This is a genomic window from Blautia sp. SC05B48 (assembly GCF_005848555.1).
Lineage (GTDB): Bacteria > Bacillota > Clostridia > Lachnospirales > Lachnospiraceae > Blautia_A.
This window is the reverse complement of sequence record NZ_CP040518.1, coordinates 461,372-519,042: the sequence shown is the minus strand read 5'-3', so window position 1 is coordinate 519,042 and position 57,671 is coordinate 461,372. Positions and strand designations below refer to the sequence as shown.

At 45.3% G+C, this 57,671-nt stretch carries 50 protein-coding genes (1 of these 50 cut by a window edge); 39 read left to right on the top strand and 11 right to left on the bottom strand.

The annotated features are described in order from the left end of the window. On the top strand, positions 1–26 hold the 3' portion of the coding sequence (locus tag EYS05_RS02305) for a C1 family peptidase (RefSeq protein WP_158293295.1). The gene continues 2,914 nt to the left of window position 1, outside the view; the window shows 26 of its 2,940 coding nt (coding positions 2,915–2,940); its start codon lies off the left edge, out of view; its stop codon occupies positions 24–26. A gap of 117 nt (positions 27–143) precedes the next feature. Here the strand turns inward: EYS05_RS02305 and EYS05_RS02300 are convergent, their stop codons facing one another. After that, entirely contained in the window at positions 144–590 is a 447-nt protein-coding gene (locus tag EYS05_RS02300) for an RbsD/FucU family protein (RefSeq protein WP_118512862.1), read from the bottom strand. A 341-nt stretch (positions 591–931) separates the two neighbouring features. Between EYS05_RS02300 and EYS05_RS02295 the strand changes: the two genes are divergently transcribed. The 15 genes from EYS05_RS02295 (at position 932) to EYS05_RS02225 (ending at position 20,124) form a co-directional block, all read left to right on the top strand. After that, entirely contained in the window at positions 932–1,783 is an 852-nt protein-coding gene (locus EYS05_RS02295) for a class II fructose-bisphosphate aldolase (RefSeq protein ID WP_118625017.1), read from the top strand. Positions 1,784–1,817: 34 nt separating this feature from the next. Continuing rightward, on the top strand, positions 1,818–2,843 hold the full coding sequence (locus tag EYS05_RS02290; protein WP_138276508.1) for a LacI family DNA-binding transcriptional regulator: 1,026 nt from the start codon (positions 1,818–1,820) through the stop codon (positions 2,841–2,843). After that, a complete protein-coding gene (gene xylB, locus EYS05_RS02285; protein WP_138276507.1) occupies positions 2,843–4,360 on the top strand; it encodes a xylulokinase in 1,518 nt (505 codons plus the stop codon). Before EYS05_RS02290 ends, xylB begins: the two co-directional genes overlap by 1 nt. 2 nt (positions 4,361–4,362) lie before the next feature. Continuing rightward, entirely contained in the window at positions 4,363–5,415 is a 1,053-nt protein-coding gene (locus EYS05_RS02280) for a galactitol-1-phosphate 5-dehydrogenase (RefSeq protein WP_118512858.1), read from the top strand. Between the two features lies 1 nt (position 5,416). After that, the gene (gene pfkB / locus EYS05_RS02275) at positions 5,417–6,346 is read left to right on the top strand and encodes a 1-phosphofructokinase (RefSeq protein WP_015527306.1); all 930 of its coding nucleotides are present in this window, start codon (positions 5,417–5,419) and stop codon (positions 6,344–6,346) included. Positions 6,347–6,392: 46 nt separating this feature from the next. Beyond that, positions 6,393–7,394 carry an aldo/keto reductase gene (locus EYS05_RS02270; RefSeq protein ID WP_138276506.1) on the top strand — a complete coding sequence of 334 codons (1,002 nt, stop codon included), beginning with the start codon at positions 6,393–6,395 and terminating at the stop codon, positions 7,392–7,394. Positions 7,395–7,642: 248 nt separating this feature from the next. Further along, positions 7,643–9,259, top strand: coding sequence for a response regulator (locus tag EYS05_RS02265; RefSeq protein ID WP_118625007.1), 1,617 nt, complete (start codon positions 7,643–7,645; stop codon positions 9,257–9,259). Beyond that, positions 9,256–11,040, top strand: a complete 1,785-nt coding sequence (locus tag EYS05_RS02260; RefSeq protein ID WP_138276505.1) for a sensor histidine kinase — start codon at positions 9,256–9,258, stop codon at positions 11,038–11,040. Before EYS05_RS02265 ends, EYS05_RS02260 begins: the two co-directional genes overlap by 4 nt. Continuing rightward, on the top strand, positions 11,037–12,044 hold the full coding sequence (locus EYS05_RS02255) for a substrate-binding domain-containing protein (protein ID WP_138276504.1): 1,008 nt from the start codon (positions 11,037–11,039) through the stop codon (positions 12,042–12,044). The genes EYS05_RS02260 and EYS05_RS02255 overlap by 4 nt, the downstream gene beginning before the upstream one ends. A 157-nt stretch (positions 12,045–12,201) precedes the next feature. Then, a complete protein-coding gene (locus EYS05_RS02250; protein ID WP_138276503.1) occupies positions 12,202–13,176 on the top strand; it encodes an ABC transporter permease in 975 nt (324 codons plus the stop codon). 21 nt (positions 13,177–13,197) lie between these two features. Further along, complete coding sequence (locus EYS05_RS02245; protein ID WP_138276502.1) at positions 13,198–14,709, top strand: sugar ABC transporter ATP-binding protein; 1,512 nt, start codon at positions 13,198–13,200, stop codon at positions 14,707–14,709. An 11-nt stretch (positions 14,710–14,720) separates the two neighbouring features. After that, positions 14,721–15,698: an ABC transporter permease gene (locus EYS05_RS02240; RefSeq protein ID WP_021977851.1), complete on the top strand. Its 978-nt coding sequence runs from the start codon at positions 14,721–14,723 to the stop codon at positions 15,696–15,698. Positions 15,699–15,847: 149 nt separating this feature from the next. Then, positions 15,848–17,017 carry a substrate-binding domain-containing protein gene (locus EYS05_RS02235; RefSeq protein WP_118625001.1) on the top strand — a complete coding sequence of 390 codons (1,170 nt, stop codon included), beginning with the start codon at positions 15,848–15,850 and terminating at the stop codon, positions 17,015–17,017. A gap of 266 nt (positions 17,018–17,283) precedes the next feature. Then, positions 17,284–18,687 (top strand): rhamnulokinase, encoded by a 1,404-nt coding sequence (gene rhaB / locus EYS05_RS02230; protein ID WP_138276501.1) that lies wholly within the window; start codon positions 17,284–17,286, stop codon positions 18,685–18,687. A gap of 18 nt (positions 18,688–18,705) precedes the next feature. After that, entirely contained in the window at positions 18,706–20,124 is a 1,419-nt protein-coding gene (locus EYS05_RS02225) for an arabinose isomerase (RefSeq protein WP_138276500.1), read from the top strand. 146 nt (positions 20,125–20,270) lie between these two features. On the opposite strand, the gene EYS05_RS02220 is transcribed toward EYS05_RS02225, so the two are convergent. Genes EYS05_RS02220 through EYS05_RS02210 form a run of 3 tightly spaced genes read right to left on the bottom strand, consistent with a single transcriptional unit; the run spans position 20,271 to position 24,087 of the window. Further along, entirely contained in the window at positions 20,271–20,654 is a 384-nt protein-coding gene (locus EYS05_RS02220; RefSeq protein WP_138276499.1) for a DUF3783 domain-containing protein, read from the bottom strand. A 47-nt stretch (positions 20,655–20,701) separates the two neighbouring features. Beyond that, positions 20,702–22,525: a sensor histidine kinase gene (locus EYS05_RS02215; RefSeq protein WP_138276498.1), complete on the bottom strand. Its 1,824-nt coding sequence runs from the start codon at positions 22,523–22,525 to the stop codon at positions 20,702–20,704. Further along, positions 22,522–24,087, bottom strand: a complete 1,566-nt coding sequence (locus EYS05_RS02210) for a response regulator transcription factor (protein WP_138276497.1) — start codon at positions 24,085–24,087, stop codon at positions 22,522–22,524. Before EYS05_RS02210 ends, EYS05_RS02215 begins: the two co-directional genes overlap by 4 nt. Positions 24,088–24,352: 265 nt before the next feature. Between EYS05_RS02210 and EYS05_RS02205 the strand changes: the two genes are divergently transcribed. From EYS05_RS02205 to EYS05_RS02185, 5 genes are all read left to right on the top strand, one after another. Further along, the gene (locus EYS05_RS02205) at positions 24,353–25,858 is read left to right on the top strand and encodes a sugar ABC transporter ATP-binding protein (protein ID WP_118512974.1); all 1,506 of its coding nucleotides are present in this window, start codon (positions 24,353–24,355) and stop codon (positions 25,856–25,858) included. Then, positions 25,858–26,850, top strand: a complete 993-nt coding sequence (locus tag EYS05_RS02200; RefSeq protein WP_059086065.1) for an ABC transporter permease — start codon at positions 25,858–25,860, stop codon at positions 26,848–26,850. Before EYS05_RS02205 ends, EYS05_RS02200 begins: the two co-directional genes overlap by 1 nt. Before the next feature lie 3 nt (positions 26,851–26,853). Further along, positions 26,854–27,861 carry an ABC transporter permease gene (locus EYS05_RS02195; RefSeq protein ID WP_138276496.1) on the top strand — a complete coding sequence of 336 codons (1,008 nt, stop codon included), beginning with the start codon at positions 26,854–26,856 and terminating at the stop codon, positions 27,859–27,861. A gap of 99 nt (positions 27,862–27,960) precedes the next feature. Then, entirely contained in the window at positions 27,961–29,028 is a 1,068-nt protein-coding gene (locus tag EYS05_RS02190) for a substrate-binding domain-containing protein (RefSeq protein ID WP_138276495.1), read from the top strand. Positions 29,029–29,242: 214 nt separating this feature from the next. Next, positions 29,243–30,226: an AraC family transcriptional regulator gene (locus EYS05_RS02185; RefSeq protein ID WP_138276494.1), complete on the top strand. Its 984-nt coding sequence runs from the start codon at positions 29,243–29,245 to the stop codon at positions 30,224–30,226. A gap of 16 nt (positions 30,227–30,242) precedes the next feature. Here the strand turns inward: EYS05_RS02185 and EYS05_RS02180 are convergent, their stop codons facing one another. After that, a complete protein-coding gene (locus EYS05_RS02180) occupies positions 30,243–30,920 on the bottom strand; it encodes a GTP pyrophosphokinase (RefSeq protein WP_138276493.1) in 678 nt (225 codons plus the stop codon). Positions 30,921–31,435: 515 nt separating this feature from the next. Here EYS05_RS02180 and trpE point away from each other — a divergent pair. The 8 genes from trpE (at position 31,436) to EYS05_RS02135 (ending at position 40,449) form a co-directional block, all read left to right on the top strand. Beyond that, on the top strand, positions 31,436–32,923 hold the full coding sequence (gene trpE / locus EYS05_RS02170; RefSeq protein ID WP_138276492.1) for an anthranilate synthase component I: 1,488 nt from the start codon (positions 31,436–31,438) through the stop codon (positions 32,921–32,923). Then, complete coding sequence (locus EYS05_RS02165; RefSeq protein WP_138276491.1) at positions 32,920–33,498, top strand: anthranilate synthase component II; 579 nt, start codon at positions 32,920–32,922, stop codon at positions 33,496–33,498. The genes trpE and EYS05_RS02165 overlap by 4 nt, the downstream gene beginning before the upstream one ends. A gap of 57 nt (positions 33,499–33,555) precedes the next feature. Continuing rightward, entirely contained in the window at positions 33,556–34,569 is a 1,014-nt protein-coding gene (trpD, locus tag EYS05_RS02160; RefSeq protein ID WP_138276490.1) for an anthranilate phosphoribosyltransferase, read from the top strand. Positions 34,570–34,693: 124 nt separating this feature from the next. Further along, positions 34,694–35,488 (top strand): indole-3-glycerol phosphate synthase TrpC, encoded by a 795-nt coding sequence (gene trpC / locus EYS05_RS02155; protein ID WP_138276489.1) that lies wholly within the window; start codon positions 34,694–34,696, stop codon positions 35,486–35,488. An 88-nt stretch (positions 35,489–35,576) separates the two neighbouring features. Beyond that, positions 35,577–36,224, top strand: a complete 648-nt coding sequence (locus EYS05_RS02150; RefSeq protein WP_138276488.1) for a phosphoribosylanthranilate isomerase — start codon at positions 35,577–35,579, stop codon at positions 36,222–36,224. Between the two features lies 1 nt (position 36,225). Then, entirely contained in the window at positions 36,226–37,410 is a 1,185-nt protein-coding gene (gene trpB, locus EYS05_RS02145) for a tryptophan synthase subunit beta (protein ID WP_138276487.1), read from the top strand. Further along, positions 37,403–38,173 (top strand): tryptophan synthase subunit alpha, encoded by a 771-nt coding sequence (trpA, locus tag EYS05_RS02140; protein WP_138276486.1) that lies wholly within the window; start codon positions 37,403–37,405, stop codon positions 38,171–38,173. Before trpB ends, trpA begins: the two co-directional genes overlap by 8 nt. A 182-nt stretch (positions 38,174–38,355) precedes the next feature. Further along, a complete protein-coding gene (locus EYS05_RS02135; protein WP_138276485.1) occupies positions 38,356–40,449 on the top strand; it encodes a glycoside hydrolase family 3 C-terminal domain-containing protein in 2,094 nt (697 codons plus the stop codon). Between the two features lie 57 nt (positions 40,450–40,506). Here the strand turns inward: EYS05_RS02135 and EYS05_RS02130 are convergent, their stop codons facing one another. Both EYS05_RS02130 and EYS05_RS02125 read right to left on the bottom strand, forming a co-directional pair. After that, entirely contained in the window at positions 40,507–41,886 is a 1,380-nt protein-coding gene (locus EYS05_RS02130) for an aldehyde dehydrogenase (protein WP_138276484.1), read from the bottom strand. Positions 41,887–41,955: 69 nt separating this feature from the next. Further along, positions 41,956–43,170 (bottom strand): iron-containing alcohol dehydrogenase, encoded by a 1,215-nt coding sequence (locus tag EYS05_RS02125; RefSeq protein WP_138276483.1) that lies wholly within the window; start codon positions 43,168–43,170, stop codon positions 41,956–41,958. Between the two features lie 275 nt (positions 43,171–43,445). Between EYS05_RS02125 and EYS05_RS02120 the strand changes: the two genes are divergently transcribed. From EYS05_RS02120 to glgP, 5 genes are all read left to right on the top strand, one after another. After that, entirely contained in the window at positions 43,446–43,811 is a 366-nt protein-coding gene (locus EYS05_RS02120) for a helix-turn-helix domain-containing protein (RefSeq protein WP_118512832.1), read from the top strand. A 3-nt stretch (positions 43,812–43,814) separates the two neighbouring features. Further along, positions 43,815–44,618: an ImmA/IrrE family metallo-endopeptidase gene (locus tag EYS05_RS02115; RefSeq protein WP_118512831.1), complete on the top strand. Its 804-nt coding sequence runs from the start codon at positions 43,815–43,817 to the stop codon at positions 44,616–44,618. Between the two features lie 3 nt (positions 44,619–44,621). Beyond that, positions 44,622–45,557 (top strand): hypothetical protein, encoded by a 936-nt coding sequence (locus EYS05_RS02110; RefSeq protein ID WP_118512830.1) that lies wholly within the window; start codon positions 44,622–44,624, stop codon positions 45,555–45,557. Between the two features lie 116 nt (positions 45,558–45,673). Then, positions 45,674–46,591: an AraC family transcriptional regulator gene (locus EYS05_RS02105; RefSeq protein ID WP_138276482.1), complete on the top strand. Its 918-nt coding sequence runs from the start codon at positions 45,674–45,676 to the stop codon at positions 46,589–46,591. A gap of 215 nt (positions 46,592–46,806) precedes the next feature. Further along, the gene (glgP, locus tag EYS05_RS02100) at positions 46,807–49,074 is read left to right on the top strand and encodes a glycogen/starch/alpha-glucan family phosphorylase (RefSeq protein WP_138276481.1); all 2,268 of its coding nucleotides are present in this window, start codon (positions 46,807–46,809) and stop codon (positions 49,072–49,074) included. Between the two features lie 205 nt (positions 49,075–49,279). Here the strand turns inward: glgP and nudC are convergent, their stop codons facing one another. Continuing rightward, positions 49,280–50,116 carry an NAD(+) diphosphatase gene (nudC, locus tag EYS05_RS02095; protein WP_118624987.1) on the bottom strand — a complete coding sequence of 279 codons (837 nt, stop codon included), beginning with the start codon at positions 50,114–50,116 and terminating at the stop codon, positions 49,280–49,282. A gap of 309 nt (positions 50,117–50,425) precedes the next feature. Here nudC and EYS05_RS02090 point away from each other — a divergent pair, with 309 nt between their 5' ends. Together EYS05_RS02090 and EYS05_RS17970 are read left to right on the top strand one after the other, a co-directional pair. Then, positions 50,426–51,148, top strand: a complete 723-nt coding sequence (locus EYS05_RS02090) for a TraX family protein (protein WP_243119187.1) — start codon at positions 50,426–50,428, stop codon at positions 51,146–51,148. Positions 51,149–51,313: 165 nt separating this feature from the next. Next, positions 51,314–51,460: a hypothetical protein gene (locus EYS05_RS17970; protein ID WP_243101049.1), complete on the top strand. Its 147-nt coding sequence runs from the start codon at positions 51,314–51,316 to the stop codon at positions 51,458–51,460. A gap of 218 nt (positions 51,461–51,678) precedes the next feature. Here the strand turns inward: EYS05_RS17970 and sdaAA are convergent, their stop codons facing one another. The 3 genes from sdaAA to EYS05_RS02070 are packed head-to-tail and all read right to left on the bottom strand — an operon-like array spanning position 51,679 to position 54,463. Then, positions 51,679–52,548 (bottom strand): L-serine ammonia-lyase, iron-sulfur-dependent, subunit alpha, encoded by an 870-nt coding sequence (gene sdaAA, locus EYS05_RS02080; RefSeq protein ID WP_118608404.1) that lies wholly within the window; start codon positions 52,546–52,548, stop codon positions 51,679–51,681. A gap of 20 nt (positions 52,549–52,568) precedes the next feature. Next, positions 52,569–53,237 carry an L-serine ammonia-lyase, iron-sulfur-dependent subunit beta gene (gene sdaAB / locus EYS05_RS02075; protein ID WP_138276480.1) on the bottom strand — a complete coding sequence of 223 codons (669 nt, stop codon included), beginning with the start codon at positions 53,235–53,237 and terminating at the stop codon, positions 52,569–52,571. A gap of 5 nt (positions 53,238–53,242) precedes the next feature. After that, positions 53,243–54,463 carry a dicarboxylate/amino acid:cation symporter gene (locus EYS05_RS02070; protein ID WP_138276479.1) on the bottom strand — a complete coding sequence of 407 codons (1,221 nt, stop codon included), beginning with the start codon at positions 54,461–54,463 and terminating at the stop codon, positions 53,243–53,245. 155 nt (positions 54,464–54,618) lie between these two features. Between EYS05_RS02070 and EYS05_RS02065 the strand changes: the two genes are divergently transcribed. The 3 genes from EYS05_RS02065 (at position 54,619) to EYS05_RS02055 (ending at position 57,250) form a co-directional block, all read left to right on the top strand. Beyond that, positions 54,619–55,491: a LysR family transcriptional regulator gene (locus EYS05_RS02065; protein WP_138276478.1), complete on the top strand. Its 873-nt coding sequence runs from the start codon at positions 54,619–54,621 to the stop codon at positions 55,489–55,491. A 66-nt stretch (positions 55,492–55,557) separates the two neighbouring features. After that, the gene (locus EYS05_RS02060; RefSeq protein ID WP_118512823.1) at positions 55,558–56,025 is read left to right on the top strand and encodes a DUF2284 domain-containing protein; all 468 of its coding nucleotides are present in this window, start codon (positions 55,558–55,560) and stop codon (positions 56,023–56,025) included. Between the two features lie 100 nt (positions 56,026–56,125). Further along, positions 56,126–57,250 carry a DUF362 domain-containing protein gene (locus tag EYS05_RS02055; RefSeq protein WP_118512822.1) on the top strand — a complete coding sequence of 375 codons (1,125 nt, stop codon included), beginning with the start codon at positions 56,126–56,128 and terminating at the stop codon, positions 57,248–57,250. Positions 57,251–57,671 lie beyond the last annotated feature (421 nt).

The following is a 57,671-nucleotide window of genomic DNA, read 5'->3' as shown; positions in this document are numbered from 1 at the left end:
ATGCCGCAAAAGCAGCAAAGAGATAAAAGTGTCAAAACATAAAACGCCCGGATCTGGAATGTTTCAAGCCAGATCCGGGCGTTTTATGTTTTGGTTGAATAAGTGTATTATATATGATTATATCAGGCAGTTCAAAAGAAAGATCAGTCGTTGTTGATCACAACGCCTTTCTGAAGCATGATGTTGGCATAAAGTGCTTTCTCACTTGTGGAGATGATGCAGTATGCAGTTTTTGCTTCGTCATAGAATGCGAAACGCTCGATGTTTCCGACAGCTTTTTCGCCACGCTCGTCATGCTTGGAAACGATTTCTTTATATGTATCCCAGATCGGTGTCTCTACAGTATCACCAGGCATTACTTCCATCAGGTTTACCGGATGCTCTACATAGGTATCCAGCGGGAAGAGCTTCAGGATGGCATCCAGGATCTCCGGAACGCCATGTCCGTCACAGCGGATGGTGATGGCATTTTTTCCCATGGATTCTACAGGGAAGTTTCCGTCAGCGATAACAAGACGGTCACTGTGTCCCATCTCACATAAAACCTTCAGTAATTCTGGTGATAAGATTTCTGGAATTCCTTTTAACATAGTTCATATCCTCCTAAGATCATTGTGTACTTACAGCATTTCGGAAATTACAGCATCAGGCTCAGGTGATCAGAACAGGATACATGGATTTCCGAAACTGTTATGACGCCGGTAGTATCAGACAGACCTGCCCGGCCACAGGCTTTAGAACTCATACTAATTAATCTAACGGTATTTGGTCTTCTTTTCAAGGGAATATTTTCCTGTAAATGATGAAAATTTTATGGTTGACAGAAAACGTATGGAGCGCTATGATGAACTCAAACGGAAACGTTTCGGTTTCTGGACCAAATGAGGAAATAATACAAAACAAACACAATGATTCCAAGGAGGAGAAGATTATGCCACTGGTTACATCGAAGGAAATGCTGTTAAAGGCACAGAAGGGCGGATATGCAGTAGGAGCATTCAACGCAGAGAATATGGAGATGGTGAAGGCGATCATCCAGGCAGCTGAGGAACTGAAAGCACCGGTTATGATCCAGACAACACCTTCTACTGTTAAATATGGTACGGTTGAGACTTACGCTGCGATCGTAGCAGCAGAGGCAGCCAAGGCTTCCGTTCCGGTATGCCTTCATCTTGACCACGGCAGCAGTTTTGCGCTTGCGATGCAGGCAATGCATGCAGGTTATACCTCTGTGATGATCGATGGTTCCAAGCTGGATTTTGAGGATAATATCAGAGAGACCAGGAGAGTTGCGGATGTGGCAGCAGCCCTGGATATCCCATGTGAGGCTGAGCTCGGTAAGGTCGGTGGTAAAGAGGATGATCTTGAGGCTGAGGCGGACACTAACACCGACCCGCAGGAGGCGAAGGAATTCGTGGAGCGTACAGGTGTTACTTCCCTGGCAGTTGCCATCGGAACCGCACATGGTTTCTACGTAGGAACACCGGTTCTTGACAAGGAACGCTTAAGCGAGATCCGCAAAGTCGTAGATATCCCCCTTGTTCTTCACGGGGCATCCGGACTCAGTGATGAGGATGTCAGAGACTGTGTAAAACGTGGTATCTGTAAGGTTAATTTTGCAACAGAGCTCCGTGCCGCATATTCCAGGGCGGTGAAGGAAACCTTTGCAGAGAATGAGAACACCATCGATCCGAAGGCATACGGAAAGAAAGCGATCCAGGCAGTGAAGGAGCTGGTTGAGGCGCGTATGAAGGTTTGCGGCTGTGATGGAAAGGCAGAATGATCTTCTGTAAAAAAACAGAAACGGAGTGATCTGTATGGCAGCAACCATGAAAGATATTGCCAGGCGGACCGGACTTGGGCTCGCAACGATTTCTTCTTATTTTAACGGCGGAAACGTAAGAGAAAAAAACAGAATAAAGATCGAGGAGGCCATTCAGGAGCTGCATTATGAGGTTAATGAGGTGGCCAGAGGGCTTAAGACCAATGCTACCAAGACCATCGGCGTGGTGATCCCGGAGCTTAACAATACCTTTTGCGCGGAGATCATCACAGGGATGGAGGATGTCTTAAGGAGTCATGGATATGCGACCATTGTCTGTGACTGCCGTACCGATAAGAGACTGGAGCGGGATGCAGTGGAGTTTTTAAGCCGGAAGCGTGTGGACGGGATCATCAGCATGCCGGTGGATGCGGAAGGCAATCATCTGAAAAAATTCCAGAAAACCGGAAAGCCCATCGTACTCATTGACCGCAGGATCCGGGAGCTTTCCTGTGACAGTGTTCTTGTAGACAACGAGAAGGCGGCTGAGGACGCAATGAGAGTTTTTTTTCAGGCAGGACACCGTAAGATCGGGATCATTGGCGGACCGGAGGAAATTTCCACAGCTCAGGAACGTCTCCAGGGGTACCGCAATGCATACGAAAAAGAAAATATACCGGTACGGGAATCTCTGATCTATCACGGCGATTATACCATTCAGGGCGGTGTGCAGGGAATTGAGAAGCTTGTTGCGGACAATCCGGATATGACGGCTGTGTTTGTTACCAACTATGAGATGACCATGGGGGCGGTGATCGGGATGAATGAGCTGGGTCTTAAGATCCCGGAACAGCTGTCTATGATCGGCTTTGACAATCTGCAGTTTGCCAGAGCATGCAATCCCAAGCTTACCATTGTGGCACAGCCTACACAGGGGATTGCCGGAGAAGTGGCGGGAATCATGCTGAAACGACTGGAAGAGGCTGCAAGTGAAGAAACAGAACCGATCACGGAGAAGCTTGGCGCAGAGATCATCATGGGAAAATCCGTCCGTGTGCTGGACGAGAAGGAGAATCTATAATGAAACCATATTTATTAGGTATTGATATCGGCACCAGTGCCTGTAAGGTTGCGGTTTTTGAAAAATCGGGAATGGTTGTGGCTGCGGCCAACGGCGATTATCCGGTTTACTATCCGAAGGAGGGCTGGGCAGAACAGGATCCGGAAGAATGGTGGAGTGCTGTCTGTCAGGCGGTAAAGAAGGCCATCCAAAAAGCGGGGATAGCACCTGAGGAGATCGCAGGCATCGGTATTGACGGCCAGAGCTGGTCAGCCATTGCCATGGATAAGGACGGAAATGTACTGACAAACACTCCGATCTGGATGGATACCAGAGCACAGTCTATCTGTGACAGACTGAATGAAGAGATCGGGGCAGAGCAGATTTTTGAAGTATCCGGTAATTCCCTTCAGCCGTCCTACACAACTGCAAAGATCCTCTGGTATAAGGAAAATCTCCCGGAGGTGTACCAAAGGATCCACAAGATCCTGCAGTCTAACAGCTACATTGCATATAAGCTGACAGGTGTGATGAGCCAGGATGTTTCCCAGGGCTATGGCCTGCATTGCTTTGACATGAGAAAGGCAGCCTGGGATGAGGATATGTGCAGAAAACTTGGGATTCCCATGGAATTTCTTCCTGAGATCTGTGCCTGTGATCATGTTGTGGGAACTGTTACAGAGAAGGCGGCGGAGGAATCCGGCCTTGCTGTGGGAATACCGGTTGTTGCCGGTGGTCTGGATGCGGCATGCGGAACACTGGGGGCCGGAGTGATCCATCCGGGTGAGACACAGGAGCAAGGCGGACAGGCCGGCGGAATGAGCATCTGCATGGATGAGTACAAGGCAGATCCCAGACTGATCCTTGGCTATCACGTGGTTCCGGGACAGTGGCTCCTTCAGGGAGGAACCACCGGAGGTGGTGGTGTCATGCGCTGGTTTGAACGTGAGTTTGCAGATTATGAGCGTTCTGTAGCAGGGGAAAAAGGCTCTTCTCTGAACCAGCTCAATGAGATAGCGGAAAGAATCGCGCCAGGCAGTGACGGAGTGGTATTTCTTCCATATATGTCCGGTGAGCGTTCTCCAATCTGGAATCCCAATGCAAAGGGCGTATTCTACGGACTGGACTTTTCCAAGACCAAGGGCCATATGGTACGTGCCTGTATGGAAGGCGTAGCACTTTCTCTGAGACACAACCTTGAGGTGGCAAAGGAAGCAGGAGCAGATGTGGAAGTTCTCCGTGCAATGGGAGGCTCTGCAAATTCTCTTCTCTGGACACAGATCAAATCCGATATCACAGGAAAACCTATCGTAGTGCCGTCCTCTGATACGGCAACAACACTTGGTGCAGCCATTCTGGCAGGTGTTGGCGTTGGAATGTATCAGGACTATGATGAGGCTATCCGCCTTACGGTAAAGGAAACAAGAAGACATGAACCGAACCCGGAAAACCGGGATGTTTATGAGAAAACCTATAAAACCTATTTAAATCTCTATAAATCTCTTGAACCTATAATGAGAAATGAGGAGGAAAAGTGATCATGAAAGCAGCAGTAGTAGTAGCAAATGAGGATGTTCAGTATCAGGAAGTGGAGGAACCCCAGGTAACACCGGGCCATGTGAAGATCAAGGTAAGATATTCCGGGATCTGCGGATCTGATATTCCGCGTGTATTAAATCACGGCGTACATTTTTATCCCATCGTGCTTGGACATGAATTTTCCGGTGATGTGGTGGAAGTGGGAGAAGGCGTTACCAAGGTGAAGGTCGGTGACCGTGTATCCGGTGCGCCACTTCTTCCCTGTATGAAATGTGACGACTGCCAGAAGGGTAATTTTTCTCTCTGCAAGCATTACAGCTTCATCGGTTCCAGAGAACAGGGAGCAAACGCAGATTATGTAGTGGTTCCTGAGCAGAATGCAGTACCATTCGCAGACAATGTTCCATATGAGCAGGGAGCCATGTTTGAGCCTGCAACCGTAGCTATCCACGGTGTATTCCAGAATGATTACCACGGCGGTGAGTATGTGGCGATCCTTGGTGGCGGTACGGTTGGTATGTTCACTATGCAGTGGACAAAGATCTTCGGCTCCAAGAAGGTAGTGGTCTTTGATATCAGCGATGAGAGGCTTGCGCTTGCAAAGCGTCTCGGCGCAGATGAGATCATCAACACAAAGGAAGATGGATATATGGAAAAAGCCATGGCCATTACAGGCGGCAAGGGATACGGCTTCGTATTCGAGACAGCCGGACAGGTTCCGACCATGCACATGGCATTCGAGCTTGCAGCAAACAAAGCACATGTATGCTTCATCGGTACTCCTCATGAGAACCTTACTTTCACACCGAAGCAGTGGGAGAATATGAACCGTAAGGAGTTCAAGCTTACCGGTTCCTGGATGTCCTACAGTGCACCATATCCGGGACGTGAGTGGGATCTGACTGCTCATTATTTTGCAACCGGCCAGCTGAAGTTTGACCCAGGCTTCATTTATAAGAAAATCCCGATGAGTCAGGCACAGGAGGCCTTCCAGCTGTTCAAGACACCGGGCCTTGTAAAAGGAAAGATCCTTCTTTCTAATGAGGAAGACTGATATGATCCTGACAGTAACCTTAAACGCTGCCATTGACAAGCGTTATGTAGTGGATGATTTTAAGGTGGGCGAAGTGAACCGGGTGCGTGAATGTACCTATGTTCCCGGCGGAAAGGGACTGAATGTTTCCAAGCCGGCGTCCATTTACGGTGCTGAAGTGGTTGCCACCGGCTTTGTAGGCGGCCACGCAGGCAATTATATAGAAGCTGCCCTGAAACCCTTTGGCATTAAAAGCGCTTTTTACCATGTAGAGGCGGAGAGCCGCTCCTGTATCAACATCTGGGATGAGGTGAATCATGTACAGACCGAATTCCTGGAGCCGGGATTTACACTGACAGAGGCAGATTTTGAGGGCTTTGAGAAAAAATTCCGCCAGCTTGTAAAAGATGCTTCTGTTGTGGCGATGTCCGGCAGCGTGCCGAAGGGACTTGACGGAAGTGCCTACCAGCGCCTTGTGAAGATTGTGAAAGACGCCGGAAAACCGGTGATCCTGGATACCAGCGGCAAGCTTCTGGAAGAGGGAATCAAGGCAGCACCGACACTGATCAAGCCTAACATTGATGAAATCCGTATGCTGACAGGCAAGCATTGTGACGATATCAACGATATCATTGAAGCAGCGAAAGCCATCCATGCCGGTGGTGTGGAGATCGTGGCGGTCTCGCTTGGAGCAGATGGTTCCCTGGCAGTCGGAGAGGAAGGGATTTTCCGTGCGGTGGTTCCGAAGATCGATGCGGTAAATACCGTAGGCTGCGGAGATTCCATGATCGCAGGTTTTGCCCTTGGATTAAGTGAGGGACTTTCCCTGGAAGAGACTCTGCAAAGAGCCAGTGCGATCTCAGCGGCGGCAGCCATGCGAGAAGAAACGGGCTTCTTTGTGATGGAGGATATGGAGGCTCTTCTTCCGAAGATCGAGATCAGGCGTTTATAAGATAAGCTTATAATAAAAAAATTTTTATAAAAAAGGAGATGTAAAGATGGCAGAAGTTATCAATCCGGCAATTGTGCCGAAAGTGACACTTCCTTCCGGAGAGCAGGTTCCGTGTGTCGGAATGGGAACATTCGGTTCCGACCGTGTATCCGCAGAGGATGTATCCGCAGCTGTTGCAGGTGCGATCCGCAGTGGTTACCGTATGTTTGACTGTGCTGCATGTTACGGAAACGAGCATGAGATCGGCCAGGTATTCAAGGACGCTTTTGACGAAGGTGTTGTAGAGCGTAAGGATCTTTTTATCATGACAAAGGTATGGAACGACATGCACAGAAGAGTAGAGGAAGCCTGTGATAAGAGCATTAAGGATCTTCAGTGCGATTATGTGGATATGTATTTCATCCACTGGCCATTCCCGAACTATCATGCACCAGGATGTGATGTGGATTCCAGAAATCCGGATTCCAAACCCTTCAGTGTGGAGGAGTTTATGGATACATACCGCCAGTGTGAGGCGTTGGTAGAAAAAGGAAAGATCCGTTATATCGGTATTTCCAATATGACCATTCCGAAGCTTGAGGCAGTTCTTCCGCTTATGAAGATCAAACCTGCAACCTGTGAGCTTGAGCTTCACGTATGTTTCCAGCAGCAGGAGCTTTATGATTATCTGGTAGCACATAACATCCAGCCGGTAGGTTACATGCCGATCGGTTCCCCGCGCAGACCTGAGAGAGATATCTGCCCGGAGGATGTTGCAGATCTGGAAGTACCGGAAATGCAGGCAATCGCAAAAGCACATGGGGTTCACCCGGCTCTGATCGCTCTGAAGTGGGCACATCAGAGAGGCGAGATCTCCATTCCGTTCTCTGTCCACAACTATGCAAGCAACCTGAAATGTGTCACAGAGGATCCACTTACAGATGAGGAAATGGCAACCATCGCAACTCTGGAAAAAGGCAACCGTCTTGTAAAAGGCCAGGTATTCCTGTGGCATGGTGCAAATGACTGGCATGACCTCTGGGATGAGGATGGCGTTATCGTAAAATAATAAAAATATGCAGGAAAATCCCGTATCCCATATGTTGGATGCGGGATTTCTTTATATTTAATTTGGACTAAGAAACTCCGTTGTAAATTTTAACCAAACATGTTAACATATAAAAAGAATTAACAGTTATTGTTCACAGAAAGGACAGTAATCTTACCAATGAAAATGACAGAGACGGGGGGAAGGATCTGTCAGGGGGATGTGCAATAAAAACAACAGAAACTGATCAGAGGGGGACAACAGAAATTATGTATCGTATTTTACTGGTAGATGATGAGATACTTGTTCGAGATGCGATCCGGGAGAATATTGACTGGAAAGCAATGGACTGTGAGCTGGTAGGAGACTGTGATAACGGGAAAGCAGCAGCGGAATTTGTGCAGAACCATCCGGTGGATATCGTGCTGACAGATATCCTTATGCCATATATGGATGGTATGGAACTGAGCCGTTTTCTCCATGATAATTATCCGGACATCGTGATCGTAATCTTCAGCGGATTCGGAGAATTCGAGTATGCCAAGAAGGCAATCCAGTATGGTGTCAGTGAATATATGCTGAAGCCGGTGACAGCCATGGAGCTCAGAAATGTTATCGGAAAAATGAAAGAGAAGGTGGACCAGCAAAGAAAAGAAAAAGAGAAGCTGGAACGTCTGACACAGACTTCCGAGAATTATCAGAAAAACGCTATTGTGATCCGTTCCAGAGCGCTGCAGGGCTTTGTGGATAATATCAAGACACGGCAGGAAAGTCTGGAAGAGCTTGCAGCACTGGGAATCGATCTTGAGGCAGCCTGCTATCGTGTGGCTGTTTTTGAGCTGGATCTGTATTCGGACGGTAGTCAGCTTACTGCAGAGAAACGCCAGGAGAGTGCACTGATGTCTTTTGTTCTTTTTAATATCAGTGATGAGATCATCAGCAAGGAAAAAGCAGGAGTGGCATATCAGGACGGAGACAACAAGGTTGGTGCTCTTTTCATGGGAAACCGTACCAGAGAGTTTGAACAGAAGATCATGGAGATCTGCAGGACGATTCAGGATAAGCTGAAGGAACTGATGTCGCTGGATATTTCTATCGGTGTGGGAAGCTGGGCCAGAACTCAGCAGGAGCTTCGTGTATCCCATGAACTTGCTGAGAAAGCTATTGAATATCGTTATCTTCTTGGCGGAAGCCTTCTCATTGATATGGAAGAACAGCCGGCGGAAAAAAATCTTTCCATTAAAGATTATGTAGAGAAGCTGGTAGCTGCTCTGAAAGCGGGTAAAAAGGAAAACGCAGAGCATATTCTGGAACAGATCTCTTCTGAGATCAAGGAAGCGCGTGTGGATAAGAGTCGTGCCTGCGTGTATCTTCAGCAGATCATCCGTGCAGCAGATGAGACCTGTGAGGATATGGTTCCGGACAACAGGCTTTTTTCCAAAAGAGAAGCACTTCTGCAGCAGGTTACGGAGCAGAATTCTTTTGACAGTGCTGTTGAACTGGTCAGGAATCATATCGGAGAAATTTTCCAGACACTTTCCGATGCAAACAGCTCCAGCGGACAGCGTCAGGCTAGACTTGCCCTGGATTATATCCAGAAGAATTATATGGATCCGGATTTAAGCCTGAACAGTATCTGTTCTTATCTGAATATCAGCACAAGCTATTTCAGTACGATCTTTAAGGAGCTTACGGGAGAGACTTTTACAGAGGTTCTGATCCGTACCCGCATGGAGAAGGCGAAGGAACTTCTGGAGAATACAACTATGAAGAATTATGAAATTGCCGAGAAAGTCGGATTTGCAGATCCCCATTATTTTGGGATCTCCTTCAAAAAAATGACAGGCTGCACACCGACAGAATATGCAAGGGAGAAACGTAAATGAGAGATATCCGGTTTGCGGCAAAGATCATAGGAAAATTTAAGAGTATCCAGAGTGCGATCTTTGCGGTGGTGACGGTGCTGCTTTTAAGCGCGGTGCTGGTCATAACAGGTGTTTCCATGAGATATACCCGCAATTCTATTTTTGAAAATTCTGCTGTCTACACCCAGAATATCGTGCAGCAGATGAATCAGAATATTGATTCCTATATTGATTACATGGAAAATATAGCTTATATGATCTCCAGTAACGAGGATGTACAGCAATATCTTTTTGGCGACAATGTGGACGATGGAACAAGAGAGCGCCTGCTCAATCAGTTCAAGACTATTCTGGACGGACGAAGTGATATCCGAAATCTTGGGATCATTGGAAGTAATGGACGGAAGCTGATCAACGACGGCAAGCAGTCTGTGAATCCGGATCTGAAGCTTTCCACCCAGGAGTGGTATCTGGAAGCTTTACAGAAGCCGGAAGGCCCGCTTCTTACATCTTCTCATGTACAGCACATCATCAGCGGAGAGCGTCCGTGGGTGATCACTTTAAGCAGGGGAATCCGTAATTTTTCCAACAGTGGTGAGAAAGAGGGAGTCTTTTTTATTGATCTGAATTATAGTGCCATCAGTGAACTTTGTGATCAGAATACGATCGGGAAAAAGGGATACGCATTCATTCTGGATGAAAGCGGAAATATAGTATACCATCCCCAACAGCAGCTTTACAATGAATTGCAGACTGAGAATATCGACCTGATCGTGAAATCAAAAGAAGATACGGTGCGTACCGAAAGGGGAAACAGAGGAAAGCTGTATTCTATTTCCAGATCAAATAAAACCGGATGGACCGTTGTGGGCTGTATGAGCGTCAGCGAACTTCTGCGCAAGAGCAATCAGGCACAGAGTATTTATGTGCTTATTTCCGCACTTCTGATGATCGTGGCACTGCTTTTTTCCAGATTTCTGGCAAAGAGTCTTACATATCCTCTTCAGCGTCTCAGAGATTCCATGTCCAGAGTACAGGAAGGGCATTTTGACGGAGCAGATGTGGAAATCGATTCAGAGAATGAGATCGGAAGCCTGACGAAATCTTTCAATGTGATGACACATAGGATACAGGATCTTATGGAGCAGAACGTGAAGGAACAGGAAGCAAAGAGAAAAAGTGAGCTTAAGGCCCTTCAGTCCCAGATCAATCCTCATTTTCTCTACAATACCCTGGATTCGATCATCTGGATGGCAGAGGGCAGAAAGTACGAAGAGGTTGTTCTGATGACAGCATCCCTGGCACGTCTTCTTCGTCAGAGCATCAGTAATGAAGATGAAGTGGTTCCTCTCGCAAGGGAAGTGGAGTATGCCAAGGGTTATCTTACGATCCAGAAGATGCGTTACAAGGACAAGTTGGAATTCGAGATCGATGTAGAACCTTCTATACTAAATATCCCTCTGATCAAGCTGGTTCTCCAGCCGATCATTGAAAATGCCATCTATCATGGACTGAAATATAAAGAGAGTAAGGGACTTTTGCAGGTAAAAGGCTTTATGAAGGATGGAAATGCAGTTCTTCAGGTGATCGACAACGGTGTAGGTATGGATGAGGAAACATTGTCACATATTTATGATAAACATAAGGTGAATTATCATTCCAATGGTGTGGGTGTTTACAATGTACAGAAACGTCTGAAGCTTTATTATGGAGAAAATTACGGGATCACCTATGAAAGTGAAAAAGGTGTCGGAACCACTGCCACGATCACCATTCCGGGAATACAGGAGGAATCAATATGAAAAAACATAGAAAACTCCTGACTTTTGGAGTGGTCATCTGCCTTGTGGCGGGGCTTGTAGCCGGAATATTCTATTATAAACAGGTAGAAGAAGAGAGAAAACTATCGCTGATCTATATTCCGAAGGTTGTGGACGGTACCAACGATTTCTGGACATCACTGATCCAGGGGGCGGAGATGGCTGCAAAGGAATATAATGCAGATATCCGCGTATGGGCACCTGAGGAAGAAAATGATGTGGATGGTCAGAACAAGCTGATCGAAAGGGCAATAGAAGAAAAACCGGATGCGATCCTGATCTCGCCGTCCAGCTTCACTGAATCTGACCAGCTTTTGAAGAAGGCAAAGGAACAGGGAATACATATTTCATTTATTGATTCCTACACACAGGAAGAGGTTCAGGACCTTACCGTTGCGACCGATAATCTGGAAGCAGGGCAGATCCTTGGCAGGTTTGCGAAGGATCTTGTGGGAGCGGATGATCAGATCGCGATCGTTTCACATGTAAAGGGTGTATCTACGGCAGTTGAAAGAGAAAAAGGTTTCCGGACAGGACTTGGCAGTCGGAAGGATAATATCGTGGATGTGGTATACTGTGATTCTCAGTATGACAAGTCCTATGAGCTTACAAAAGAGCTGATGAAAAAATATCCGGATCTCAAGATGATCGCGGGGATGAATGAATATTCCTCTGTAGGTGCTGCAAGAGCAGTAAAGGCAGCAAAAGCAGAGAACCGGATTAGGGTGGTGGGAGTAGACAGCTCACAGGAGGCCGTTCAGCTGATGGAACACGGAATCTTCCAGGGAATCGTTGTACAGAGGGCATTTAAAATGGGGTATGTGGGTGTTCGGGAAACAGTTAAGATGCTGCGTGGAGAAAACTATAAAAAGAATATTAATTCCGGGTGCCAGCTGGTAACTCCTGACAATATGTATACCAGTGAGATCGAAAAACTGCTTTTCCCGTTTAATACGTTAAAAACATATGGTGATCTTACACCGTAAATAGTCATAAATGCACAAAGAAAAGGGTTAAATATTTACAGTACAGTAAATATTTAACCTTTTTTTGAAAGATATTCTATTACAATTATTGATTTTTGACGGTATTATAATAACCAAGAAAACACAAGATACGTGCAAAACGTGAGGAGGGTAAAAATTGGAAAAGTTAAAACAAAATCCAATCGTTAAGAAGCTCGGATTGAACAGAATACTTCTTGTCTGTGTTCTGATTCTTATGTTCCTGGTTTTTAAAGTAGTTCTTGGAAACAAGTTTCCGGCTGTTGACAGTATCAAGTCTACTTTGAACTATGTGTACTTCCTGGGCTTTTTGTCACTTGGCGTTACATTCGTAATCGCTACAGGAGGAATTGATTTCTCCATCGGACCTGTAATGTTCTGCTGTGCACTGGTATCCGGTTACTGCATGACATCCTACAAGGTTCCGTGTGCAGTTGCCATGATCCTTTGCATTCTGATCGGTCTCTGCTTTGGTATTTTCAATGGCTGGATGGTTTCTTACATGTCAGTGCCACCATTCATTATTTCCATGGCATCCATGAACATTGCAAAAGGTATTGCTTCTGTATTCACGAAAACACAGTCCGTAAGCTGGCCGGCAGCCAGTGAGGCAAACGGCTGGTTCCGTAATATCGTTTCCGTAAATGGCTTCCCTGTAGGAATTGTTATTTTCCTGGTAATGGCAGTTATCTGCGGTATCGTTCTTTACAACACAAAACCAGGACGTTACATCCTCTGCCTTGGATCTAACAAAGAGGCTGTCCGTCTTTCCGGTGTCAACACAAAGAAATGGGAAATGCTTGCTTATATGATCTGCGGATTCCTGGTAGGTATTGCAGCACTCTTCTTTGTAGCTACATACACAACTGTTCAGCCAGGTTATGGCGATCAGTACAACAATGAGGCTATTGCAGGCTGCGTTATGGGTGGTACATCCATGGTTGGTGGACTTGCTTCCATCGGCGGTACTGTAATCGGCGTATTTATCATCTCTCTTCTTCAGCAGGGCATTATGGCATTTGGCCTTGGTAAAGGACAGCAGATGATCATCACAGGTATCATCGTTATCGTTGCAGTTTATATCGACGTTTCTGCAAGACGCAGAAAGAACTGATCTTAGAGGGAGGATGCGACAATGGGTGAAGTTATTTTAACTATGAAGGACATTGATAAGTCCTTTCCTGGAGTTCATGCTCTGGATCACGTTAATTTCGAAGTAAAACGCGGCGAAGTACATGCACTTATGGGAGAAAATGGTGCCGGTAAATCAACACTGATGAAGGTTCTTACCGGTATTTATCAGAAGGATTCAGGTTCCATTGTTTACAAAGGACAGGAAACAGAATTCCACAATACACGTGAGGCACAGGATGCCGGCGTTGTAATCGTACATCAGGAGCTGAACATGGTAGGTGATCTTACCGTTGCTCAGAACATCTTCATCGGACGTGAGCCGAAAAAAGGTTTTACCATCGATGATAAGAAAATGATCGAGGATTCCAAAAAGCTTTTCCAGGATCTGAACATTGAGATCAATCCAAAGGAAAAGATGAAAAACCTGACAGTCGGAAAACAGCAGATGTGTGAGATCGCAAAAGCAATCTCTCATAAAGCTGAGGTTATCATCTTCGATGAGCCTTCTGCAGCGCTTACCGAGAAAGAGATCGCGGATCTGTTTGAGATCATCCGTGACCTTCGTAAGAAAAATCTTGGTATCGTATATATCTCACACCGTATGGATGAGATCAAAACGATTACAGACCGTGTAACAGTCATGCGAGATGGTGGTTATGTAGGAACCCTCATCACAAAAGACAGTACAAAAGAAGATATCATCAACATGATGGTTGGTCGTGTTATTTATGAAGATCCGAAGCAGGAGAGTGCAGTTCCGGCAGATGCACCGGTAGTTCTTAAGGTTGAGCACCTGAATGCAGGCAAGATGGTTCAGGATGTAAGCTTTGAGCTGAGAAAAGGCGAGATCCTTGGTTTCTCAGGACTGATGGGGGCAGGACGTACCGAAACAGCCAGAGCACTGTTCGGAGCAGATCCGAAGCAGAGTGGTAAGATCTCCATTATGGGTAAAGACGGTCAGCTTCATGAGGTGACCATCAACAGCCCGCAGGATGCTGTTAAATGTGGTATCGGTTATCTGTCAGAGGATAGAAGAAGATACGGTGTTGTCGTACAGAAATCTGTAACAGAGAACACAACACTTGCTACAATGGAGAACTTTACAAGTGGTCTCTTCATTAATAAGGCAAAAGAAAAAGAAGTTACTGAGAAATATGTAAAAGAGCTTGCAACAAAGACACCTACAACAGACCAGCTGGTAGTAAACCTTTCCGGTGGTAACCAGCAGAAGGTTGTTATTGCTAAATGGCTGACACGAGACAGCGATATCCTTATTTTCGATGAGCCGACAAGAGGTATCGATGTTGGTGCCAAGAACGAAATCTACAAATTAATGAACAGACTGGCAGCAGAAGGCAAATCCATTATCATGATTTCTTCTGAGATGACGGAAGTTCTCCGAATGAGTGACCGTATCATCATCATGTGTGAGGGTAAAGTTACCGGATGTATTGATATCTCCGAGGCAACCCAGGAAAACATCATGGACAAGGCCACACGGAATATCGATTAAGGAGGAAAGTCATGACTAAGAAGAAAAAAAGTATTTTAAGTGATCAGAGATTTATTGTTTTGCTCGTTATCATTGTCCTGTGTGCAATATTCTCAGGCTTGAGTAAAGAATTCAGACAGTACACCACGATCCTGAGTATGCTGGATTTCTCATATTACGATCTTCTTATGGCGATCGGAGTTACATTCCCGCTTATCACTGGTGGTGTTGACCTGTCAATCGGAACTGGTATGGTAGCATACGCACTGATCGCCGGAACACTGATCAGAAACAACAATTGCCCGGTAGCTCTGGCAATGCTGATCTGTATTGTTCTTGGTATCGCAGTCGGTGCACTGAACGGTGTACTGATCGGTGTTATGAACCTGCCGCCGTTCCTGGCAACACTTTGTACCTGTATGATCACCCGTGGTGCCGGATCTCTCTGCAGTGCGACACCTTGGCCGGGACTTACACAGGATGGTGGATGGTTCCACACAATCTTTAAAGTAACTGTTGGTACAGGAAGAAGTGCTTCACGTTATCCACTCGGCTTCCTGTGGATGATCATTCTGGTTCTTCTTATGGAGTACATCCTGAACCACACCAAATTTGGTCGTTACACAATTGCAATCGGTTCCAACAAAGAGGCAGCAGCCCTTTCCGGAATCAATACAAAGTTCTATCACGTAATGGTATACGTTGTCTGCGGTCTGTTTACAGGTCTTGCAGCAATCGCATACGCAGCAGTAACACCTACTGTACAGCCTGGTACTGGTGCCGGACTTGAGATGGATGCTATCGGTGGTGTATTCGTTGGTGGTGTAGCAGCTACCGGTGGATATGGTTCCGTAATCGGTACATTCGTTGGTATCTTCGTCATCATGCTTCTGAAAACAGGTCTTCCATACATCGGCCTGCAGGCAAACTGGCAGCAGATCATCACAGGTATCGTTCTGATCGTAGCCGTTCTGATCGATATCCTGAAAGAGAAAAAAGCAGCACACTAATATTAAGAAGTGTGGTACAATAAGCAAGGGTGCTGTTCACAGAGAAATGTGAACAGTATCCGATAATCAAAGATGTGAAACGCCAAGGGGTAGCAATGGCGTATGAACATAAAAAAACTATATAATATATTTTAAGGAGGAAATATTATATGAAAGCAAAAAAGGTTATGGCATTAATGCTCTGTGCAGCAATGGTAACAAGCATGAGTGCAACAGCAGCTTTTGCAGCTGAGGAGAAAGAAGATGCAGCAACAGAGGAGTCCGCAGATTCCACAGCATCTGAGGATCCTACCGCACAGTTTGACGGACTGAAAGCAAACGAAGCTTATGTGTTCCCGATGATGGTTAAATCTTTCCAGTCCACATACTGGGATGCAGCTCAGGAAGGTATGAAAAAAGCATCTAAGGAGCTGGGCGTTGATTATAAACCACAGGGACCGAACAGTGAGTCCGATATCGCTGACCAGGTTAACATGATCAACACAGCTATCGCTTCCAATCCTGTTGGATTAGGACTTGCAGCTTGTGATACATCTTCTGTTACAGATGCACTTAAGACATGTGCAGAAAAAGGAATCCCGGTTGTAACATTCGATACAGGTATCGCTGATGCTCCGGAAGGATCTGTAGTATGCGAGGTTTGTACAGACAACGCACAGGCTGGTGCAGTAGCAGCTGAGAATATGTACAACAGCATTAAAGACGTTGTTAAAGATGCTGAGGGACAGGTTGTAATCGGTGAGGTTAACCAGGATGCAACAGCTCAGAACATCCAGCAGCGTGGTACAGGATTCATCAACAAGATGATCGAGCTTCTTCAGGCTGATGGCAAGACTGTAGCAGTAAGCGGCAACGAGTTCTATGTAAACGCAGCAGAGGGTGCTGACGCAGACGCTAAAGACGCAGACGTTGTTATCCAGGTAGCTGTACCTGCACAGACAACTGTAGAGCTCTGCTCCACAGAGGCACAGGCAATCCTTTCCCAGGAGAACTGTATCGCAGTATTCGGTTCTAACCAGGTTTCCGCAGAGGGTGTTCTTGCAGCAAATGCTAACCTTAACGTTCTTGGTTCTGACCCGGCAAACGGTGATGTAGTTGGTGTTGGTTTCGATGCTGGTTCTATCATCAAAGCAGCTGTTAAAGATGGCACATTCATCGGTGCTGTTACACAGTCTCCTCTTATGATGGGATACTATGCAATCTACGCTCTGACAGCAGCAGCAAACGGCCAGGAGCTTCAGGATGTTCCTACAGACGGTTACTGGTATGATGCAACAAATATGGAAGACGAGGATATTGCTCCTAACCTTTATGACTAATCATATAATTGATAAGATCGTGAAGTTATAATGAACGCGGATTGCGTTCACGGACGTATGAAATAAGAGATCCGCTGGCTGATTCAGTCAGCGGATTTTTTAAACAAATAATGTAGCAGTTCATAAATAATCGCTGTATTATTTGCAAATAAAGACACTTTTTTTGACAAAAGAGGTTCTTATCACCGGAAGGATCCTGATGTATGATAAATACAACATCAGATATGAAAGTGATCAGAGGCTTACATATTGAGGAGGATTTAAAAATGGCAACATATTATTTAGCAGTAGATATCGGAGCATCCAGTGGACGTCACATTCTGGGACATATGGAAAACGGAAAAATGATCCTGGAAGAAATCTATCGTTTTGAGAACGGTATGGTTAAGAAGGATGGAGAGCTCTGCTGGGAGTTTGACCGTCTTTTCACCGAGATCGTAAATGGTCTCAAAAAATGTAAAGAGATCGGCAAGATTCCGGTAAGCATGGGCGTTGATACCTGGGGTGTTGATTTTGTACTTCTTGACAAAGATGATAAGGTTCTTGGAAATACTGTAGGTTATCGTGATCATCGTACAGAGGGAATGGATGAGGAAGTTTATAAGACAATTTCTCTGAAGGATCTGTATGCAAGAACCGGTATCCAGAAAGCAATCTACAACACTGTATATCAGCTGATGGCAGTGAAGAAGAAACATCCGGAGTATCTGGAGCAGGCAGAGACACTTCTTCATGTACCGGATTATTTTCATTTCCTTCTTACAGGAAAGAAAACCTGTGAATACACAGAGGCAACCACAGGACAGCTTGTATGCCCGACAACTAAGGACTGGGATTATGAGCTGATCGATATGCTGGGATATCCGAGAAAGATTTTCCAGAAGCTGATCATGCCTAGCACAAGCATCGGACATTTAACAGACGCAGTGAAAGAAGAAGTTGGCTTTGACCTTGAGGTTGTAGCACCGGCTACACATGACACAGGATCTGCAGTTCTGGCTGTTCCGGCAAATGATGACGATTTCATTTATATCAGCTCCGGCACATGGTCTCTGATGGGAATTGAGAGAAAAGAAGCAGACTGCTCTGAGAAGAGTTGTGAGATGAACTTCACAAATGAGGGTGGATATGCGGGACGTTTCCGTTATCTGAAGAACATCATGGGTCTCTGGATGATCCAGTCTGTACGTCACGAGTTTGATGACGCATACAGCTTCGCACAGATCTGTGAGATGGCTGAGGAGGCTAAGGATTTCCCATCAAGAGTAAACGCAAACGACGAGTGCTTCCTTTCTCCTGAGAACATGACAAAAGAGGTTCAGGATTATTGCCGCAGAACAGGACAGCAGGTTCCGGAAACTCTTGGAGAGATCGCAACAGTTATCTACACAAGTCTTGCAGATTGCTACGCTAAGATCGCAAAGGAGATCGAGGAGATGACAGGAAGAACCTACAGCCGTATCCATATCGTAGGCGGTGGTTCCAATGCAGGATACTTAAATGAGCTGACTGCAAAAGCTACAAAGAAGGAAATCCATGCAGGTCCTGGAGAGGCAACTGCAATCGGTAATATCACAGCACAGATGCTGAAGGCCGAGGAGTTCAAAACTATCGAGGAGGCTCGTACAACCATCCATGAGTCCTTCGGTATCAAAGTATACAAAGCATAAATAATTGGAGGTCTTATTATGTTAGTTAACACAAAGGCAAAAGTTGGTGTATTTTCAATTGCTTTAGGTGCATACCTTCCGCAGTTCCCGTCTCTTGTACCGGAATTTGAAGCACAGTATGATGCGTTCAAGAAAACACTTCCGGGTACAGTAGAGATCATCGACGGTGGAATGGTTACCACAAAAGAGCAGGCTATGGAAGCTGGGGACAAATTCCGTGCAGCAGATGTTGATCTTGTATTTCTTCAGATGCTGACCTATGCAACATCCTACAACATGCTTCCTGCAATCCGTGATCTTGATGTTCCGGTCGTTCTTGTGAACGTTCAGAAATTGAAAGCGCTGGATTATGAGCACACTGACATTGCCTCCTGGCTGGGTGAAGGCTATGCATGCGGTGCTGTAGGCGAGGCAGTTGCTGACCTTGAGAGAGCAGGCAAGAGACATGCGGTTATCACAGGCGTTGTAGAAGGCGGAGATCCGTCAGTTCAGGCTGAGATCGAAGACTGGTGCAAGGCTGCTCAGGTAAGAAGAAGATTCCGTGAAACTAACATTGCACAGATCGGAAGACCATATCCGGGTATGATGGATCTGTATATTGATGAGACAAACCTCTATAACAGAATGTTCCTCTACACAAAACAGTTTGACTGGGAGAAGATGTGGGCGATCGCTGATGATATCACAGACGAGGAAGCAATCCGTGCAAAGGCACAGGATATCCTTGATACATTCGATATTGAGGGCGGCGGCACGATCGAGAAAGTATGGGATATGGCCAAATACGTTGTTGCTTTTGAGAAATGGGTAAAAGACGAGCATCTTGGAATGATCGCTTCCCATTACGACGGATTTGCACAGGGTAAAGCCGGTGTCCTTGACAGTATGCTGATCCCGGCATTCTCCATGCTGATCAAACAGGGTACTGCATGTGCGGTAGAGGGTGACATGAAGGTTGCCATGGCAATGAGTATCTTAAAGACAATTTCCGGTACAGGTCAGCTTTCTGAGATGTACTCCATCGACTTCAACGATGATATCTGTATTATCGGACATTCCGGAAGCGGTGACGCGGACATCTCTGACAAGAAGCCAACCATGAAGATCGTAAAAGTATTCCATGGCAAAACAGGCGGCGGATATCTGACACAGTTCTATCCGTACACAGGTCCGGTGACATACCTTGCGATCACCCAGGATAAAGACGGAAACTTTAAATTCGTTGTAGCTGAGGGCGTAAACGAGGAGGGACCGATTCTTTCCTTTGGTGATACAAACATGAGAACACGCTTCACATGCGGAGCAAGAGAGTTTGTTAACCGCTGGAGCGAGGCTGGCCCGACACATCATATGGCAGCTGCTACAGGAAGACACATCGATACGATCCTGAAGGTCGCAAAAATCTTTAACGTACCGGTAGATATCGTGACAAGATAAATTCTTTCTTATATATTTAACCTAAAACATATTCAAAAAAGGAGACTGCGCGGAGCGGTCTCCTTTTTCAGTGGGAAAAATAAGATAAAAAAATCTGCCGGAAATGCAGCTGGCAGATTCGGCAGATCAAAGCTTTGGATTTTTATTTATTTTTTATGCATAAGTGAGTGCTCTTTGAGAAGCTCATCGTGCAGCTGGACGGAAGACCAGTGCTGAGTTACCGGTGTGAGCATGGCCTTCAGTGCAACAGGCGGGAGCTGGTTTTCACGGAAAAAAGCAAGAAAACCATCCATCTGTGCACTGGAAAAATCCTTCAGTACGATCATTTCATCGTTGAAATTGATTCCCAGATTAAACTGGGAGGAGGGATGAAATCCCGGAATCTCAAAAAGATATCCAAGCGGATGAAGAAATTCCGGTGCTGTGACAATCCGTGTCTTAACCTTCTGTCGGTTCAGATAGCGGCGGATATGGCGAAGCCGTTCTGGATCCTTGAAATTATATAAAAGTGCTGTCGGCTGTGTATTCATATAGTGTTATACCTCTTTTCTGTGTAAAGATTTTTGTGGAACGTAAGTTACTTTTCACGATGTGCAGGGAACCGGATTTCAACCTCCGTACCCTCTCCAGGCTTGCTGGAATAAGTAAGTCCGTAATCAGTTCCATAGAGAATCTGGAGCCTCCGGTGGGTATTATAAACTGCGATATTTGTGCCTCCGGACTGGCTTTTTCCCTTTCCGGAAAGGATAGTTGACAGGATTTCTGGCGAAATCCCAACACCGTCATCAGAAATCAGAAGAACAACATCCTCATTTTCCATCCATCCGGTAATAACAATAGTTCCGGATTTTGATTCTTTTTCCAGGATCCCGTGGAGAATGGAATTTTCCACAACAGGCTGAAGAGTCAGTTTCGGAATCTGGTATTCTGAAAGCTCATCCGGGATATCCGTGATCAGCTCAATGCTGTCATGGTAGCGCATATTCTGGAGTTGCACGTAGATGGTTACATGCTCCAGCTCCCTTGCAATGGTAGAGATTCCCTTTTTGCGGCTCAGGGTCAGCTTATAAAAACGGGAAAGGCTTTGTACTGCGTGACTGATCTCATCGGTCTGTCCCTGCAGTGCCATCCAGTTGATCATATCCATGGTGTTATAAAGAAAATGTGGATTGATCTGTGCCTGGAGGGAATTGAATTCTGCGATCCGGAGATCTTCGGCAGCCTTAGCCTGCTTCTCCATCAGTTCTTCCATTTTTCGAGTCATATAGTTGTAGGTATCGATAAGATTACCGATCTCATCATGTGCCTGTGGACTTTCCATAGGAGTAGGCGGGCCGTGGCGGACGGTCTGCATCTGCCGGATCACAGAAGAAAGTCTTCCGGTAATGGAATGAGCCAGTACATTGGCAAAAATAAGTGCCAGAACCAGAAAAACTGCATAGATCAGTACGATCTGGATCATCAGCCGGTTGCTCTCATGTATCAGCGGCGGGGAAGGCAGGACCGTCACCATAAACCAGTCCGTATTGGAAATACTGTAAAAACCGGCATAAACCTTTGTGTCCAGAATGTTCCGTTCAATGAAGTTATTGGAAGACATAAAGGAAGCCTTGATGGTGTCGTAATCCAGTTGGTAGATTCCGGATAATGACAGATCTGAGGTAGCAACAATGGCATCACGTTCGTTTACAATATATGAAACACTTCCCTCCAGAGATAGATTGTCGGAAAGAATGGAAGTAAGCTTGTCATCAGAATAATACACTGCCAGATAAGCCTTATAAGCAGTGGAGTGATAATAAAGGCTCAAAGGACAAATATATGCCATATCACCATAATTCTTTTTTTCCCTGGGACCAAGATAGAAGGAAGGACAGAACATTTCCTGGGTGTTACGGTTTCCCTGAAAGATACCGTACCAGTAGGTACCTTTCGCCTGACTTAAGGGGGCAAGGATATTCTCAGTGTTGGGATAAGTATCCAGTGCCTTCAGATCATCAGGAAAATCCACATAGATCTGTACATCGGTAACAATGGAATCGGTGGTCAGACGCTGAACGGCATTTTTAAAATCAGTGGCATGGTTAGATGCTGCAAGCTGTTCTGCTGAATCGCTGACCGGCATATAAAAAAGTTCCTGAAAAAAATTCTGTCCTGTAATATTACGGGTAGTAGCGAGAATCGTATCCATAGTCCGTTCGATCAGAGGTGCAGTTTTTGCGGAGGCATCCTGTTCCTGCCGGATGGTATTGGAAACCACCATGCTATAAAGTCGCCCATAAAAAAGAAAGGCGATAAGACATGCAGGAACTACCACAATGCTGATCAGCGCAATGGTGAATTTTGTCTGCAGGTTTAAATTCAGGTAGCCGTTTTTGAAACGGCGCCAGAGGGCCCTCATGACATTTTCTCCCGGTATTCAGACGGGGAAAAGCCGGAGTATTTTTTGAAGCTTTTTCCGAAGTAATTACCATCCGTATAGCCTACCTTGGAAGAAATCTCGGAAATCTTGTATCTGGGATCGGAAAGCAGCTGCTTGGCCTTTTCCATTCGGTATTCTGTCAGATATTGATTGAGAGTCTGTCCGGTCTCACTTTTGAAAAAAGTGCATACATAAGATGCGGAAAGGTATACATGGCCGCTGATATCTTTTACGGAAAGTGTATCGTTCATATAGTTCCGGCTGATATAATCCTTGATCATAAAGATCGTGGAATTTTCCGGCTGGGAATTTTTCGCATCTTCAAAATACTGGGCGGTTTTTTCTTTCAGAGCTTTGTGAAGCTCTTCGTAGGTGAAGGCGTTGTTTAACGTATCCACAATCAGATCCTGCTTTTCATGAAGTTCGGTTTCCAGCTGATTTTTTTTACGGGAAGCCGAAAGTGTATTAAACAGCTGGTAATAAAGATCACGGATCTGGTTGGGCATAAATGTGTGATTGCAGCTGTAATACCGGAAAAGCTCATCAAGAAACTGAGAACAGTGTTCTTCTTCTCCGGCCAGGAGATATTTGGAAAAAGTATTTTCCGGTGACTGCAGGAAATCCGGAACCGGTCCCTTCGGGGAAAGCCGGCGGATGGCATTTTCCGTCAGAAATGTTTTTTCCGGAAAGAAAAAACAGTTCTGCAGAAGGATCACGGCAGAAGCGTAGGACTGATAAACCCTGAAAATATCCGTTACGGTATTTCCGGCTGCGATCAGATGCTTTCCGCAGGTGTCATATTGTCTGGAAATATAGCTTCCCACTGCGGAAAGGGTAGTCGGGGAAAGTGCATTTCTTCCATATATATGGTGAACCAGATACTGAACCCTTTTTTCCGCAAAAAGACATTTCAGATGGTAATGCTCCAGAAAACGGGAAATGTCGTTCTGGAGATCTTCCAGGAAAATGCCGGAGGCCTCCACAGATCCATTGAGCTTCACGATCACAGAGGTAAAATTCATGCCGTTCTCAAGAAGTTCCGACTGTCCCAGCTCCAGACAGAGAGCTGCAATTTTGTTGTTATCGGAAGGTGGAAGAGTCAGCTGTTGTGCCAGCCGGGTGGCGATTTCCTGGGAATGGATCGCTTCGCCACGATGGGAGCGGAGCTTTTGTTTGTAAAGAGTCTGCGCTTCCAGAACTGCAGCCTGTACTTCCTCGGGATGCAGAGGCTTTTCGATGTAATTGATGGCTTTTAGTTTGATGGCAGCTTTCAGATACTCTTTGTCAGAATATCCGCTCATAAAGATAGGGATACTGTCCGGCAGGAATTTTTCCAGACGTTCCAGCATGGCAATGCCGGTCATCCGTGGCATCCGTACATCGCAGAGAATGATCTCCGGTTTATACAGTTTGGCCATTTCCAGTCCGTTCACACCATCGTCTGCCTGAAGGATCTCGGTGATCCCCAGAGAATCCCAGTCGATAGATGAGATCAGCCCGGTACGCGTAAGTTCTTCGTCATCAACGATCAGTAATTTCATATACAGTTCTCCAATCGAGCATAGCTTCATAGCTTTGTAAATCGGACGTTTACAGTTCTGTTTATATTCCCAGAAAACTGTAACGTCAGCGTTATCATTATAGCATAAAGTATATAGAAATACGAGAATGGGATAATGGTTTATGAGTAATATTTTACAGGGAAAAGAATAATATTTTACCCTTATCCAAAAATATTCCCATTATCAGCCTGTGGGCCGGATGATAGAATATAATCAGATCAAAGGAAAGGGAGGAGAAAGAGCCGTGTCAGAATATGTTCTTGAATTAAAAGGTATTACGAAGATATTCCCCGGTGTCAAAGCTCTGAATAATGTACAGTTCCAGCTCAAGCCTGGTGAGGTTCACGCGCTGATGGGTGAGAATGGTGCTGGTAAATCTACGTTTATCAAGGTTATTACCGGAGTACATAAAGCAGAAGAAGGTGAGATGTTCCTGAACGGACAGAAGGTTGACTTCAAGGGTCCGAAGGATGCTCAGGAGGCAGGTATTGCAGCCGTATATCAGCATCCGACATCATATCCGCACCTTACAGTTGCAGAAAATATTTTTATGGGTCACGAGATCATCAAACATCATATGATCCAGTGGAAAGAGATGAATCAGGAGGCGAACAAGTACTTAGGTGAGCTGGATGCAGATTTTGATGCAACCGCTGAGATGGGAACTCTTTCTGTTGCACAGCAGCAGATGGTTGAGATCGCCAAAGCACTTTCCACAAATGCAAAGATCATCATTCTGGATGAGCCTACAGCAGCACTTACCAGAAACGAGTCCGAGAAGCTTTACACACTGGTTGACAAGCTGAAAGAGAATGGTGTTTCCATTATCTTTATCTCCCATCGTTTCGAAGATATGTACCGTCTGGCTTCCAGAGTTACCGTATTCCGTGATTCCCAGTACATTGGAACCTATGATGTAGATGGAATCACAAACGCAGATCTGATCAAGGCAATGGTTGGCCGTGAGATCAATGATCTGTTCCCGAAACCGGAAGTTGAGTTGGGAGATGAGATGCTCCGTATCGAACATCTTTCCAGAACAGGATTTTTCAAGGATGTTTCTTTCAATGTACATGCAGGCGAGATCGTAGGTCTTACAGGTCTGGTTGGTGCAGGACGTACAGAGGTTATGGAAGCTGTCTGTGGAATCACCCGTCCGGACGAAGGAAAGGTTTTCCTTGAGGGAAAAGAGGTTTATATCAAGACTCCTTCCGAAGCAATGGAAAAAGGTATTATCCTTCTTCCTGAGGACAGACAGAAGCAGGGCCTTGTCATGAGCTGGGGACTTGGAAGAAACGTAACACTTCCGATCATCAGCAAATATGCAAAATCCGGATTCAATGACGAGAAAGCAGAAAGAGAGCTTTCCAAGAAGCTTCTTGAAGAAGTAGATACCAAGGCTGTTGATATTTTCCAGCCTGCAAGTTCACTGTCCGGTGGTAACCAGCAGAAGGTTGTTGTTGCCAAGGCACTTGCTCAGGAAATGAAGGTCGTTATCATGGATGAGCCGACAAAGGGTGTCGATGTTGGTGCAAAAGCCGAGATCTATGCGATCATGGGAGATCTTGCGAAGAAGGGCTATGCGATTATCCTGATTTCTTCCGAGATGCCGGAGATCCTGGGTATGGCAGACCGTATCATCGTTATGTGTAATGGCCGTAAGACAGGAGAACTGAACAGAGGAGAGGCAACACAGGAAGGAATCCTTGAGCTGTCCATGGAAAAGAGCACTGGAAAGGGGACTAAATAATGGAAAAGAAATCTGTTATCAAGAAGATTACAGGCTCCCGAGAGGCTCTGCTGGCAATTATCGTGGTCGTGCTGTTTGCCGTTGTCACAGTGATCAGCCCGTCATTCCTTACGCCGAAGTCACTCATGGAGATGCTGAAAAATAATGCAGTAACAATGGTAATGTCACTTGGTATGCTGTGTGTCATGCTGGTAGGCGGAATCGATATTTCCATCATGTCAACTCTGGCACTTTCCGGTATGTCCATCGGTATGCTCCTGAAATATGGACATATTACAAGTACATTACTTGCTTTCATCATTGCAATGGCGATCGGTATTGCCTGCGGACTGGTTGTAGGTCTTGTGATCTCAAGAGCAAACGTTCCGCCTATCATTGCAACCATGGGCTTTATGTACATCTACAGAGCAATGGGTTATCTTGTTTCCCACGGTGGTGAATGGGCAAGTGCCGCAGCTCTCGGTGAGTTTAAGAATTTTGCAACAACCAGCTTCCTTGGCATCAACAAGGTTATCTGGGTGATCATCGTATGCTACGTGGTATTCTTCTTCTTTATGAAATGGACAAGAACGGGACGAAGGATCTACGCAGTAGGAAGTAATGCAAGCGCAGCACAGGTTTCCGGTATCAATGCAAAGAATATCAACCTTCTTGTATATGTGATCATGGGATTCCTCGCAGGTCTTGGCGGAGCACTTCAGGTATCTGTTTATGCTTCTGCAATGCCTGATATGCAGTACGGCGGTGAGATGGATGTTATCGCAGCCTGCGTTATCGGTGGTGTAAGCATGAGTGGTGGACGTGGAACCGTAGTAGGTGCATTCCTCGGTTCCATTATCCTTGCAACGATCGCAAAAGCTCTTCCGCTTGTAGGTATCAGTTCACTGTGGCAGAACATGATCAAGGGTGTTATCATCCTGGTAGTAGTTGTGATCAACGTTGTTCTGCAGAGAATCGCAGATAAAAACGCATTAAAGGGAAGGGAGATGTAAATCATGGCTGGAAAATCTGGAAGAAGTATTAACAATGTGCCGGAAAATCCGATGAAACACATCATATTCAGTTGGGAAGGCATCCTGGTCATTCTCTTTATCCTGGTAAATATTTTCTGCGCATCATTTTCTGAGTTTTATAATATGAAGAGTGTTCTTCGTCAGATGCCGGTTTACCTTGCAGAGGTATTCATGATGTTCCCGATGGCGTACATCCTGGTATTAGGCGAGATCGATATTTCCGTAGGTGCGATCGTGTGTCTCTCCGCTACCTTAAGCTGTATGGTCTGCAACACAAACGCTCCGTTCATTGTAGTAGTACTTACAGCACTGGTTGTTGGTGCCCTCTGTGGTGCGGTTAACGGATTTATCCTTACCCGTTTCAAGGAGCTGCCTCCAATGATCGTAACACTGGCAACACAGATCATCTTCCGTGGTATCGCTGAGGTAACACTTGGAGCCGGCGGAAGTATTGCAATCACAAACACAGACGGCTTCCGTGCCATCGGTGGAAAGGTTGGAAATGTTCCATATATTCTTTTCCTGGTACTGATCCTTGGTGTGATCTTTGCAATCTTCCTTGGAAAGAGCACATTCGGACGCCGTACATATGCGATCGGAACAAACCGTGTGGCAGCTTATTACGCAGGTGTCCACGTAGAGAAGATCCGTTTCATCATCTATACAATTATGGGGCTTATGTCTGGACTTTGTGCAGTGTTCCTGGTATCCTCTTCCTACGGTGCAAACACAACGACCGGTAACGGATTTGAGATGGATGCCATCGCAATGGCAGTATTCGGAGGTATCTCCTCCACAGGTGGTAAAGGAAACCTGGCCGGCGGTATCATTTCTGCATTCATCATCGTATGCTTACGAGTTGGCCTTGGACAGAAGAACGTAAATGCACAGGTGATCCTTCTCATCATCGGTGTACTTCTGGTAGCAGCAGTAGCTCTTCCGAATATCATCGGCGATGTGAAAAAAGCAGTCGCAATGAAGAAAAACTAAATATCACTTTTGAAACTCATATGATTGTTAGCTGCCTCCATTGGTGTAGCGGAGGCAGCAGCATATAAAAAAATTATATTCTTATAGGGAGGAACAACAATGAAAAAAAAGGTAATTAGCGCAATCCTTTGTGGAGCAATGGTTCTTGGTACAGTTTGCCCGGTTCTTGCAGCAGATGACAAATCCGAAGATACTAAGACAGAAGCAGCAGCTGGCGATTCCGCAAAAGGCAAAAAGATCGCTCTGGTTGGTAAAGCAGCCGGTAACGCATTCTTCGAGATCGCAGCGAAATCTTTCCAGGAGACAGTAGAGGCTGAAGGTGGCGAGGTTCAGGTCGTTTATCCTGAGACAGCTACAGCTGATGCACAGATCAAGGTTCTTGACAACCTGATTTCCCAGGACTTCGATGCAATCTGTATCTCCGCTAACGATGTTAACGCTCTTCAGGCTAAGCTTGAGGAAGCTATGGATGAGGGAATCAAAGTATCTTCCTTCGACTCCGCACCGAACAAAGACAGCCGTGAGATTTTCGTAAACCAGGCTGGTACAAAAGAAGTTGCTCAGGCACTTATGGATGCAGTTCTTGATATTTCCGGTGGTGAGGGACAGTTCGCTATCCTTTCCGCTACATCTCAGTCCGCTAACCAGAACGCATGGATCGATGCAATGAAGACTATCATGGAAGGCGACGACAAATACAGCAAGCTTGAGCTTGTAGACGTTGTATACGGTGATGATGAGCCACAGAAATCCACAGACCAGACAGCAGCTCTTCTTCAGAACTATAAGGATCTGAAAGTTATCTGCGCACCTACAACAGTTGGTATCGCAGCAGCAGCTAAATATCTTCAGGATAACGGATCTTCCTGCAAGCTGACAGGACTTGGACTTCCATCTGAGATGCAGGAGTACACAGGTGATGATGATTCTCATTCCTGCCCATACTTCTATCTGTGGGATATGCAGGGCCTTGGAAAACTCAGTGCTTACACAACAATCTCTCTGATCAACGGCGACATCACAGGTGCTAAAGATGACAAGTTCACAGCTGGTGACCTTGGTGACTACACAGTAACAGAGGCAGATGACGGCGGTACAGAGGTTGTTCTTGGTGCACCTCTGAAATTCGATACAAGCAACATCGAGGAGATGGCTAAGCTGTACTAATCAATCCTCAGATTGACTGTATAATCATATGATAAATCCTTTCGGGACAAGGCGGAGTCTTTGGACTCCGCCTTGTTTCGTATATTTGAATTTGGTGTATAGAAGGTTTCCGAAAAAATTTCAGTCTTTTGATTCTGGTTGTACTCTTATGGCTGCGGTGTTAAAATGAGGACAGCAGAATAGAAAACCATGAACAGATGAAGGAGCAAAACACATGCAGCAGGCATTACTGGATCAGCTGAGAAAGATCACAGAGGAAGAGAGAAAAATCCTGGATGGAGAAGCAGAGGTGGATAGAGATCTCTACACATCCGGTCGGGACTTTACCGTGGACAGCCGTAAGATGCTGAAAGAAGGCAGGCTGATCGCTGTGCGTACACACACCCGTTTTGTGTATTTTCCGGCGCACAGGCATAATTTTGTGGAAGTGCTGTATGTGTGTGAGGGATCTCTGACGAATATCATTGACGGAAAAAAAGTCATAGTTAACAAAGGTGAGCTGCTTTTTCTCAATCAGTTTACGAAGCATGAGATTCTGAAAGCGGGACAGAATGATATTGCGATCAATTTTATGGTGCTGCCGGAGTTTTTTGATGTGGCCTATTCCATGGCGGGCAATGATAATATGCTGGCAGATTTTCTGGTGAATGTCCTGCGTCAGGATGAAGAGCGTGGGGAATATCTTCATTTTAAGGTTGCGGAAGTGCTGCAGATCCAGAATCTTCTGGAAAATATCATCTATTCTCTTGTAAACGGTGAGGAGAACAGAGAGCGGATCAATCAGACCACAATGGGCCTGATATTCATGTATCTGATAGAAGCGGTGCAGTATGTGGAGATGCGTCTGCCCAATCAGTACGAAAATATGATCTCTATGACAACACTGGATTACATTGAGCAGAAATATCGGACTGCTACCTTGACTGAGCTGTGTAGCCGACTTCACCTGCCTATGCATGTTTTAAGCAAAATGATCAAGAAAACGACAGGATTTAATTTCAAGGAGCTGCTTCAGAGAAAGAGATTGAATAAAGCTGTAGAGCTGATGTGTGAAACAGATCTGCCTGTCAGTGACATCATTGCAGCTGTAGGCTATGAAAATAACAGTTATTTTCATCGGGTATTCAAGGAACATTATCACATGACACCGCGGGCGTTCCGGGTGAAAAACAGTGAGAAAGAACAGGTGAGGCTGTAACAGCCTCACCTGTTTTTTAAATATCATGGAATTGTCCGATCTTGTTTTTGATCCGCTGCATTTCGTTATCCATATCGATCACAGCGCGAGCGCAGTTCAGCAGCTCATTGCTGACTTCCTCATAACCGTCCATTTCTTCGATATTCTGTTTGTAACGCAGCTGATGTTCCAGAGTAGCCCAGAAATCCATTCCATTGGTACGGATCTGGATTTCCGCACGCATGGGAGTTTTTCCCTTGGAGAAGAATACAGGGATTTCCACAATCATGTGATAACTGCGGTAGCCGTTTGGTTTTGGATTTTTGATATAGTCCTTTACCTGAATGACGGTAATGTCATCCTGCTTGGTGATCAGGTCTGCAATGGTGTAGATATCATCGATAAAAGCACAGACAACACGGATGCCTGCCACGTCATTCAGTTGATTCTGAATATTCTCCGCAGTAAACTCATAGCCGAGCCTTTTGAGCTTTTTGTAAATGCTTTCCGGCTTTTTGATCCTTGTCTTGATGAAGGAGATCGGGTTACGTTTATATTCCAATGAAAATTCATCGTTGAGGACTTCCAGCTTGGTGCGTACCTCACGGACCGTACATCGATACATCATCATTAAATCATTAAATTTTGCGGAATTTTTGATAAAAACCTGTGGATCGGAGGTATCCAGCCAGGTGTTTGTATTTCTTTCTGCCATAGTGTTTTTCTGGTCCTTTCCATGTGACATTTATAACAATTACTTTTATACAATTATAGAACAAAATGATATTTTTTTCAACTTTTGTATTGACATATCAGAAAAGCTGTGCTATTTTATAGAAAAAATTTAATTGAGTAAACCACTAAACCGTTGAAGCGGAGATAAAGATATTCATGCGCGCACAGAGAGTCCGGGAGGGTGAGAGCCGGGTCGAGAGGCAGTTTATCAAATGGACCGCAGAGGGCACAGGGAAAGATATTTTCGGGTATCAAGTATTCTGTGACGTGAGGGCATACGTCAGTTGCCGGGAATATGAAGGTATTCCGCCAAGTGCACGGGTCAGACCGTGAATCAGGGTGGCACCGCGGGTGATTTTGAATTTAGAGCTCGTCCCTGACAGAACCAGATTCTGTCGGAGACGGGCTTTTCTTGATTTTATGAGCAAGCAGCGAATGCAGATCACGAATGTCCCGTCCTCCGGTAAGGAATGAAAAACTCAGGAGGGCCTGTATATGTATCCAACATTAGAAAAAATCAAAGAACTCGCACAGTCAGGCGAATACCGGCGAATCCCTGTATGCAGAGAGCTGTATTCCGACCGCTATACACCCGTAGAAGTCATGAAGACCTTACGCACAGCCAGCAGACATTGCTATCTTCTGGAAAGTGCCAGCCAGACAGAGGTATGGGGACGCTATTCCTTCCTGGGATATGAGCCATCCATGGAGATCACCTGTACAGACGGAAAGCTTCAGATCCGCAGGATCCATGAGGACGGAACGGAAGAAAAAACCGTACAGCAGGTGAAGCATCCGGGAGATGCTATTCGGGAGATCCTGAAAGAATACAAAAGCCCGGTGCTGGAAAATATGCCGACCTTTACCGGAGGTCTGGTAGGATATTTTTCCTACGATTATATTAAGTACAGCGAGCCGAAGTTGAAGCTTACCGACGAGACAGTACAGGATTTTCGGGACATGGATCTGATGCTTTTTGACCAGGTGATCGCCTTTGACCATTACAGACAGAAGGTGCTTCTGATCACCGGGGTGATGACGGATGATCTGGAAAATTCCTATCAGAAGGCGGAAGCAAAATTAGAAGAGATGACAGATCTGATCCGAAACGGAAAACAGAAGGAATTTCCGTCTTTGAAACTGAAATCTTCCATTGAGCCGCAGTTCCCGAAAGCAAAATACTGTGAGATGGTTGAGAAAGCGAAGCATTACATCCACGAAGGAGATATTTTCCAGGTGGTGCTCTCCAATCCGATGCGAGCGAAAGCAGAGGGAAGTCTGTTTGATACATACCGTGTTCTTAGGGCTACCAATCCTTCGCCGTATATGTTTTATTTTTCCAGTGATGATATTGAGATTGCAGGAGCCTCCCCGGAAACACTTGCCAGGCTTGCAGGAACAGAATTAAGTACCTTCCCGCTTGCAGGAACAAGACCAAGAGGCAAGACAAAAGAAGAGGACCTGGCGCTGGAAAAAGGACTCCTGGCTGATGAGAAGGAATGTGCCGAGCATAACATGCTGGTGGATCTTGGTCGAAATGATATCGGAAAGATCAGTAAGATCGGTACTGTGAATGTAGAAAAATATATGTGCATCGAGCGTTTTTCTCATGTGATGCATATTGGTTCCACAGTTACCGGCCAGATCCGGGATGACAGGGATGCGGTGGATGCAGTGGATGCCATCCTTCCGGCAGGAACACTTTCCGGAGCACCGAAATTCCGTGCCTGCCAGATCATCCAGGAACTGGAACAGATCAAGCGAGGCATTTACGGCGGTGCTATCGGATATCTGGATTTTGCCGGAAACCTGGATACCTGTATTGCCATTCGCCTGGTTTATAAGAAAAACGGTGAGATCTGTATCCGGTCAGGAGCAGGGATCGTAGCAGACAGTATTCCGGAAAGTGAATTTCAGGAGTGCTGCAACAAGGCAAGAGCCGTTGTACAGGCAATCGAAACTGCACAGGAGGGACTGGAATGATAGTACTGATCGATAATTATGATAGCTTTTCCTACAATGTTTACCAGCTAATCGGTTCTGTGGAGCCGGATATCAAAGTGGTAAGAAATGATGAAGTGACCATCAAAGAGCTGGAGGCCATGAAGCCGGAGGCATTGATTCTTTCCCCTGGTCCGGGAAAACCGGAGGATGCGGGAATCTGTATTGAATCCATAAAATATTTCAAAAACAAGCTGCCGATCCTGGGTATCTGCCTTGGACATCAGTCCATCTGTGAAGCCTTCGGAGGGACAGTATCCTACGCAAAAGAGCTGATGCATGGAAAGCAGAAAGAGATACATAAAGTTGGAAAGAGCCGGATGTTTGAAGGACTTCCGGAAACTTTTCCGGCAGCCAGATATCACTCACTGGCAGCTATCCGGGATACCTTACCGGAGGAACTGGTTGTTACCGCTGAGTCTGAGGACGGAGAGGTGATGGCACTGGAGCATAAAGAATATCCGATATTCGGATTACAGTTCCATCCGGAATCTGTTATGACACCGGATGGAAAAACAATGGTCGAGAACTTTATGAAGGTTATCAGAGACAGATAAGACAGAGAACAGCAATCCATAAAAGATAGAATCGTTACAGAACAGGAGGAAACAACAATGATCAAAGAAGCAATCATCAAGCTTTCAAAAAAAGAAGATCTTACATATGACGAAGCAGAAGCCGTAATGAATGAGATCATGGACGGAGCGGCAACACCGGTACAGATGGCATCCTACCTTACTGCACTTTCCCTGAAAGGAGAGACTATTGATGAGATCACTGCATCAGCAGCCGGAATGCGTGCACACTGCATCAAGCTTCTCCACGATATGAATGTTCTGGAAATCGTAGGAACCGGTGGTGACGGAGCAAACTCCTTTAATATTTCTACGACATCTTCTCTTGTGATCGTAGCAGGTGGCGTTCCGGTAGCAAAACACGGAAACCGTGCAGCATCTTCCAAGAGCGGTGCAGCAGATGTTCTGGAAGCACTTGGCGTAAAGATCACTATCCCGCCGGAAAAAAGTGCAGAGATCCTGAAAAAGATCAACATCTGTTTCCTGTTCGCACAGAATTATCATATTGCCATGAAATATGTGGCACCGATCCGTAAAGAGCTGGGAATCCGCACGGTATTTAATATCCTCGGACCATTAAGCAACCCGGCAGGCGCAAACATGGAGCTGATGGGAGTCTTTGACCAGTCTCTGGTAGAGCCGCTGGCACAGGTTATGATGAAGCTTGGCGTGAACCGCGGAATGGTAGTTTTCGGGCAGGATAAGCTGGATGAGATCTCCATGAGCGCACCGACTTCTGTGTGCGAGATCAAGGACGGATGGTTCCAGTCCTATGAGATCACACCGGAGCAGTTCGGCTATACACGCTGCAGCAAAGAAGATCTGGCAGGCGGCACACCGGCAGAGAACGCAGAGATCACAAAAGCCATTGTAAACGGAACCGAAAAAGGCCCGAAGCGTCAGGCGGTCTGCATGAACGCAGGTGCAGCACTTTATATCGCAGGAAAGGCGAAGACTATAGAAGATGGCGTGAAGATGGCTGAAAACCTGATCGACAGTGGTGCAGCTGCTGCCAAGCTTGCGGAATTTATCAAATTAAGTAACGAGATTTGAAAATAATAGCGGCAGAAGAGAAATCGGCAATCCCTATCGGAAGAGATATGAACGGAAACATTAATCTGTCAGACTTTTTGAAATTGCCAAATGAGTGTTGAAATATCAAGGAGAGAAACAAAGAATGAGCGAAAAAAACATTCTGGAGGAAATTGCAGAAAAAACAAGAGAACGTATCCGGAAGGAAAAACGTCAGTTTCCCCTGGATCAGCTGAAAACCTTGGCAGAAAAAGCACCACAGCAGCCGTCCTTTCTGGAAGCGTTGAAAAAGCCGGGTATGTCCTACATCTGTGAAGTAAAAAAAGCTTCCCCCTCCAAGGGGCTGATCGCACCGGAATTTCCGTATCTGGAAATTGCGAAAGAATACGAGGCAGCAGGTGCATCTGCGATCTCCTGCCTCACAGAGCCATTTTATTTCATGGGAAGTGACACTTATCTCCGTGAGATCACAGAAGCAGTGGATATTCCTATCCTTCGGAAGGACTTCACGGTGGATAAGTACATGATCTATCAGGCAAAAGCATTCGGCGCATCGGCTGTACTTCTGATCTGTGCTATTTTAAATGACCAGGAACTCCTGGAATACAGGGAGTTAGCAGAAGCTCTGGGAATGGATGCACTGGTGGAAGCTCATGACGAGAATGAAGTGGCAAGAGCATTAAAGACAGGTGCAAAGATCGTCGGCGTAAATAACCGTGACCTGAAAACCTTTAAGGTTGATATGAACAACAGCGTCCGTCTTCGAAACCTGGCACCGGACAATGTGGTATTTGTGTCTGAGAGCGGAATCAAAAACGCAGGTGATATCGCTATCCTGGAAAGAAACCGGGTAGGTGCAGTCCTGATCGGTGAAACCCTGATGCGAAGCCCGGATAAGAAAGCAGCATTGGAAAATCTGAATGGTGGAGCACTTGTATAAAGGCCAAACGAAAGAATAGAGCAAATAAGTAATAGAGCTGACCAGCGGCAAATAGTAACGAAACAGGAAAGGGCAGGATTGGCTGAATATGAGAGAACAACCGTTGAAACATGGGAGCAGAACCAGGATCAAGATCTGCGGCCTGACCCGCCCGGAAGATATCCAGGCAGTGAACCAGGCTAAACCGGACTTTGCAGGATTCATTGTAGAATTCCCAAAAAGTAGAAGAAACGTCACCGTGGAGCAATTGAAGGCTCTCCGGGAAGAACTGGATGATAGCATTTTGCCGGTAGGCGTATTCGTCAATGCACCGATGGAGCTTCCCGCACAGCTTTTAAACGAAGGAACCATCGCACTGGCACAGCTTCACGGCCAGGAGGACGAGAATTATATCAGACAGCTTAAGACCATGACAGACCAGCTTCTGATAAAGGCTTTTTCCATAAAAACAGAAGCAGATATAAAGAAAGCGATCCGTTCGGAAGCAGACTATATTCTGCTGGATCAGGGCGCAGGAGGAACAGGAGAAACTTTCGACTGGAGTCTGGTACCGGCGATCAAACGTCCCTGGTTTCTGGCCGGAGGTCTGGGCTGTGAAAATCTGGAATCGGCCATACATCTGCTTCACCCCTGGGCAGTAGATTTAAGCAGCAGTGTAGAAACCGACGGTCACAAAGACCCGGATAAAATATTAGAAGCAGTATACGCAGTAAGGAACATAAAGGAGGAAATATAACATGTCAAAAGGAAGATTCGGCATCCATGGCGGACAGTACATCCCGGAAACACTGATGAACGCCGTTCTGGAGCTTGAGGAAGCATACAACCATTACAAAAACGATCCGGAATTCAACCGTGAGCTCACAGAGCTTCTCAATGAATACGCAGGAAGACCATCCCGTCTTTACTATGCGGCACATATGACCGAGGACCTTGGCGGAGCCAGGATCTATCTGAAAAGAGAAGACTTAAACCACACAGGAGCCCACAAGATCAACAACGTACTTGGTCAGGTGCTCCTGGCAAAAAAAATGGGCAAGACACGTGTGATCGCTGAGACAGGAGCCGGACAGCATGGTGTTGCAACTGCAACCGCAGCAGCTTTGATGGGGATGGAATGTGAAGTTTTCATGGGAAAAGAAGACACGGAACGTCAGGCCCTGAATGTTTACAAAATGCGTCTCCTCGGAGCAAAAGTCCATGCAGTCACAAGCGGGACTGCAACCTTAAAGGATGCTGTTTCGGAGACCATGCGTGAGTGGACAAACCGTATTGCAGATACCCATTATGTACTGGGATCTGTTATGGGGCCGCACCCGTTCCCGACTATCGTCCGTGATTTCCAGGCAGTGATCTCCAAGGAGATCAAAGAACAGATGCTGGAAAAAGAGGGAAGACTTCCGGATGTTGTCCTGGCCTGTGTGGGCGGCGGCTCCAATGCTATCGGAACCTTCTACAATTTCATTGAGGACAAAGACGTTCGTCTCATCGGCTGTGAGGCAGCAGGACGTGGCGTGAATACTGCGGAGACTGCGGCAACCATCGCAACCGGTCGTCTCGGAATCTTCCATGGTATGAAATCCTACTTCTGCCAGGATGAGTACGGACAGATCGCACCGGTATACTCCATCTCCGCAGGTCTTGATTATCCGGGTGTAGGTCCGGAGCATGCACACCTTTATGATATCGGAAGAGCAGAGTACGTGCCTGTTACAGATGACGAAGCAGTAGATGCTTTTGAATATCTTTCCAGAACAGAAGGAATTATTCCTGCAATCGAAAGTGCTCATGCAGTGGCTTATGCGAAAAAGATCGCACCGACACTTGGAAAGGACAAGATCATGGTAGTTACTGTTTCAGGACGTGGAGATAAGGACTGTGCGGCGATCGCCCGCTACAGAGGGGAGGATATTCATGAATAGAATTACAGAAGCATTTGCAAACGGAAAAGCATTTATTCCTTTTTTGGCCTGCGGAGATCCGTCTCTGGAGGTAACAGAGCAACTGGTTTATGCAATGGAAGAAGCAGGAGCAGATCTGATCGAGCTTGGAATCCCGTTCTCAGATCCTACCGCAGAGGGACCTGTGATCCAGGAAGCCAATGTTCGGGCACTTGCAGGCGGCGTGACTACAGATAAAGTTTTTGCAATGGTAGAAAAAATCCGTAAAAACACAAAAATCCCAATGGTATTTATGACCTACGCAAACGTAGTATTTTCTTACGGAACAGAGCGTTTTATCAGGAAAGCAGCAGAAGTTGGAATGGATGGACTGATCCTTCCGGATGTTCCGTTTGAGGAAAAAGAAGAGTTTGATGTTGTGTGCAAACAGTACGGCCTTGATCTGATCTCCCTGATCGCACCGACTTCCCATGAGCGGATCGCCATGATCGCAAAAGAGTCGGAAGGTTTTGTTTACTGCGTATCTTCCCTTGGGGTAACAGGAATGCGTACCAGCATTACCACAGATATCGGAGCTATGGTGAAGCTGGTAAAAGCCCAGAAAGATATTCCATGTGCAGTAGGATTCGGAATCTCCACACCGGAGCAGGCAAAAAAGATGGCAGACCAGTCGGACGGTGCCATTGTAGGATCTGCCATTGTGAAGCTTTGTGGTGCCTACGGCAAAGACTGCGTGCCGAAGGTGAAGGCTTATGTGAAAGAGATGAAGGATGCGATCAGATAAGTTTCCGGCTGAAATCGTAACACAGATCACAAAGTGTAATAAAAATCTGCTTTATCCAAAAAAAGGGTAAAGCAGATTTTTTTCGTGCTGAGCAGATTTCGGAGAAATTACAGAAAATATCTACTTGACAGTTAGAGACCAGGTGATAGATGATATAAAAAAAGGTGAGGAGGAAATTGGGGATGAATCGGGAGGAAGCAAAGAAGAAAGCAGAAGCGCTGGTTGCCAGAATGACGCTGGAGGAAAAAGCCAGTCAGTTAAGGTACGATGCACCTGCAATAAAAAGACTGGGAATTCCGGCATATAACTGGTGGAATGAGGGACTTCACGGTGTTGCCAGAGCAGGGCAGGCAACGGTTTTTCCACAGGCGATCGGAATGGCGGCAACTTTTGATAGGAAAAGTGTGGCAGAGATGGCCGGTATCGTGGCAACAGAGGGCAGAGCAAAGTATAATGCATATTCCGTAAACGGTGACAGAGATATTTATAAGGGATTGACGTTCTGGTCTCCTAATGTCAATATTTTTCGTGATCCACGATGGGGTAGAGGACATGAAACTTATGGGGAAGATCCGTATCTTACAAAAGAACTTGGAGTTTCCTTTGTAAAAGCACTTCAGGGAAATGGGGATACAATGAAGGCAGCAGCCTGTGCCAAACATTTTGCAGTACATTCCGGGCCGGAGGCACTTCGTCATGAATTTGATGCGGAAGCATCCGCAAAAGATATGGAAGAAACGTATCTGCCGGCATTTGAAGGTCTGGTAAAAGAAGCGAAAGTAGAAGCGGTTATGGGAGCTTATAACCGGACAAACGGGGAACCCTGCTGCGGAAGTCCCACATTACAGAAAAAACTCAGAGGCGAATGGAAATTTCAGGGGCATTTTGTATCAGACTGCTGGGCAATCCGTGATTTTCACGAACACCATATGGTAACGGATACAGCCGTTGAATCTGCAGCACTGGCTATTAATAATGGTTGTGACCTGAATTGTGGAAATACCTATCTTCACATTATGAAAGCATACGAAAAAGGGCTTGTCACAGAAGAAACCATAACCCAGGCAGCAGTGCGGCTTTTTACTACAAGGTATCTGCTGGGCTTGTTTGATGGAAGCGAATATGACAATATCTCCTACCTGGAGGTGGAATCTCCCAGGAATCTGGCTGCAGCGGAGAAAGCAGCGGAAAAAAGTTTTGTTTTGCTGAAAAATAACGGGATTCTTCCGCTTGATAAAGAAAAACTGAAAACAATAGGAATTATTGGACCAAATGCAGACAGCAGACAGGCGCTGATCGGTAATTATCACGGAACAGCTTCCAGGTATATTACCATACAGGAAGGCATCCAGGATTATGTGGGAGACGATGTAAGGATCCTTACTTCCAGAGGCTGTGATCTGTTCCGAGACCGGACGGAGCACCTTGCGTTTACCAGAGATCGTATTGCGGAAGCAAAGGTGGTTGCGGAAAACAGCGATGTGGTGATCTTATGTATGGGACTGGATGAGACACTGGAAGGAGAAGAGGGAGACACCGGAAACAGCTATGTATCGGGAGATAAAGAAGATATTGAACTTCCCGGAGTACAGCGGGAACTGATGGAAGCAATCGCAGACACCGGAAAACCGGCAGTATTCTGTCTGCTGGCAGGAAGTGATCTTAATCTGAAATATGCGGCAGAGAAATTTGATGCAGTCATGATGCTGTGGTACCCTGGATGCCAGGGCGGGAAGGCAGCGGCAAAGGTACTGTTTGGAGAAATCTCGCCATCAGGAAAACTTCCGGTGACATTTTATGAAAGCCTGGAAGAACTTCCGGATTTTACCGATTATTCCATGAAAGGCAGAACATATCGCTATATGGAACGAAAAGCACAGTTTCCTTTTGGATTTGGTCTGACGTACAGTAATGTGACAGTAGATAAAGCAGAGGTCAAAACATGTGGACAGAAGATAAACGTGGAGGTAGAAGTGCGGAATAACGGCGCATATGATACAGAGGATGTTGTTCAGATCTATGTAAAAAATATCGACAGCAAAAACGCCATTCCCAATCCGATGCTGGCCGGTTTTCAGCGGATATTCCTGAAGGCGGGAGAATGCCGAAAAATAGAAATCCCAATATGGGAAAAAGCATTCACCGTAGTAGATGAAATGGGGAAACGGATGGAAGAAGGAAAGAAATTTGAAATTTATGCAGGCTGCAGCCAGCCGGATGAAAAAAGCAAAGAACTGACCGGAATCATGCCGGTAAGGATCATCTGGGAAAAATAATAAAAAAATCTAAAGTAACAGGAGGGCGATGAATCAGACATCGCCCTCCCTTCATATCTACCGCATAAACAACCGTACCATTTTCTCATAAATCTTCCGATATTTCTGATATCTCATAGGAAGATCGATCCAGGTCTTTTTATCTACGATACTCTTATAATGAGAGAATGTTCGGAAGCCGTCGATGCCATGATAGGATCCCATACCGCTTTCACCAAAGCCGCCGAACCCCATATTGCTGGTTGCCAGATGTATGAGGACATCGTTGATACAGCCACCGCCGAAACCACATCGGGAAGTAACTTCCCGGGCATTTTTTTCATCTTCGGTGAAGATATAAAGAGCCAGTGGATGTGCCATGGAATTGATCTTTGTTACGGCACCTCCGAGAGAGTCATAGGTGAGGACCGGAAGTACCGGGCCGAAGATTTCCTGCTGCATGACCGGATCATCGAAGGTTACGTTGTCAAGAACCGTCGGCTCGATCTGAAGTGTTTCACGGCTGGAACCACCGCCGCAGACAGTTTTGGCAGGATCAATCAGACTGTTGATACGGTCGAAATGCTTTTCGTTGATGATCTTTCCGTAATTCCGGTTTTTCAGAGGTTCTTTTCCATACTGGCGTGTAATCTGCCTGCGAAGCTCTGCGATCAGGGCTTCTTTGATCTCCGGATCACAGTAGATGTAGTCCGGAGCCACGCAGGTCTGGCCGCAGTTCAGAAACTTGCCGAAGACGATACGTTTTGCCGCAAGGCGGAGATTGGCTGTTTTGTCCACGATGCAGGGGCTTTTTCCACCCAGCTCCAGAGTGACTGGTGTGAGGTACTCGGAAGCCTTTCTCATGACCTCTTTTCCCACAGACTGGCTTCCCGTGAAGAAGATGTAATCAAAGTGCAGACTGAGAAGATGTGTGTTTTCCGCACGTCCGCCTGTGACAGTTGCAACGTATTTTTCATCGAAGCATTCATGGATGAGAAGACGGATCACTTCACTTGTTGCCGGTGAGTAGGCACTTGGTTTCAGGATGACTGTGTTTCCGGCTGCAATGGCGTCTACCAGTGGTTCCATGGTGAGAAGAAACGGATAGTTCCACGGACTCATAATGAGAACCACACCGTAGGGAGATGGTTTACGGAAACTGCGGGAATGGAACTGTGCCAGCGGGGTTGGAACAGTATGTTCCTTCGCGTAAGAGCGGATATTTTTCAGCATATGTGTGATCTCGGAGAGCACCAGTCCGGTCTCACACATATAGCTTTCGAAATTACTTTTTCCCAGATCCTTTTTCAGCGCAGCGTGGATCTGATCCTCGTATTTCCGGATGGAAGCGCGGAGACGTTTCAGGGCGCTGATGCGAAAATCAAGGTCAAGAGTTGCGCCGGAGTAGAAGTACTGGCGCTGTTTATCTAAAAGCTGGTTGATCTGTTCTTTTTCCATGGAATTATAGTCCTTTCTGAAAAAATCCTGTATTCGAAATATCGAAATCTGTTTATGCCAATGTCTGTTTTAACAATTGCCTGCCGGAGGCATCAGCCTGTAATACAGTGTCTCAAGTTCGCTGGCATCCATCAGCACAGGAACCGGGTACAGAGGATTGGCTTCTTTATCTGCATAATGGGCAAGCTCCGGGATGTCCGTTTCCTGGATTTCCGGAATATAGTCTCCGATGCCAAAGCGTTTTTTCATATCTTTTATTGCATCAATAAACATCCGGGCAGCAGTTTTATCGTCCTCATGTTTATCGCAGAGACCGACAGCCAGAGCCAGGCTGCGAAGCTTATGGGTAATGCTGTCTCCATAGGTTTCCAGCACCATAGGAAGGATCACTGCATTGGCAAGCCCGTGTGGAACATTATATTTTCCGCCGAGAGAATGTGCAATTGCGTGGACATATCCAACGTAGGATTTGGTGAAGGCACAGCCTGCGAAATAGGAGGCGCGGAGCATATTTCGTCTTGCTTCAATATTATTGCCGTGTGTGTAGGCGGTATCCAGATTTTCAAAGATCAGTCTGACAGCATCCAGGGCATTTTTTCTTGTGCCAGGTGTAGTGGAATTTCCAATGTAGGCTTCCACTGCGTGAGTCAGGGCATCCATGCCGGTGGTAGCTGTGATAAACGGCGGAAGGCTTAAAGTCACTTTGGGGTCAAGAACTGCGTAGCGTGGGATCAGCGGAAAATCGTTGATGGCATATTTGTGCCGTGTTTCTGCATCGGTAATGACAGCAGCAAGTGTTGTTTCACTTCCTGTTCCTGCAGTCGTGGGGATGGCGATGAGAAGAGGAAGCTTTTTGTGGATCTTCAGGATTCCCTTCATCTGAGCAAGAGACTGGTGTGGCTTGGCAATGCGGGCTGCTGTGGCTTTTGCACAGTCCATACTGGAACCACCGCCGAAGCCGATGATCGCCTGGCAGTCATGATCCAGATACATGTGAAGGGCTTCGTCCACATTGATGGTTGTTGGATTGGCAACGGTTTTGTCGTAGATATGGTAAGAGATGCAGCTTCGCTTCAGTGTCTGCTCCAGTCTTTCTGTAAGGCCAAGGCTTCGGATACCTGCATCTGTGATGATGAGTACATTGTTATAGTTTCTTTTTTCCAGAACTTCCGGGATCCCTTTGACACTTCCTATGATCTTCGGATTGCGGTAAGGAAGCAGTGGAAGGGCGAATTTAAAGACATTCTGGAAAATCCGGCAGTAAGCTTTTTTTAATGGATTCATGGTAGTTTTTATTCCTTTTAAAGTCAAATTATTTTATTTCAAATATTATATATAGCAGTTGAAATGGGAAAAGTCAAGCGATGAAAAATAAATCAGAGTATTAAAAAATGAGAAAATATGGTTCGAAATTAAAAAAAAATTTTTGAAAAATAAAAATATAAATAAAAATCCTGTTAAATGAGATTTCCTTGTTGATATATTAATGAAAGAGCGTATAATTATAGTACATAGCAAGATAATATATAAACAGAAAGATAAGGAAGAGGAGATGTGACATGACAAAATATATAGAAAATGTAAATGTTTATCTCTCACAGATGAAGATTAAGCAGACATATATCAGTTTGAAAACGGGAATTGATGGGAAAAAATTGTCGCGTATTCTGACTGGTGTACAGGATATAAACAGCACCGATATGGAAAAAATAGCATCTGCGTTGGGGAAAAAAATGGATTTCTTTATGAAAGATTCTTTTTTTATCCCTCAGATCAGTGATTACACACAGGAAAAAATTGCTTTTTATGCAGGAAATCCTACAGAACGTCAGAATGAAATTGCGGGAAAGCTTGAAAATCTGATGGAAAATATTGATGAAGTAATGAGTGCGAAACATCGATTTATGAATATATCAAAGGAGTAGTCCATGGATATTAAACGTCTTAGAAAGATAATCCAATATGGGGATTGTCATAAAGAAGAGATGGAAGAGAAGATAAGAAGCTTCTGTTCTTTTGCGGGAATCAGTAACGATAAAGAACTTCTTAATATTATGCAGATCGTAAGACCATCTTTTCAGAAAAAAGGATATCTTATTATAGAACTGCCTTTCTGTGATCAGGAAATAGGAGCTCTTTGTTATAAAGGAGATGCGTTGGGATATATTGTACTTAATACATCATTGCCAAAGGTAAATGTGAATTTTGCTTTGTGCCATGAACTGTATCATGTGCTTTATCAGAAAACAGATTTTCGTACAAAGGTGGAGTTTGCCAATGATGATTATTATACACATGAAGAGGAAGTTGCAGCTAATTTGTTTGCCGGAATGCTTTTGATGCCCACAAGCGGATTTCGTTTTATGTTTCAGAAATTTCATGCGGAATCTGAAAATAATGAAAGAGATACAGTATTTCGCCTGATGAATTATTATCAGGTTCCTTATATGGCTGTACTGGTCCGATGCTTTGAACTGGAACTTCTGGAAGAATCAGATATATCAAAGATGTTACTGGAAATATCTGCAGATGATATAAAGAATGGTTTTTCCAGACTATGGCTGGATGAAAGTATTTTAAATCCATCGTATAGGGATGATTACGACAAGTTGGAGTACATGGTGAAGCGATATGGTGAAGAATGTATGGAAGGAGCTTATTTAAATGAAAGAACATTAAAAAAAGTTCTTCAGAATATGAAAAGGCTCTACAGAGAAGTAAGGGGGGAATAGCAAATGGCAGAAGGCTATGTGGATAACCCCTATAATATACAAGAAATCATGCCTTGGATAATTACCGGGAAAGATCAGATCATATCAGAAATTTTTTCCAGAAAGAAATGTTGTTTTTATGATGCTTGTTCATTCCGGAGACATTCCAAGCTGAAAAAAGAAGAAGCTGGGTATTTACTGAAGCATATGAAGACTCAGGATACCGTTCTTGTAATTACGAGATGCATTTTGATGGAACTGGCTTCTCATAGTGGAATACTAAATCAGGAATATATGGAATATATAAAATACATACGGGAATATGGAATACCGGTAGTGGTTCTGTATGAAGAGGATATTTTTTTCATCATGGAGATGGTTTTTAACACGAATGCTGCGATCAATAATTATTTATGCTGGGCGGTAAGACTATTAAAAGGACCGGTCAGTACCATAACATATACCATTGAAAATAATGCCGAGATTAATAAAGAAGTTATGCAGGGGAAAAATCTCAACAGTAAAGAAATATATCGACATTTTTTTGAAACAGTACGAAAAAATAAAGAATCGGGCGATAACCTTGGTGAGGAAATACTGGCTGTTTGTCTTCATATTTTGGCAAATATTCCCGGAGAAGCAGATGAAAAGTTTTATGTTATTACGGATGATAAAGGCGCAGCTGGTAAAATAGATAATTTATTTAAACGGACAAGAATGCAGTATCGTGGGAAAGAAATCGGCATATACAGTACACCGAAATTGGTTCAGGTTTTGTTCAGAAAAGGAATTTTGACAGAAAAAGATCACATAAGAGAAATTATGAGCGCAGGAATATCGGGAAATCTTGTAGTACTGGGAATAAGAAAAAGAGATATTCGTGTAAAAGAGATTTCATCAGATGCCGAAGAACTGGCAGATATGCTTATGCAGCCAGACGGAATTGATATTATATTTTAACAGAATAACTGTTTGGCAGTTATTCTGTTATGAGCAAGTAGCGAATGCGGATTGCGAATATCCGCTTGAGTGGAATAACTGCTTGCGGTATTCACCTGAAGATCACGGAGGAAATCATGCCAGAAACAGACACATCCGAAAAAAATCCTCTTCACGTATCCGAAGTGGATGATAATTTAAAAGAATTAAGCCCTCACGGTTCCTTCGAGCTTCCGGTGGAAACCTATATGGCGAACTGTGAGATTTTTCATGCACTGTATGACCACTGGCACAGTGAGATGGAGATCATGTATATTGAAAAAGGCAGTGGCTTTGCCAGACTGAACCGGGAGAGCATCCGCCTGAAAAAGGGGGATATCCTGATCGTGAACTGTGGAGTTCTCCATAGTATGCGGACTGATCTTAAGAAGCCTCTTTATTATAAGAGTGTGGTTTTCAGCCTGGGCTTCCTTGCAGGTCAGCCGGGAGATATCTGCCAGGAATGTGTGGTATCACCATTAATAGAAAACAAGGCAGAATTCTGCCATCATATAGAAGAAGGAGATTCCGGATATGAGAAGCTTCGGGAAATTTTTCTGGAGATCCATGACTGTCATACGGAGAAAAAGCCATATTTTTATGTGAAGCTGAAAATGCTGTTCTTTGATTTCTTTTATGAGATGTTGACGAAGCATTATATTATCCCGGTAAGCACAGAGCAGAACAAGAGCCTTGCAGCAGTAAAGGAAGTGCTGGATCATATCAGCCTTCACTATCAGGAGAATCTTACCGTTTCAGAGCTTTCCGGACTTTCCAATTACAGTGAGTATTATTTTATGAAGCTTTTTCGCCAGTATACGGGAAAAACCCTGGTGGAGTACATCAATGACTTCCGTATGGAGAAGGCAAAGTATCTTCTTACACATTCCGATGCACCTGTGACGGAGATTGCCATGGAGGTGGGATTTAACAGTACAAGTTATTTTATAAAGAAATTTCAGCAGTCCAATAAGATTTCACCGCATAAGTACAGGAAGAGTATGAGACAGACCTGAGAAAGATCCCGAAGCAACCGCATATGTCACGTTTGCGTTTTTATGCAGAGCTACAGTAAAAAGTGAAAACAGTCTGACAAATATCTTGCATATCATGACAGGATTGTTATATTTTTGAAAAGAAATGCGTGATATCCTAATAACATCAAAAACAAAGCAAACAACCTTGTAAAAACATATTTCATCCCATCAAGATCCATGAAAGGAGATCAAAAATGGAAACATTAAGCAAAGTATTTGAAGACAAATATAACAAAAATGTAAAAGATTGTACAAACGAGGAAATCTATCACGGACTTCTCTCCTGGACAAAGGAGCAGCTGAAGGGCCGCGGCTACCAGGAAGGAAAAAAGAAAATTTATTATATTTCCGCAGAGTTCCTTATCGGTAAGCTTCTTTCCAACAACCTGATCAATCTGGGCGTTTACGATGAAGTTGCGAAATATCTTAAAGAAAACGGAAAAGAGCTTTCCATGATCGAGGAGATCGAGCCGGAGCCATCTCTCGGAAATGGCGGACTTGGCCGTCTGGCAGCTTGCTTCCTGGATTCCATCGCAACTCTGGGACTTCCGGGAGAAGGAATCGGACTTAATTATCACCTCGGACTTTTCAAACAGGAGTTTAAGGATCATCTTCAGTTTGAGACACCGAATCCGTGGATCCAGCCGGAGAGCTGGCTTACAGATGCAGGCGTTTCCTATTACGTGCCGTTTAAGGGCTTTATGCTGAAATCCACACTGTATGATATTGACGTGGCAGGCTATGAGAACAAAGCGATCAAGCTTCGCCTTTTTGATATTGATATTGCAGATGAGAGCATTGTAGGCGAGGGAATCTCCTTTGATAAGAAGGATCTGCTCCACAACCTGACACTGTTCCTGTATCCGGATGACAGCGATGACGCAGGAAGAAAGCTTCGTATTTATCAGCAGTACTTCATGGTAAGCAATGCGGCACAGCTGATTCTGGATGAGGCAACAGCAAAAGGCTGCAATCTTCATGACCTTGCCGATTATGCAGTGATCCAGATCAACGATACACATCCGAGTATGGTAATTCCGGAACTTATCCGTCTTCTCACAGAGCGTGGGATCGAGTTTGAGGAGGCATGCGAGATCGTATCTCATGTATGCGCTTATACCAACCATACCATTCTTGCAGAGGCACTTGAGAAATGGCCGATCTCTTATCTTGAGGAGGTTGTTCCGCACCTGATGCCGATCATCCGCAAGCTGGACGAGCGTATCAAAGCAAAATATCCGCAGGAAAATCTTGCCATCATCGACAAGAACGACCTGGTCCACATGGCACATATGGACATCCACTACGGATTTTCCATCAACGGTGTTGCATCCCTTCATACCGATATCCTGAAGGAGACAGAGCTTCATCAGTTCTATGAGATCTATCCGGAGAAATTCAATAACAAGACAAACGGAATTACCTTCCGCAGATGGCTCCTTCACTGCAACCATCCGCTGACTGAGTACATCACATCCATGATCGGTGACGGCTTCCGCAAGGATTCTTTTGAGCTTGACAAGATGCTTGACTTCAAAGGAAACCAGGATGTTCTTGCAAATATCTTGAAGATCAAACAGGATGCAAAGAAGAGATGTGCAGAGTTTATCAAAGCCAACACAGGAGAGGAAATCAATACTCACAGTGTTTATGATATCCAGATCAAACGTCTTCATGAGTACAAACGTCAGCAGCTGAATGCACTTTACATCATTGACCGTTATCTGAAGATCAAAGCAGGCGAGAAGCCGCAGCGCCCGGTAACTTTCATTTTCGGTGCAAAAGCAGCTCCTGCATACGTTATCGCAAAGGACATTATCCACCTGATTCTCTGCTTACAGGAGCTTATCAACAATGATCCGGAGGTTTCTCCATACATGAAGGTTGTTATGGTGGAAAACTACAACGTAAGTGCAGCAGAGAAGCTGATCCCTGCCTGCGATATCTCCGAGCAGATCTCTCTTGCTTCCAAAGAGGCCAGCGGAACAGGAAACATGAAATTTATGCTTAACGGTGCTGTGACACTTGGTACTATGGATGGTGCAAATGTGGAGATCAGCCAGCTGGTAGGTAAGGATAATATCTATATCTTCGGTGAGTCCAGTGAGCAGGTTATCGAACACTATGAAAAGGCAGATTACTGCTCCAGAGATTTCTATGAAAAAGACGAGCGCATCCGTCGTGCAGTAGACTTTATCGTAGGAAACGAACTTCTTTCTATTGGAAGTGAAGAGCATTTAAGAAGACTGCATCATGAGATCGTAAGCAAAGACTGGTTCATGACTCTTCTTGACTTCGAGGATTATGCGAAGGTGAAAGATCAGGCACTGTCCGATTATGAGGACAGAACCGCATGGGCAGAAAAAATGCTTGTAAACATCGGAAAAGCAGGATACTTTTCTTCAGACAGAACTATCGAGGAATACAACAGAGATATCTGGCATCTGACGGCGGAGAAATAAACTGGTTTTAGCCAGCTTACTCCGGTACGGAAGAAAATAGAAAAATAGAAAATAAAAACACCGGCATTCATCGGAAATATGTACCGGGTCTGAGCTGTCAGAGATGATCTGGCAGCCTGGACAGAACATGGTACAGATGAATGGTCGGTGTTTTTTTGTGAAATTGGTTACGAAAAATTGTTTACGGAATCAGGCAAGCGATACTTCAGGCCTTTCCATGCTTAAATGCCATCATCATTTCCTTGGTAAGACTGATATTATCACCCTCATCCGGGATTTCCTCGCGGTTGAACCAGGAGGCCATGGAGAGTTCGTTGTGGTCTACAGTGAGAGTGTCGTCGCCGTCCAGGTCACAGTAGAAGCCGAACAGGAGAGTGCCGGAGAAAGACCATGGCTGGCTCTTGTAGTAGCGGAGATTTTTGACCTTTACGCCGATCTCCTCCATAACTTCGCGGTGTACAGTTTCTTCAATAGTCTCGCCAATCTCGGCAAAACCGGCGATCATGGCATAACGTGTGTGGCTTCGTCCCTCATATTTGGAAAGGATCAGCTTATCGCCATTGGTAACGCCAACGATCACAGCCGGGGAAAGTACCGGATATTCTCCGTTTCCGCAGGAAGGACAAATCATTTTGCGCTCTGTCTTATCGTGTACCATTGGCTGGCCGCAGCAACCGCAGAAACGACGCTTGCTGTACCACTGAAAAAGCTGATATCCGGTGATTCCGGCAAAGGCCAGATACTGAGGCTCTGCTGTGCGAAGCACACGGATGATCTCAAACTGATATCCGGGAAGAAGGCTGGTATCCAGATCCGGGATCAGATAAAAATGTTCTTCATCAACAGAGAAGAGATAGATATAATTCTCATAGAGATTTTCAACTTTTCCTTCCAGCTCTCCAAAGCTTGGAAGAGTTATAGTTTCGCCATCTTTTTTCATAAGGATATTTCCTTCTCCATAGGCGAGGATGTGGCTTTCTTTATCCGGAGCCACAGGTTTGTACTCATTGTGATAGGTATGTGGTGCGATATCCTGGATCATGATCGATAATTCCTTTCCGAATTTATTGTTTTACAGCGTTTGCTGAGAAGTTTTGCCATATAAATACAGCACGTTTTCTACAGTATAAGCTTACCTTGAGAAAAAGGCAACTGTCCTTTTCTGTGACCTTCGCTCACAAAAAACACCTCGCGGGACATTACCAGTGAACAGTAACGGCAACTGTCCTTTTGGTGACCAGAAATAACAAAAAAAGTTGTATGAGTCAGAAAATCAGTGTAAGATAAATGTATTATATTGTGCAGAAGATGTGAAAGGTCTGAAAATTTTTCTGCATAGAAGGAGGAGATCATGTCAACAACAGAAAAGCCGGGACTGACCCGAGATGCCATTAAATATCTGGCAATTTTTACCATGCTTCTGAATCATATCGCCAACGTGCTTTTGCCGGAAAACACGATCCTGTGGGAAGCGTTTATAGACATTGGCTACTTCACAGCCATTACCATGTGCTATTTTCTTGTGGAAGGTTTTTACTATACACATTCCCGGAGAAAATACGGTGAAAGACTTCTGATCTTTGCCGGGATCTCCCAGGTTCCCTATATGATGGCTTTTGGGAATTCACAGCTGAATATGATCTTTACTCTGTTTATCTGTTTTATGATCCTGGTTGTTCAGGAAAGGATGATGGCAAGTAAATGGAGAATTCCACTTTTGATCCTGCTCCTTCTACTATCCATTTGTTCGGACTGGGCGATTCTGGCACCGGTTTTTACCATCTGGTTCCATGAAGGCTGGGGGAACAGGAAGAGGATGATAACAGCGTACGGAGTCGGTGCTATCCTTTTTGCGCTGTTTAACTACAGCTCCTACGTGGAAAAAATGGCAGCCGGACCGGCAATGATCCATGCTCTGCTTTCGGCATTAGGGATCGTGGCGTCAGGAATCATCATCCTATGCTTCTATAATGGCAAAAAATCCGAAAAAGCACCGAAGTTTTCCAAATGGTTTTTCTATGTTTTTTATCCGGCACATCTGCTGGTACTGAGTATAGTCCGCGTTATAATATAGTAAGAGATAAAATAAAATCTTTCTAATATTTATAATCGGATAGATTGCCGAAAATAAATTTCATATCCACATAAAACATAGTAATTCTGTAAGAAAACAGAAAAATAGCGAGAAAACTCTTTCAGAAATCCAAAGAAAAACGGCTGCAAAAGCCTGCATCTCATTGTGAAAGTCCCCATCTATTCTGCGGAAGGTGAACAGAAAGAACTGGTGGAAATACAGCTTCGGACCATTGCGATGGATTACTGGTCTGTGTTAGAATATGAGTTGTATTATAAAAAAAGAGACAATGCGGAAATTGAAGCAGAATAAAAAAAATATGCAGAAGAAATTGCGAATCTGGACTACAGAATGCTGGAATTACGAAATAAAATTGAAAAAATCCGAACAATCAGCGAATGTGAGATCAGAATGCCTGTTATAAAAAAGAAAACGGAGAATTCCCTAAAAAAGAAGTTCAGGAATTCTCCGTTTTGTTGTTTGAGTCATTTCAGTCGGGACCCTGTTTATTATGTGTTATACTCTGCTCATCAGCTGCAAAGATGACATTTCTCACAGGCAGACGGCGTGGCTGCGCATCCGCCAAGAGCAGTCTCACGAAGCTCTGCAGGAAGTTTTTTGCCCACAGTATACATGGCATCGATCATCTCATCCAGAGGGATGAACTGGGGGATACCGGCCAGTGACATTTCCGCTGCGATCAGGGCATTGGAAACACCGGCTGCGTTACGGTTCTGGCAGGGATATTCCACCAGGCCGCCTACAGGGTCGCACACAAGTCCAAGCATGTTCATAAGAACCGTGGAAGCAGCATAAGTACACTGAAGAGGTGTACCGCCAAGAAGTTCCACAGCAGCGGAAGCAGCCATTGCAGAAGCGATTCCGACCTCAGCCTGACATCCGCCAACCGCACCGGCAACTGTTGCATTACGCATGGCAAGATAGCCGATCGCGCCTGCATTAAATAGTGCCTGGCGGATTTTTTTATCGGAAAAGCCGTAGACCTCCTGAAGAGCAAGCATCATTCCGGGAACGATCCCGGCACTGCCGGCAGTAGGAGAGGCAACGATAAGTCCCATGGAAGCGTTGGTCTCAAGGGTTGCCATAGCGTAGGTGATTCCCTTTCCGAGAACATTTCCGCACAGGCTTTTTCCCAGGTCATGAAATTCGCAGAGCTTTCGGGCTTCACCGCCGATCAGTCCGCCCATAGATATCACCGGATCTTTGATGGGGGAAAAAGCAGCGTCCTTCATGATCTCCAGAACACGGTCCATGCGCTGGTCCACGATTTCAGCAGTGGTTTCACCGAGAAGGATCTCACGCTGGCGCATTACTTCGGAAATCGGAAGCTTTTTTTTCTGGCAGAGAGCAAGAAGTTCCTTGGCATTTTTGAAATCCATAAAACACATCCTCCTTTTCCCTACATCTGAACAACCATGACATCATGGATGTTGGTGTTCCGGTGAATGCTTTCTACGATATCTTCCGGGAGATGACCGTCGGATTCCACGATCGTATAGGCTGTGGTTCCTTTGGATTCACGGAAGAGGCGCATGAAGGCAATGTTAATGTTACGTTCACTTAAGCATTTGGTGATGTAGGCCACAACACCGGGAGTATCCTGATGGATCACGATGATGGCACTGTATTCGCCGGTGAAATCCACTTTCACGTGGTTGATCTCCACAATACGGACCTTGCCGCCGCCCAGCGATTCCCCCCGGACTGTCATTTCCTGTCCCTGGTCATTGACCATGTGGATATCGACAGTGTTGGGATGGACATCGGTTTCTGTTTCATTTGGAGTAAAGGAAAAGTCGATCCCCTGTTCCCTGGCAATATCAAAAGAATTCCGTATACGCATGTCATCTGTGGAAAAGCCCATGATCCCGCCAAGGAGGGCACGGTCTGTACCGTGTCCCTTGTATGTTCTGGCGAAGGAACCGTAAAGGATGAATTCCACTTTTTTCAGGGGCGGCGTGATCATCTTCTGGGCAAGGAAAGCAATGCGTGCAGCCCCTGCGGTATGAGAACTGGAAGGACCGATCATGTTGGGACCCATAACGTCAAATACACTGATAAAAGACATTTTGCTTAATTCTCCTGTGGTGTTTTTACAATAAATTTCTTATAAATAGTGTCAACGATCACGCCGATAGCATTGTCACCGGATACATTGCAGGCTGTTCCAAAGGAATCCTGTGTGATATAAAGGGCAACCATGATCGCGCAGATTGCACCGTCCGGATCACCGGCTTCCGCTCCGAATACCATGTAAAGGAATGGAAGGGCAGTCATGATGGAACCACCGGGAGCACCGGGAGATGCAACCATGGCAACACCGAGAGTCATGATGAACGGAACGATGATCCCAAGACTGATGGGCAGCTGGTTCATAAGGCAGACTGCAGTAGCACAGGCTGTGATGGTGATCATGGAACCGGCCATGTGGATGTTTGCACAGAGCGGTACTACGAAGTTGCGGATCTGCTCGCACACGCCGTCTTTTTTGGCACATTCCAGATTGACCGGGATGGTAGCTGCGGAAGACTGGGTTCCCAGCGCGGTTGTGTATCCCGGGATCTGATTTTTGATCAGAGTGAAAGGATTCTTTTTGCTGACAGTACCTGCGATCACAAACTGGATCGTAATGCAGATCAGGTGCATGATGATAACAACAAGGAATACCTTCCAGAGGATGCTTAAGATGGCAAAGGTTTTTCCGGAAATAGTCATATCTGTGAAGGTTCCGCAGATGTAAAGCGGAAGCAGCGGGATGATAATGGTATGAAGGACCTTGTCAATGATCTTGGAAAAGTCACTCATTCCGTTATAAAGGCTGTTTCCCATTTCTTTTCCACGCATGGAAGAGAGGCACAGTCCCATGACAAAGGCAAGGGCAACAGCAGAAAGAGTATCCATGACCGGCTCCAGTGTGATGGAGAAAAATGGTGTCAGGGATGCGTCTGCGGTAGCTGCGATCTGATCCAGTGCACCTTCACTCATAAAGTGCGGGAACAGGCTGGATGATACCAGATAGGATGCGGAACCTGCGATCAGAGTGGAGCCATAAGCCAGAGCCACTGTGATCAGGAGAAGCTTCCCTGCACCCTGTGAAAGATCCGCAATACCCATGGTCACATAGGCAAGGATCATCAGCGGGATGACGAATTTCAGAAAGGTACTGAAAAATCCGGAAAGGGTTACAACAAAGCGACAGAAGCCTTCCGGAAGGAACTGGCCGAACAGGATACCTATGATGATGGCAATGATCAGCTTCGGCACAAGTCCGATCTTGATTTTTTTCTTTTCCATTTGGATTCTTTCCTCCTAAGTATGAATTTATTCATTTTGCACAAAAATACGATTGACGTCCTCGTGATTGTATTGTAACATTGACATAAAAATAAAGCAAATTCACAGATTTCATCATCACGATGAAAAAATTTCATAGAAAAAGGGAGAAAATAATGGAAATCCGTCAGTTGGAGACGTTTGTACATGTAGCACAGCTTCAGAGTTTTTCCAGGGCAGCAGAGGTTCTGGGATACACCCAGTCAGCTATCACTGTCCAGATCCGTCTTTTGGAAAGTGAGCTGGAAACAAGACTTTTTGACAGAACCGGAAAGCGTGTGGTGCTTACTCCGTCCGGAAAAGAGTTTATGGGGCATGCAAGCCGGATCTTATATGACGTAAATAAAGCAAAAAAGTCAATGAATGATGATGCGGAACTGAAAAATCCATTACATATCGGGACCATTGAATCTCTCTGCACAGCAAAGCTTCCGGCTGTTCTCAGCAAATTTCGTGAGCTTCACCCGAAAGTAAATATGCAGGTGACTATTGATACGCCGGAACAGCTGATACGAATGATGGAGCATAACGGGCTGGATCTGATTTACATACTGGATACCCCAAGGTGGGAGCAGAACTGGATGAAGGTCATGGAGAAGGCGGAGCCGGTAGTATTTGTGGCCTCTGCAGATTCGGAGTTTGCGGGAAAGACGCTGAAGATGGAGGATATTCTGGAAGAACCTTTTTTTCTCACGGAAAAGAATGCCAATTATCGACAAGCTCTGGATCAGCAGCTGGCACTTAAGAAGCAGGCCCTGTCACCGGTGCTGGAGATCAGCGATACCGCTTTTATCATCCGCATGCTGGAAAAGAACCACGGACTTTCCTTTCTTCCCTATCTGGCTGTGGAGCGGGATATCCGGAAAGGAAGAATTGCCCTTTTACATGTGGAAGATGTGGAGATATCCATGTACCGGCAGATCTTTTACCACAAAAATAAGTTTAAGACGAGAGAGATGGAGGAGTTTATCCGTCTGGCTGCAGAGTAAAAGTCAGAACTTGTAAAAACAAATAAAATGTGGCACTATAAAAGAAAAAAAGTACAGGAGAGAAAAATGGATTTTATTGAAGAAGCAAAGAAGCTTGGCTTTTCCGATGCTGCGGTCATGAAAACCGATAAGCTGGTGTTTGTGCCGGAATACCGTGTTTTCTGTGAAGAAAATGCCTGTGGTAATTATGATAAAAACCCTGCATGTCCACCGGAAAGCGGGACTGTGGAAGAAATGAAGGAACGTGCCCTGGATTATGAGAACACCCTGGTGCTCCAGACGACGCAGGACAGACTCATGGATTACAAAAAAGCCAAGCTTGCACATAATAAGCTGACAGAGCAGCTCTCAGAGAAGATGAAAGAGTGCGGAAAAACAGATATTCTGATCATGAGCGCCGGACCGTACAAGCATAATTCCTGTATGTCTGCCTATTGTGTGGATGCGCAGAAGATGGCAGATGCTGTGGGAATGCAGTGCTGGACCAATGATGGAAAGTTCCGGTATTTTTCGCAGATTCTTTTTCGAGAGTAGAGCAGAGCATCTTTTTATACATTTTTTGTATAAAAACTAGACATATTGTCAGGAAAAGGGTAAATTTATTTTGAAATGATCAAACAGGAGGGAAACCAGAATGGAGAAATCAACAGTTTATTTCACTGATTTTCGCTGTCCGGTGGGAACCAGCCAGCTGGACAAACTGAAAAAACTCTGCGTTGCCGCAGGAATCAAAGATATCGATATGGATGGAAAATTCGTAGCCATCAAGATGCATTTCGGAGAGCTTGGAAATATGGCATTCCTTCGTCCGAACTATGCAAAGGTAGTCGCAGATCTTTGTAAGGAGCAGGGCGGAATGCCGTTCCTGACAGATTGTAATACTCTTTATCCGGGAAGCAGAAAGAATGCACTGGAGCATCTGGACTGTGCAAATCTTAACGGATTTAACACGATCACAACCGGATGTCAGATCATCATCGGTGACGGAGTTCGAGGAACCGATGAAGTAGAAGTTCCGGTAGTAAACGGAGAATACTGCAAAACTGCCCTGATCGGACATGCTATCATGGACGCAGATATTTTTATCAGTCTCAGCCATTTCAAGGGACATGAGGCAACCGGCTTTGGCGGCGCCCTGAAAAATATCGGTATGGGCTGCGGAAGCCGTGCCGGAAAAATGCAGCAGCATGCCAGCGGAAAGCCGGCCATCCATGAAGATGTCTGTCGTGGCTGCCGCCGCTGTGCGAAAGAGTGCGGAAGTGACGCGATTACATATGTAAACAAGAAAGCAGTTATCGATTACGATAAATGCAAAGGCTGTGGCCGCTGTATCGGTGCCTGCAGCTATGATGCCGTATACAATCCGAACAGCAGTGCAAACGAGCTTCTTGACCGCAAGATGGCAGAGTATGCACAGGCTGTCTGTCACGGACGTCCTCATTTCCATATTGCACTGGTACAGGATATCAGCCCGAACTGTGACTGCCATGGTGAAAATGATGCGCCGATCCTTCCTGATATCGGAATGTTCGCAAGCTTTGACCCGGTTGCATTGGATCAGGCCTGTGCAGATGCCTGCCTGAAGGCAACACCGATTGCCAATAGCCAGCTTGGAGAGCATCTGGCAGAGCCGGGATGGCACTGTCATCATGACCACTTTAAGGATTCCAATCCGAATATTGAGTGGAAGGCAACTCTGGATCAGGCAGAAAAGATCGGCCTGGGAACCAGGGAATATGAGCTGAAGATAATCAAATAAGCAACAGAAATTATATAAAATCACGAAAGCACGCCTGTAACATGGCGTGCTTTTTTATGCGAATTAAGAAATATAAAATAGAAAAAACGGTATTTTAAATAAAAAATATATGCGTGTATATGCGTGCCTAAAAGACGAGCATTGTGAATAATATACAAAGAAATAACAGGAAAATTTGGACAAAAACGAGAAAACAGAAAAAGCTGTAAATTTATATTGCATAATAAGATTGCGTGTGATAACATACACACAACATAATTAACACGCATTTGACACGCAAATGAAGAGTAATGGCACGCAAATAAAAGAATATCAGGGATAAGCAGAGCTAATGTGCATGAAAACGTGCAGATCGTGAGTACAGAAACAGGCTGCATTCTGTGAGCAGAGAGTACAGAGCAGGCCGGAAATCTTTTTCAGA

Excerpts from the sequence above, each read along its gene's own strand:
- EYS05_RS02245 (WP_138276502.1), top strand. The coding sequence starts at position 13,198 with ATGGGTGAAGTTATTTTAACTATGAAGGACATTGATAAGTCCTTTCCT.
- glgP (WP_138276481.1), top strand. The coding sequence starts at position 46,807 with ATGGAAACATTAAGCAAAGTATTTGAAGACAAATATAACAAAAATGTA.
- trpA (WP_138276486.1), top strand. The coding sequence starts at position 37,403 with ATGAATAGAATTACAGAAGCATTTGCAAACGGAAAAGCATTTATTCCT.
- EYS05_RS02265 (WP_118625007.1), top strand. The coding sequence starts at position 7,643 with ATGTATCGTATTTTACTGGTAGATGATGAGATACTTGTTCGAGATGCG.
- EYS05_RS02165 (WP_138276491.1), top strand. The coding sequence starts at position 32,920 with ATGATAGTACTGATCGATAATTATGATAGCTTTTCCTACAATGTTTAC.
- EYS05_RS02235 (WP_118625001.1), top strand. The coding sequence starts at position 15,848 with ATGAAAGCAAAAAAGGTTATGGCATTAATGCTCTGTGCAGCAATGGTA.
- EYS05_RS02270 (WP_138276506.1), top strand. The coding sequence starts at position 6,393 with ATGGCAGAAGTTATCAATCCGGCAATTGTGCCGAAAGTGACACTTCCT.
- EYS05_RS02065 (WP_138276478.1), top strand. The coding sequence starts at position 54,619 with ATGGAAATCCGTCAGTTGGAGACGTTTGTACATGTAGCACAGCTTCAG.
- EYS05_RS02090 (WP_243119187.1), top strand. The coding sequence starts at position 50,426 with ATGTCAACAACAGAAAAGCCGGGACTGACCCGAGATGCCATTAAATAT.
- EYS05_RS02300 (WP_118512862.1), bottom strand. The coding sequence starts at position 590 with ATGTTAAAAGGAATTCCAGAAATCTTATCACCAGAATTACTGAAGGTT.
- EYS05_RS02125 (WP_138276483.1), bottom strand. The coding sequence starts at position 43,170 with ATGAATCCATTAAAAAAAGCTTACTGCCGGATTTTCCAGAATGTCTTT.
- EYS05_RS02195 (WP_138276496.1), top strand. The coding sequence starts at position 26,854 with ATGGCTGGAAAATCTGGAAGAAGTATTAACAATGTGCCGGAAAATCCG.
- EYS05_RS02225 (WP_138276500.1), top strand. The coding sequence starts at position 18,706 with ATGTTAGTTAACACAAAGGCAAAAGTTGGTGTATTTTCAATTGCTTTA.
- EYS05_RS02210 (WP_138276497.1), bottom strand. The coding sequence starts at position 24,087 with ATGAAATTACTGATCGTTGATGACGAAGAACTTACGCGTACCGGGCTG.
- EYS05_RS02070 (WP_138276479.1), bottom strand. The coding sequence starts at position 54,463 with ATGGAAAAGAAAAAAATCAAGATCGGACTTGTGCCGAAGCTGATCATT.
- EYS05_RS02180 (WP_138276493.1), bottom strand. The coding sequence starts at position 30,920 with ATGGCAGAAAGAAATACAAACACCTGGCTGGATACCTCCGATCCACAG.
- sdaAB (WP_138276480.1), bottom strand. The coding sequence starts at position 53,237 with ATGTCTTTTATCAGTGTATTTGACGTTATGGGTCCCAACATGATCGGT.
- EYS05_RS02190 (WP_138276495.1), top strand. The coding sequence starts at position 27,961 with ATGAAAAAAAAGGTAATTAGCGCAATCCTTTGTGGAGCAATGGTTCTT.
- EYS05_RS02120 (WP_118512832.1), top strand. The coding sequence starts at position 43,446 with ATGACAAAATATATAGAAAATGTAAATGTTTATCTCTCACAGATGAAG.
- EYS05_RS02260 (WP_138276505.1), top strand. The coding sequence starts at position 9,256 with ATGAGAGATATCCGGTTTGCGGCAAAGATCATAGGAAAATTTAAGAGT.
- EYS05_RS02280 (WP_118512858.1), top strand. The coding sequence starts at position 4,363 with ATGAAAGCAGCAGTAGTAGTAGCAAATGAGGATGTTCAGTATCAGGAA.
- nudC (WP_118624987.1), bottom strand. The coding sequence starts at position 50,116 with ATGATCCAGGATATCGCACCACATACCTATCACAATGAGTACAAACCT.
- EYS05_RS02135 (WP_138276485.1), top strand. The coding sequence starts at position 38,356 with ATGAATCGGGAGGAAGCAAAGAAGAAAGCAGAAGCGCTGGTTGCCAGA.
- EYS05_RS02115 (WP_118512831.1), top strand. The coding sequence starts at position 43,815 with ATGGATATTAAACGTCTTAGAAAGATAATCCAATATGGGGATTGTCAT.
- trpD (WP_138276490.1), top strand. The coding sequence starts at position 33,556 with ATGATCAAAGAAGCAATCATCAAGCTTTCAAAAAAAGAAGATCTTACA.
- EYS05_RS02200 (WP_059086065.1), top strand. The coding sequence starts at position 25,858 with ATGGAAAAGAAATCTGTTATCAAGAAGATTACAGGCTCCCGAGAGGCT.
- EYS05_RS02220 (WP_138276499.1), bottom strand. The coding sequence starts at position 20,654 with ATGAATACACAGCCGACAGCACTTTTATATAATTTCAAGGATCCAGAA.
- EYS05_RS02130 (WP_138276484.1), bottom strand. The coding sequence starts at position 41,886 with ATGGAAAAAGAACAGATCAACCAGCTTTTAGATAAACAGCGCCAGTAC.
- trpC (WP_138276489.1), top strand. The coding sequence starts at position 34,694 with ATGAGCGAAAAAAACATTCTGGAGGAAATTGCAGAAAAAACAAGAGAA.
- EYS05_RS02105 (WP_138276482.1), top strand. The coding sequence starts at position 45,674 with ATGCCAGAAACAGACACATCCGAAAAAAATCCTCTTCACGTATCCGAA.
- EYS05_RS02255 (WP_138276504.1), top strand. The coding sequence starts at position 11,037 with ATGAAAAAACATAGAAAACTCCTGACTTTTGGAGTGGTCATCTGCCTT.
- EYS05_RS02055 (WP_118512822.1), top strand. The coding sequence starts at position 56,126 with ATGGAGAAATCAACAGTTTATTTCACTGATTTTCGCTGTCCGGTGGGA.
- pfkB (WP_015527306.1), top strand. The coding sequence starts at position 5,417 with ATGATCCTGACAGTAACCTTAAACGCTGCCATTGACAAGCGTTATGTA.
- sdaAA (WP_118608404.1), bottom strand. The coding sequence starts at position 52,548 with ATGGATTTCAAAAATGCCAAGGAACTTCTTGCTCTCTGCCAGAAAAAA.
- rhaB (WP_138276501.1), top strand. The coding sequence starts at position 17,284 with ATGGCAACATATTATTTAGCAGTAGATATCGGAGCATCCAGTGGACGT.
- EYS05_RS02110 (WP_118512830.1), top strand. The coding sequence starts at position 44,622 with ATGGCAGAAGGCTATGTGGATAACCCCTATAATATACAAGAAATCATG.
- EYS05_RS02295 (WP_118625017.1), top strand. The coding sequence starts at position 932 with ATGCCACTGGTTACATCGAAGGAAATGCTGTTAAAGGCACAGAAGGGC.
- xylB (WP_138276507.1), top strand. The coding sequence starts at position 2,843 with ATGAAACCATATTTATTAGGTATTGATATCGGCACCAGTGCCTGTAAG.
- EYS05_RS02290 (WP_138276508.1), top strand. The coding sequence starts at position 1,818 with ATGGCAGCAACCATGAAAGATATTGCCAGGCGGACCGGACTTGGGCTC.
- EYS05_RS02060 (WP_118512823.1), top strand. The coding sequence starts at position 55,558 with ATGGATTTTATTGAAGAAGCAAAGAAGCTTGGCTTTTCCGATGCTGCG.
- EYS05_RS02215 (WP_138276498.1), bottom strand. The coding sequence starts at position 22,525 with ATGAGGGCCCTCTGGCGCCGTTTCAAAAACGGCTACCTGAATTTAAAC.
- EYS05_RS02240 (WP_021977851.1), top strand. The coding sequence starts at position 14,721 with ATGACTAAGAAGAAAAAAAGTATTTTAAGTGATCAGAGATTTATTGTT.
- EYS05_RS02185 (WP_138276494.1), top strand. The coding sequence starts at position 29,243 with ATGCAGCAGGCATTACTGGATCAGCTGAGAAAGATCACAGAGGAAGAG.
- trpB (WP_138276487.1), top strand. The coding sequence starts at position 36,226 with ATGTCAAAAGGAAGATTCGGCATCCATGGCGGACAGTACATCCCGGAA.
- trpE (WP_138276492.1), top strand. The coding sequence starts at position 31,436 with ATGTATCCAACATTAGAAAAAATCAAAGAACTCGCACAGTCAGGCGAA.
- EYS05_RS02150 (WP_138276488.1), top strand. The coding sequence starts at position 35,577 with ATGAGAGAACAACCGTTGAAACATGGGAGCAGAACCAGGATCAAGATC.